The sequence below is a fragment of the Paracidovorax oryzae ATCC 19882 genome (assembly GCF_000687165.1).
In the GTDB taxonomy this organism is placed as follows: domain Bacteria; phylum Pseudomonadota; class Gammaproteobacteria; order Burkholderiales; family Burkholderiaceae_C; genus Paracidovorax; species Paracidovorax oryzae.
The window spans coordinates 1-56,720 of sequence record NZ_JMKU01000025.1 but is presented as its reverse complement, the minus strand read 5'-3'; the positions used below and the strand labels follow the sequence as shown (position 1 = coordinate 56,720).

The 56,720-nt window shown below is 68.7% G+C and carries 50 protein-coding genes and 1 rRNA gene (1 of these 51 running past the window's edge); 18 read left to right on the top strand and 33 right to left on the bottom strand.

Going from position 1 to position 56,720, the window contains the following annotated elements; translation table 11 throughout:
* From pyrC to T336_RS0118135, 3 genes are all read right to left on the bottom strand, one after another.
* Nucleotides 1-615, bottom strand: the 5' portion of a protein-coding gene (pyrC, locus tag T336_RS0118145) for a dihydroorotase (protein WP_026433614.1). 471 nt of this gene lie to the left of the window's left edge; the window shows 615 of its 1,086 coding nt (coding positions 1-615); it begins with the start codon at nt 613-615; its stop codon lies beyond the left edge, outside the window.
* A 217-nt stretch (nt 616-832) separates the two neighbouring features.
* Nucleotides 833-2,008 carry a sensor histidine kinase gene (locus T336_RS0118140; RefSeq protein WP_051647311.1) on the bottom strand — a complete coding sequence of 392 codons (1,176 nt, stop codon included), beginning with the start codon at nt 2,006-2,008 and terminating at the stop codon, nt 833-835.
* A complete protein-coding gene (locus T336_RS0118135) occupies nt 2,001-2,747 on the bottom strand; it encodes a response regulator (RefSeq protein ID WP_019703988.1) in 747 nt (248 codons plus the stop codon). The genes T336_RS0118140 and T336_RS0118135 overlap by 8 nt, the downstream gene beginning before the upstream one ends.
* A 178-nt stretch (nt 2,748-2,925) precedes the next feature.
* On the opposite strand from T336_RS0118135, the gene T336_RS0118130 reads away from it, so the two are divergent.
* Genes T336_RS0118130 through T336_RS0118090 form a run of 9 tightly spaced genes read left to right on the top strand, consistent with a single transcriptional unit; the run spans nt 2,926 to nt 10,915 of the window.
* Nucleotides 2,926-4,347, top strand: a complete 1,422-nt coding sequence (locus T336_RS0118130) for an efflux transporter outer membrane subunit (protein WP_026433612.1) — start codon at nt 2,926-2,928, stop codon at nt 4,345-4,347.
* Nucleotides 4,344-5,480, top strand: a complete 1,137-nt coding sequence (locus tag T336_RS0118125; RefSeq protein ID WP_019703990.1) for an ABC transporter permease — start codon at nt 4,344-4,346, stop codon at nt 5,478-5,480. The genes T336_RS0118130 and T336_RS0118125 overlap by 4 nt, the downstream gene beginning before the upstream one ends.
* Entirely contained in the window at nt 5,477-6,223 is a 747-nt protein-coding gene (locus tag T336_RS0118120) for an ABC transporter ATP-binding protein (RefSeq protein ID WP_026433611.1), read from the top strand. Before T336_RS0118125 ends, T336_RS0118120 begins: the two co-directional genes overlap by 4 nt.
* Nucleotides 6,220-7,191 carry an HlyD family secretion protein gene (locus tag T336_RS0118115; protein ID WP_026433610.1) on the top strand — a complete coding sequence of 324 codons (972 nt, stop codon included), beginning with the start codon at nt 6,220-6,222 and terminating at the stop codon, nt 7,189-7,191. The genes T336_RS0118120 and T336_RS0118115 overlap by 4 nt, the downstream gene beginning before the upstream one ends.
* 4 nt (nt 7,192-7,195) lie before the next feature.
* A complete protein-coding gene (locus tag T336_RS0118110; RefSeq protein ID WP_026433609.1) occupies nt 7,196-7,945 on the top strand; it encodes an MtnX-like HAD-IB family phosphatase in 750 nt (249 codons plus the stop codon).
* Nucleotides 7,942-8,886: an alpha/beta hydrolase gene (locus tag T336_RS0118105; RefSeq protein WP_026433608.1), complete on the top strand. Its 945-nt coding sequence runs from the start codon at nt 7,942-7,944 to the stop codon at nt 8,884-8,886. Before T336_RS0118110 ends, T336_RS0118105 begins: the two co-directional genes overlap by 4 nt.
* Nucleotides 8,883-9,269 (top strand): DMT family transporter, encoded by a 387-nt coding sequence (locus tag T336_RS0118100; RefSeq protein ID WP_026433607.1) that lies wholly within the window; start codon nt 8,883-8,885, stop codon nt 9,267-9,269. The genes T336_RS0118105 and T336_RS0118100 overlap by 4 nt, the downstream gene beginning before the upstream one ends.
* A 4-nt stretch (nt 9,270-9,273) precedes the next feature.
* Entirely contained in the window at nt 9,274-9,687 is a 414-nt protein-coding gene (locus T336_RS0118095) for an EamA family transporter (protein ID WP_019703995.1), read from the top strand.
* A complete protein-coding gene (locus T336_RS0118090) occupies nt 9,677-10,915 on the top strand; it encodes a DegT/DnrJ/EryC1/StrS family aminotransferase (RefSeq protein WP_026433606.1) in 1,239 nt (412 codons plus the stop codon). Before T336_RS0118095 ends, T336_RS0118090 begins: the two co-directional genes overlap by 11 nt.
* A 25-nt stretch (nt 10,916-10,940) precedes the next feature.
* On the opposite strand, the gene T336_RS0118085 is transcribed toward T336_RS0118090, so the two are convergent.
* From T336_RS0118085 to T336_RS0118075, 3 genes are read right to left on the bottom strand one after another with little or no spacing between them, the layout of a single operon-like run.
* The gene (locus T336_RS0118085) at nt 10,941-11,849 is read right to left on the bottom strand and encodes an arginase family protein (RefSeq protein WP_026433605.1); all 909 of its coding nucleotides are present in this window, start codon (nt 11,847-11,849) and stop codon (nt 10,941-10,943) included.
* Nucleotides 11,846-12,913 carry a GNAT family N-acetyltransferase gene (locus tag T336_RS0118080; RefSeq protein WP_019703997.1) on the bottom strand — a complete coding sequence of 356 codons (1,068 nt, stop codon included), beginning with the start codon at nt 12,911-12,913 and terminating at the stop codon, nt 11,846-11,848. The genes T336_RS0118085 and T336_RS0118080 overlap by 4 nt, the downstream gene beginning before the upstream one ends.
* A 6-nt stretch (nt 12,914-12,919) precedes the next feature.
* Nucleotides 12,920-14,296, bottom strand: a complete 1,377-nt coding sequence (locus T336_RS0118075) for an aspartate aminotransferase family protein (RefSeq protein ID WP_026433604.1) — start codon at nt 14,294-14,296, stop codon at nt 12,920-12,922.
* Nucleotides 14,297-14,857: 561 nt separating this feature from the next.
* Between T336_RS0118075 and T336_RS26255 the strand changes: the two genes are divergently transcribed.
* From T336_RS26255 to T336_RS0118055, 6 genes are all read left to right on the top strand, one after another.
* Complete coding sequence (locus tag T336_RS26255) at nt 14,858-15,748, top strand: DUF6402 family protein (protein ID WP_084151463.1); 891 nt, start codon at nt 14,858-14,860, stop codon at nt 15,746-15,748.
* A 2-nt stretch (nt 15,749-15,750) separates the two neighbouring features.
* Nucleotides 15,751-16,134 carry a hypothetical protein gene (locus tag T336_RS26250; RefSeq protein ID WP_084151462.1) on the top strand — a complete coding sequence of 128 codons (384 nt, stop codon included), beginning with the start codon at nt 15,751-15,753 and terminating at the stop codon, nt 16,132-16,134.
* A gap of 233 nt (nt 16,135-16,367) precedes the next feature.
* Complete coding sequence (locus tag T336_RS0118070) at nt 16,368-16,733, top strand: hypothetical protein (protein WP_244883983.1); 366 nt, start codon at nt 16,368-16,370, stop codon at nt 16,731-16,733.
* A gap of 116 nt (nt 16,734-16,849) precedes the next feature.
* Nucleotides 16,850-17,182: a hypothetical protein gene (locus T336_RS25360; protein WP_019704002.1), complete on the top strand. Its 333-nt coding sequence runs from the start codon at nt 16,850-16,852 to the stop codon at nt 17,180-17,182.
* A gap of 112 nt (nt 17,183-17,294) precedes the next feature.
* Nucleotides 17,295-18,164 carry a hypothetical protein gene (locus T336_RS0118060; protein ID WP_026433602.1) on the top strand — a complete coding sequence of 290 codons (870 nt, stop codon included), beginning with the start codon at nt 17,295-17,297 and terminating at the stop codon, nt 18,162-18,164.
* A gap of 107 nt (nt 18,165-18,271) precedes the next feature.
* Complete coding sequence (locus T336_RS0118055; RefSeq protein ID WP_026433601.1) at nt 18,272-19,204, top strand: hypothetical protein; 933 nt, start codon at nt 18,272-18,274, stop codon at nt 19,202-19,204.
* A 3-nt stretch (nt 19,205-19,207) separates the two neighbouring features.
* Here the strand turns inward: T336_RS0118055 and uvrA are convergent, their stop codons facing one another.
* The gene (gene uvrA, locus T336_RS0118050) at nt 19,208-25,153 is read right to left on the bottom strand and encodes an excinuclease ABC subunit UvrA (RefSeq protein ID WP_026433600.1); all 5,946 of its coding nucleotides are present in this window, start codon (nt 25,151-25,153) and stop codon (nt 19,208-19,210) included.
* Between the two features lie 229 nt (nt 25,154-25,382).
* Between uvrA and T336_RS0118045 the strand changes: the two genes are divergently transcribed.
* Complete coding sequence (locus T336_RS0118045) at nt 25,383-26,504, top strand: ABC transporter substrate-binding protein (RefSeq protein WP_026433599.1); 1,122 nt, start codon at nt 25,383-25,385, stop codon at nt 26,502-26,504.
* Nucleotides 26,505-26,593: 89 nt separating this feature from the next.
* On the opposite strand, the gene T336_RS0118040 is transcribed toward T336_RS0118045, so the two are convergent.
* From T336_RS0118040 to T336_RS0117980, 13 genes are all read right to left on the bottom strand, one after another.
* Nucleotides 26,594-26,779 (bottom strand): hypothetical protein, encoded by a 186-nt coding sequence (locus T336_RS0118040; RefSeq protein WP_013596599.1) that lies wholly within the window; start codon nt 26,777-26,779, stop codon nt 26,594-26,596.
* Nucleotides 26,780-26,890: 111 nt separating this feature from the next.
* Nucleotides 26,891-27,901, bottom strand: a complete 1,011-nt coding sequence (locus tag T336_RS0118035; protein WP_026433598.1) for a porin — start codon at nt 27,899-27,901, stop codon at nt 26,891-26,893.
* Between the two features lie 413 nt (nt 27,902-28,314).
* The gene (locus T336_RS0118030) at nt 28,315-29,973 is read right to left on the bottom strand and encodes an MFS transporter (protein ID WP_019704009.1); all 1,659 of its coding nucleotides are present in this window, start codon (nt 29,971-29,973) and stop codon (nt 28,315-28,317) included.
* A gap of 171 nt (nt 29,974-30,144) precedes the next feature.
* Nucleotides 30,145-30,795, bottom strand: a complete 651-nt coding sequence (locus tag T336_RS0118025; RefSeq protein WP_026433597.1) for a 2-hydroxychromene-2-carboxylate isomerase — start codon at nt 30,793-30,795, stop codon at nt 30,145-30,147.
* The gene (locus T336_RS0118020; protein WP_019704011.1) at nt 30,792-31,079 is read right to left on the bottom strand and encodes a DUF1289 domain-containing protein; all 288 of its coding nucleotides are present in this window, start codon (nt 31,077-31,079) and stop codon (nt 30,792-30,794) included. The genes T336_RS0118025 and T336_RS0118020 overlap by 4 nt, the downstream gene beginning before the upstream one ends.
* Nucleotides 31,076-31,579 (bottom strand): YbaK/EbsC family protein, encoded by a 504-nt coding sequence (locus T336_RS0118015; protein ID WP_019704012.1) that lies wholly within the window; start codon nt 31,577-31,579, stop codon nt 31,076-31,078. Before T336_RS0118015 ends, T336_RS0118020 begins: the two co-directional genes overlap by 4 nt.
* Nucleotides 31,580-31,651: 72 nt before the next feature.
* Nucleotides 31,652-32,563: a hydroxymethylglutaryl-CoA lyase gene (locus T336_RS0118010; RefSeq protein ID WP_019704013.1), complete on the bottom strand. Its 912-nt coding sequence runs from the start codon at nt 32,561-32,563 to the stop codon at nt 31,652-31,654.
* A gap of 40 nt (nt 32,564-32,603) precedes the next feature.
* Nucleotides 32,604-33,530, bottom strand: coding sequence for a 2-hydroxyacid dehydrogenase (locus T336_RS0118005; protein ID WP_019704014.1), 927 nt, complete (start codon nt 33,528-33,530; stop codon nt 32,604-32,606).
* Between the two features lie 58 nt (nt 33,531-33,588).
* Entirely contained in the window at nt 33,589-35,622 is a 2,034-nt protein-coding gene (locus T336_RS0118000; RefSeq protein ID WP_026433596.1) for an acetyl/propionyl/methylcrotonyl-CoA carboxylase subunit alpha, read from the bottom strand.
* 34 nt (nt 35,623-35,656) lie between these two features.
* Nucleotides 35,657-36,382 carry a DUF4126 domain-containing protein gene (locus T336_RS0117995; protein ID WP_019704016.1) on the bottom strand — a complete coding sequence of 242 codons (726 nt, stop codon included), beginning with the start codon at nt 36,380-36,382 and terminating at the stop codon, nt 35,657-35,659.
* A 24-nt stretch (nt 36,383-36,406) separates the two neighbouring features.
* Nucleotides 36,407-37,210, bottom strand: coding sequence for an enoyl-CoA hydratase/isomerase family protein (locus tag T336_RS0117990; protein ID WP_019704017.1), 804 nt, complete (start codon nt 37,208-37,210; stop codon nt 36,407-36,409).
* A 47-nt stretch (nt 37,211-37,257) separates the two neighbouring features.
* On the bottom strand, nt 37,258-38,862 hold the full coding sequence (locus tag T336_RS0117985) for a carboxyl transferase domain-containing protein (RefSeq protein ID WP_026433595.1): 1,605 nt from the start codon (nt 38,860-38,862) through the stop codon (nt 37,258-37,260).
* A 20-nt stretch (nt 38,863-38,882) separates the two neighbouring features.
* On the bottom strand, nt 38,883-40,616 hold the full coding sequence (locus T336_RS0117980; protein WP_026433594.1) for an AMP-binding protein: 1,734 nt from the start codon (nt 40,614-40,616) through the stop codon (nt 38,883-38,885).
* A gap of 183 nt (nt 40,617-40,799) precedes the next feature.
* Between T336_RS0117980 and T336_RS0117975 the strand changes: the two genes are divergently transcribed.
* On the top strand, nt 40,800-41,852 hold the full coding sequence (locus T336_RS0117975) for an AraC family transcriptional regulator (protein ID WP_026433593.1): 1,053 nt from the start codon (nt 40,800-40,802) through the stop codon (nt 41,850-41,852).
* Here T336_RS0117975 and T336_RS0117970 read toward each other — a convergent pair.
* The 4 genes from T336_RS0117970 to T336_RS0117955 form a co-directional block, all read right to left on the bottom strand.
* Nucleotides 41,840-43,402 carry a histidine-type phosphatase gene (locus tag T336_RS0117970; RefSeq protein ID WP_026433592.1) on the bottom strand — a complete coding sequence of 521 codons (1,563 nt, stop codon included), beginning with the start codon at nt 43,400-43,402 and terminating at the stop codon, nt 41,840-41,842. The two genes, T336_RS0117975 and T336_RS0117970, sit on opposite strands and share 13 nt — an antisense overlap.
* A gap of 85 nt (nt 43,403-43,487) precedes the next feature.
* Nucleotides 43,488-44,207: an HAD family hydrolase gene (locus tag T336_RS0117965; protein WP_051647307.1), complete on the bottom strand. Its 720-nt coding sequence runs from the start codon at nt 44,205-44,207 to the stop codon at nt 43,488-43,490.
* A 371-nt stretch (nt 44,208-44,578) separates the two neighbouring features.
* Nucleotides 44,579-46,420, bottom strand: a complete 1,842-nt coding sequence (locus T336_RS0117960) for an ATP-binding response regulator (RefSeq protein WP_019704023.1) — start codon at nt 46,418-46,420, stop codon at nt 44,579-44,581.
* A 62-nt stretch (nt 46,421-46,482) separates the two neighbouring features.
* On the bottom strand, nt 46,483-46,923 hold the full coding sequence (locus T336_RS0117955; protein WP_019704024.1) for a YchJ family protein: 441 nt from the start codon (nt 46,921-46,923) through the stop codon (nt 46,483-46,485).
* 107 nt (nt 46,924-47,030) lie between these two features.
* On the opposite strand from T336_RS0117955, the gene T336_RS0117950 reads away from it, so the two are divergent.
* Complete coding sequence (locus T336_RS0117950) at nt 47,031-47,534, top strand: DUF421 domain-containing protein (RefSeq protein WP_019704025.1); 504 nt, start codon at nt 47,031-47,033, stop codon at nt 47,532-47,534.
* A 40-nt stretch (nt 47,535-47,574) separates the two neighbouring features.
* On the opposite strand, the gene T336_RS0117945 is transcribed toward T336_RS0117950, so the two are convergent.
* The 9 genes from T336_RS0117945 to rrf all read right to left on the bottom strand — a co-directional run bounded on the left by T336_RS0117945 (nt 47,575) and on the right by rrf (nt 56,537).
* A complete protein-coding gene (locus T336_RS0117945) occupies nt 47,575-48,705 on the bottom strand; it encodes an acyl-CoA dehydrogenase family protein (RefSeq protein ID WP_019704026.1) in 1,131 nt (376 codons plus the stop codon).
* A 64-nt stretch (nt 48,706-48,769) separates the two neighbouring features.
* Complete coding sequence (locus tag T336_RS0117940; RefSeq protein WP_026433589.1) at nt 48,770-49,870, bottom strand: acyltransferase family protein; 1,101 nt, start codon at nt 49,868-49,870, stop codon at nt 48,770-48,772.
* A 34-nt stretch (nt 49,871-49,904) separates the two neighbouring features.
* A complete protein-coding gene (locus tag T336_RS0117935; protein WP_019704028.1) occupies nt 49,905-50,603 on the bottom strand; it encodes an SDR family oxidoreductase in 699 nt (232 codons plus the stop codon).
* Nucleotides 50,600-51,784: an acetyl-CoA C-acyltransferase gene (locus T336_RS0117930; RefSeq protein ID WP_019704029.1), complete on the bottom strand. Its 1,185-nt coding sequence runs from the start codon at nt 51,782-51,784 to the stop codon at nt 50,600-50,602. Before T336_RS0117930 ends, T336_RS0117935 begins: the two co-directional genes overlap by 4 nt.
* An 85-nt stretch (nt 51,785-51,869) precedes the next feature.
* Nucleotides 51,870-53,684, bottom strand: coding sequence for a bifunctional isocitrate dehydrogenase kinase/phosphatase (gene aceK, locus T336_RS0117925; RefSeq protein ID WP_026433587.1), 1,815 nt, complete (start codon nt 53,682-53,684; stop codon nt 51,870-51,872).
* Between the two features lie 40 nt (nt 53,685-53,724).
* Nucleotides 53,725-54,387 carry a carbonate dehydratase gene (can, locus tag T336_RS0117920; RefSeq protein WP_019704031.1) on the bottom strand — a complete coding sequence of 221 codons (663 nt, stop codon included), beginning with the start codon at nt 54,385-54,387 and terminating at the stop codon, nt 53,725-53,727.
* A 30-nt stretch (nt 54,388-54,417) separates the two neighbouring features.
* Entirely contained in the window at nt 54,418-55,605 is a 1,188-nt protein-coding gene (locus tag T336_RS0117915) for an isovaleryl-CoA dehydrogenase (RefSeq protein WP_026433586.1), read from the bottom strand.
* 97 nt (nt 55,606-55,702) lie between these two features.
* Nucleotides 55,703-56,116, bottom strand: a complete 414-nt coding sequence (locus T336_RS0117910) for a MerR family transcriptional regulator (RefSeq protein ID WP_026433585.1) — start codon at nt 56,114-56,116, stop codon at nt 55,703-55,705.
* Between the two features lie 308 nt (nt 56,117-56,424).
* Nucleotides 56,425-56,537 (bottom strand): 5S ribosomal RNA (rrf, locus tag T336_RS0117905).
* Nucleotides 56,538-56,720: the final 183 nt, after the last annotated feature.

The window sequence follows — 56,720 nt, the reverse complement described above, 5'->3', positions numbered from 1 at the left end:
CGCCGTGAAGGCGTCGCCGGAGGCCACGTACTGCGCGGCTTCGCGGGTGGTGATGTGCTCGAAGACGATCTTGAGCTCGGGGAAATCGCGGCGCAGCGGGATGAGGTGGCGGTCGATGAACACGGCCTCGCGGTCGAAGAGGTCGATCTCGCTGCCCGTGGCCTCCCCATGCACCAGCAGCAGCAGGCCGGCCTTCTGCATCGCCTCCAGCACCGGATAGATCCTGCGCAGCTCCGTCACGCCGGCATCGCTGTTCGTCGTGGCGCCGGCGGGATAGAGCTTGCAGGCGACGATGCCGGCCTCCTTCGCGCACGCCATTTCCGCGGGCGGGATGTTGTCGGTGAGGTAGAGCGTCATCAGCGGCTCGAAAGACATGCCCTGCGGCACTGCGGCCAGGATCCGCTCCCGGTAGGCCAGCGCCTGGGCCGCGGTGGTCACGGGGGGGCGCAGGTTGGGCATGATGACCGCGCGGCCGAACTGCGCCGCCGTATGGGGCACCACGGTCAGCAGGGGCTCGCCGTCGCGCACGTGCAGGTGCCAGTCGTCGGGCCGGGTGATGGTGAGGGTGTCCACGGAGGCGGATGCGGTAGGGGTGGGGTGTGCGGCAACGGTCATGGGCGCCGATTCTCCCACCGGGCGCGCCCATAAAAAACCCTGTCCGCCGTGAGGCAGGACAGGGTGAAACCCCAGTCATTGGGGCGAGGGGGGGATCCGGGGCGCCGCGCATTGCTGCTCGGCATGGGTGTGATCGTATGCAGCGCAGCCCGCACCGGTTGTGGTCCGTCAGCGGCTGGGCGCGTAGGACTGCGTGCCATGGGCCCGCGCCCGCGGATCAGTCGATGGCCGGGAATTCCACGGTGAAGCGCGCGCCGCCTTCGGGACGGTTCTGCACCCGCACGCTGCCGCCCTGGCGCTGCACCAGGGCCTTCACGATGGACAGGCCCAGCCCCGAGCCCTCGCCCCGCCGCCCGGGGTCGTGGGGAAAGCGCTCGAAGGGCCGCTCCAGCAGGCGCGCCGGCATGCCGGGGCCCGCGTCGCTCACGCGCAGCACGGCGCGGTCGTCCTCCCGGGCCACCTCGACCTCCATCCAGCCGCCCGCCGCCGCATGGCGCAGCACGTTCTCCACGAGGTTGAACAGGATCTGGCGCATGCGGTCCGGGTCCACCATGGCTTGGGGCCCCTCCTCGTCAGGCAGCCGCAGCGCCAGTTCCACGCCGTGGTCCTCGATGCGCTGCGCATGCAGCGCCACGGCATCGCGCACCAGCTCGGACAGGTCCACCGCACGGGTTTCCAGCGACAGCTGGTCCGCCTCCGCCATGGACAGGGTGTGCAGGTCGCCCACCAGCCGCCCCAGGTACTCGACCTGCTCCAGCAGCGCGCGGGACTCTGCCGGATCGGCCTCGATCACGCCATCGCAGATCGCGTGCAGGCGCGCGCGCAGCACCGTGAGCGGCGTGCGCAGCTCATGCGAGATGGAGGCCGCATGGGCGCGCCGCTCCTTGGCCGAGCGTTCGAGCGCATCGATCATCTGGTTGAAATGCCGGACCATTTCCGCCATCTCGTCGTGGTAGCGGCCCGGCTGGGCGCGCACCGAGAAATCCCCCACCGCCACGTGGGACGCCACCTCGGCCATCGACGCCAGCGGCAGCGTGACGATGCGCGACACCCAGAATCCCACCACGAGGCCGATGGGCAGGCAGATCACCAGCCCTACCACGAGGGACCATTTCTCGCCGAACAGCAGGTCGCCGTGCCAGTACTGGCCGTAGATCTCCATCGCCCGCGGGCTGTCTTCCATGTCGCGGTCGCGCAGGCCGTCGAGCTCGACCTGCACGTCGGAGGGCAGGCTGCGGTAGAAGTCGCGGTACTGCACCTCGGAAAACAGCATCACGCTCGCGGCCAGCAGCGCCATCGTCGCCAGCACGGTGGCGGCGATGCATACGCCGAACCGCACCCAGACCCGGCTGAACAGCGACCCCTGCGCGGCCGGTGCGCGGTGCTCAGGCAACGGGACCCTCCCCGGGCCAGAGCCGGTAGCCGATGCCGCGCACGGTCTCGATGAGCTCGCCCTGCCCCGCCTGCTGCAGCTTGCGGCGCAGCTTGGAGAGGTGGGAATCGATCACGCGGTCGAGCGCATCGCTTTCGGGAAGGCAGTGCTCGATCAGGTAGCTGCGGGAGAAGCAGCGCCGGGGCTGCGCGGCCAGGCAGGCCAGCAGCCGGTATTCGGTCAGCGTCAGCGGCAGCGGCACGGCGCGCCCGTCGTCGCCGTGGGCGAAAGCGGCATGGGCCTCCTGGTCGATCTCGATGCGGCCCACGCGGATGCGCTGGGCGGCCCGGGCCGGTGCCGAGGGCTGGGCCTGCACGCGCCGCAGCACGGCGCGCACCCGGGCCACCACTTCCGGCGGGCTGAAGGGCTTGACCACGTAGTCGTCCGCCCCCAGGCGCAGGCCGACCAGCTTGTCCACGTCGTCGGCCAGGGCCGTCACCATGATCACCGGCGTCTGGCCGTCCTCGCGGATGGCGCGCAGCAGGTCCAGGCCGTCCATGCCGGGCAGGTGGATGTCCAGCAGCACCATGTCGGGCTTGAGCTGGCGGAACAGCCGCAAGGCCTCCAGGCCGTCATGGGCCTGGTGGGCGCGCAGTCCGTCGCGCTGGAGATAGGCGGAGAGGATGGTGGCGATGCCCGGCTCGTCTTCGACGACGAGAACGAGCGGGCCGGTGGCCTGCGGGGCGGCGGGAAGGTTCATGGCGTCGGAGGGTGCTGGGCGGAATTATCCACAGCTGCCGGGATTGCCGTGCAAAGCCCCGCATCTCCATGAAGCCTCCATATGCCATGCAAGGCGGCTCAAGCTTGGGGCGGTCCAATCCTGCCATCGCCACCGGACTCCCCGCCCTGGCTTCACCCCCGCAAATGTAACGCCGCGCGTGCTTCTTCCGTCCCCCATTCCACGTCCGCTCCGCCTCGGCCTGGCTGCCGCGGCGATCGCGTTCCTGGCCGGCTGCTCGGCACCGGACATCCGCCGCCCGGAGGCACCCGCCCTGCCCGCCACCTGGACTTCGCCCGTGCCGGACGGCGCCGCCGCCGCTCCGGAGTTCCGCGCCTGGTGGAAGGCCTTCCACGACCCCGCGCTCGACGCGCTGGTGGACGAGGCGCTGCAGAAGAACCTCGACCTGGCGATCGCCGCCCACCGGCTGCGCGAAGCCCGCCTGCAGGCCGGGCGCGCGGCGGTGCAGTTCCGCCCCTCGTTCGGCGCAGGCGCGCGCACCCTGCAGGACATCGAAGCCACCGACAGCTATTTCCACGCCAGCATCGACATGGTCTGGGAGCTGGGCCTGTTCGGCGCCGCCGAAAGCGCGCGGGCATCGGCCGCGGCGGACCGCGACGCGGCCGTGGCGGACGGCCAGGGCGCGCGCGTCGCCGTCGTGGCCGAGGTGGTGCGCAATTACCTGGACCTGCAGGCCGCGCGCCGGCAGCTGCAGCTGCTCGACCGGCAGGCGGCCCTCGACGAGCGGGCCGCCCGCCTGGCGGAGGTACGCCGCCGCACCTGGACCGGCGCCACCGACGAAGTGGCCTCGGCCGGCATGCAGCGCGCCCGCACCCGTGCCGCACGCGCCGAGCCCGAACAGGCACGAGCACGCGCAGCCCAGTCGCTGGCCGTGCTGCTGGACCGCGTGGCACCGGATCCGGCCTGGAGCGCCGCCGGCCCCGTCCGGGTGCCCACCCTGGCGCCCTTCGCGTTCTCGGCGCTGCCCGCCGACCTGCTGCGCACGCGCCCGGACGTGCAGGCCGCGGAAGCGGCCGTGCGCAAGGCCGCCGCAGACGTGGGCATGGCCCGCTCCGAGCTGTACCCGCGCATCGCCATCACCGGCTCGCTGCTGTACGCCTACAACATCACGCGCAACCGCCGCACCACCAGCGACAACGTGCCGGCCATCGGCCCCACCATCGACATCCCGCTCTTCGACTGGGGACGCCGCCGCATGCAGGTGGACGCGCAGCAGGAGGCGCTGCAGGCCGCAGCGCTGTCCTACCAGCGCACGGTGCGCGGCGCCATCGCCGAAGCCGAGGGCGCCCTCTCCGCCCTGGCGGCCCAGCAGAACCGGGCGGATGCCCTGGCGGAAGCGCAGCCCGCGCTCGCCGAGCGCGTGCGTGCCGGCAGCGTCCAGGCCCGGCTCGGCCTGGCCAGCGAGTACGACGGACTCGCCGCGCAGCGCGCGGCCCTGCAGGCCGAGGCCGAATGGGCGACGGCCCAGGACGCGCGCTCGCTGGCCTTCGTCGCGCTGTACAAGGCACTGGGCGGCGCGCCGCTCCCCCCCGCATCGGCCGACGACGGAGAGGCGCCATGATCGCCCTGGCCCGCAAGACGCTGGTCCACGAGTGGCGGCGGTTCGTGCCCGCCGTGTTCGCCGTGGGCTTCTCGTGCGTGCTGCTGGTGGTGCAGGCCGCGCTGGTGCTGGGCATCTTCGGCAGCGCGGCGCTGTACGTGCGCGCATCGGGAGCCGATCTCTGGGCCGGCTACCCCGGCACGCAGAGCGTGAATTTCGGCCGGGCGATCGGCAGCGACGTGGACCTGCGGCTGGCCATGGACCCGGCGGTCGTGGCCACCGAGCCCTACCTCTGGGTGGACGCGGACTGGCGCAGCGCCCAATCCGGAAGCGGCGGTGTGTCGATTTACCTGTCGGGCATCCGCTCCGCGCCGGACGGCATGCTGTTCTCCCACCTGCTCACCGGCTGGCAGCGCTCGGCGCTGCGCGCGCCCGGCGCGGTCATCGTGGACCGGGCGGACCTCTCCACGCTGGGCACCGGCGTGGGCGGCACGGCCTGGATCAACGCGCACGAAGTCCATGTCGTGGCCGCGGTGGACGGGTTGCGCGGGCTGGGCGGGGCGAACGTCCTGTCGTCGATCGACACCGCCCGCGAGATCGCGGGCACCGGCTCGGCGACCGCGCCGACCTACGTCGTGGCCCGCACCCGCACGCCGGAGCAGGCCCGGGAGGTCCAGGCCCGGTTCTCCGCCGGAGCCCCGGGCTTCGGCCCGTTCGAGGTCTGGACGGCCCGCCAGTTCGCCCGCCGCTCCCAGCTGTACTGGCTGCTGGACACGGGCGCGGGCGTGGCCGTGCTGTTCATGGTGGGCATCGTCTGCCTCGTGGGCACGGTCGTCACCAGCCAGTCGCTCATGGGCGTGGTGGCCGGATCGGCCCGTGAATATGCCGTGCTCAACGCGCTGGGCGTGAGCCGCCGCTCGCTGGGCCGGCTGGTGATCGAGCAGGCCTGCTGGATTGGTGGACTGGGCCTGCTGCTGGGCGCCGCCGCCAGCGCCGGCCTGCTGTGGCTCGCCACGTCGCAGGGCGTGCCGGTCGCGATGACGCCTGCCACCGCCCTGGCCTGTGCGGGCCTGGTCGCGCTCGTCGCGCTGCTTTCGGGCCTCCTGGCCATGCGCGGCCTCATGGCCGCCGATCCCGCCCTGCTGCTGCGATGAACACCCACGCCCCCCGCTCCCCCGCGCCGCAGCTTGGCGCCGCCCCCAGCCTGCAGGCCGTGGACCTGCAGAAATCCTTCGTCTCCGGCGTCGTGCAGGTGCCGGTGCTGCGCCAGCTCTCGCTGTCCATCCTCCCGGGGGAACTCACCCTCATCTCCGGCCCCTCGGGCTGCGGCAAGAGCACGCTGCTGTCGCTGCTGTCCGGGCTGCAGCAGCCGGACGCGGGCAAGGCCTACGCCCTGGGCGAAGACCTGGGAGCGCTCGGCCCGCGCGCGCTGGAGCGCTTCCGGCTGCAGCACACGGGCTTCGTGTTCCAGGGCTTCAACCTCTTTCCCGCGCTGACCGCCCTGGAGCAGGTGCAGCTGCCCCTGGGCTACCTGGGCCTGGGCGCCGGAGAAAGCGCGCGCCAGGCACGGCGCGCCCTCGACGAAGTGGGCATGTCGCAGCGCGCGCACATGCGCCCGGCCCAGCTGTCCGGAGGCGAGAAGCAGCGCGTGGCCATCGCCCGCGCCATCGCCAAGTCGCCCCAGTTGCTCTTCGCCGACGAACCCACCAGCGCGCTGGATGCCGACAGCGGCCAGCGCGTCATCGACATCCTCCACCGCATCGCACGCGCCCACGGCACCACCGTGCTGTGCGTGAGCCACGACCCGCGCCTCGTCCGCCATGCCGACCGCGTGCTCGGCATGGAAGACGGTGCCATCCGCAGCGACTGGCGCCAGCCGGACGCCATCACCCCATGAAACGCCTCTCCCTTCCCCTCGGCCCCCGCGCCGCGCGCGGCGCCGCCTGCGCAGCCTCCGCGCTGGCCCTCGCCTGGCTCGCGGCCTGCACCGACCGTGGCACCCCCGCGCAGATGCCCGCGCCCGAGGCGCCCGCATCCGCCCCGGCCTCCGGCGCAGCCAACGGCGTGGCCATCGCCCGCGGCCGCATCGAGGTCCAGGGCGGAATGCTCGACCTCGCCCCCCTGCAGGAAGGCGTGGTGGACACCGTCGCCGTGCACGAAGGCCAGGCCGTGAAGCGCGGGCAGGTGCTGCTGCGCCTGTCCGGCTCCGGCCTGCAGGCCGAGGCGGACGTGGCGCAGGCGGAGCTGCAGTTGGCGGAAGCGCGCGAACGCGCACGCGCCCAGCAGGTGCCGGCACTGCGCCGCTCGGCCGCCCGCCTCGCCGAAGCAGCCGCCGCCAATGCCGCCGAACCGCAGCGCGCCGACGACGCGGCCCAGGCCCTGCGCGCCGCCGAATCCGATGCTGCCGTGGCGCGCGCGGAGGCCGAAGTGGCGCGCAAGAAGCTCGCCCAGGTGCGCGGCCAGCAGGCCCGCCTCGAGCTGCGGGCGCCCGAGGACGGCACCGTGGTGCATGTCAGGACCCAGGCCGGCGTGCGCCTGGCGGCCGCAGCCGGCAGCCATGCCGCGATCACGCTGATGCCGCACCGGCCGCTGATCGTGCGGGCGGAGGTCAACCAGAACTACGCGGCCACGGTGAAGCCGGGAATGCGCGCCTCGGTCACGACCGACGGCGACGCCGCCCCGGTCGCCCTGCCCGCCGCGCGGGTGGTGCGCATCAGCCCCGTGCTCGGCGCCTCGCGGCTGCAGGAAGACGCCCAGCGCGGCCCGATGCGGGTCGTGGAGTGCGTGCTCGAATTCGACAGCCCCCCGGAAGCACGCCCCGGCCAGACCGTGCGCGTGAGCTTTCTTCCCCTGAAGCAGGAATGACACCATGACGACTGCGTCCTTTCCCCTGTCCTCGCTCCGGCGCCCGGCCCTTTCCGCCCGGAACCTCGCTGCGTCCCCCGCGGGCTGGATGGTCCAGTGCGACTTCGACGGCACCATCAGCACGCGGGACGTCACCGACTCCCTGCTGCAGCGCTTCGGCCAGCCCGACTGGCAGGCGCTGGAAGACGCCTGGGAGCGCGGCGAGATCGGTTCGCGCGAATGCATGAAGGGCCAGGTCGCGCTGCTGGACATGGACCGCGCCGAGCTCGACGCCCACCTGGAGACCATCGAGGTCGATCCGCATTTCGCCGCCTTCGTGCGCGAGGCCCAGGCCCTGGGCATGCCGGTGCAGGTGGTGAGCGACGGCATCGACTACGCCATCCAGTCCGTGCTGGCCCGCCACGGCCTGGACGGGCTGCCCGTGATCGCCAACCGCCTCGTGCAGGCCGGCCCGCGCCAGTGGCGCCTGGAGTCGCCCTGGGCCAGCGGCAGTTGCGCGCGCGCCAGCGGCAACTGCAAGTGCGAACGGCTGGCCGAGCAGCGGGCCGTGCACGGGCGTGTGCTGTTCGTGGGCGACAGCACCTCGGACTTCTGCGTCTCCGGCCGTGCCGACTTCGTCTTCGCCAAGTACAAGCTCATCGCCCACTGCGAAGCCAACCACATCGCCCACGCGCCGTTCAGCGACTTCTCCGACACGCTGGAGATGCTGCACCAGTTGGACGCACTGGCTCCGCGCCAGCTGGAGATGGCATGAACGCCGCCGCAGCGACCCTGCGGGCCATGGACGACAGCGCCCTGGCCCGCCCCGCCGCCCCCGCGGCCCTGCATGGCACCGAGCATGAATACCTGCTGGAGGGCCACGGACCGCTCGCCACCACCGGGATCCTGCTGATCCACGGCCTCACCGGCACGCCCAACGAAATGCGGCTGCTCGCCAAGGGCCTGCACCGCGCGGGCTTCACCGTGCTCGCGGTGCAGCTGGCCGGCCACTGCGGCACGCAGGACGACCTGATCGCCACGCGCTGGCAGGACTGGGTGGCCAGCGCCCGGCGCGGCGCGGACCGGCTCATGCAGCTCACCGGGCAACCGGTCGTCGCCTGCGGCCTGTCCATGGGCGCACTGCTGGCGCTGGCCCTGGCCATCGAGAGGCCTCGGCAGGTGGCCGGCGTGGTGGCGTTGTCCACCACCTTCCGCTACGACGGCTGGAGCATGCCGGCCTATACGCGCCTGGCCTTCCTGCTGCCGCTCTTCCGGGCCCTCGGCATCGGCCGCCGCAGCGTCTTCATGGAAGCACCGCCCTACGGCATCAAGGACGAGGCCCTGCGCGAGCGCGTGGTGTCGCAGATGCATTCGGGCGACAGCGCGGCCGCCGGCCTGCCGGGCAACCCCTGGTGGTCGGTGATCGAGCTGCGGGCGCTTTCCGCCCACGTGCGGCGCAACCTGGACGCGGTGCGCTCGCCCTGCCTGGTGATGCACGCCCGCAACGACGACATCGCCGCGGCCGGCAACGCCGAGGACATCGTGCGCGGCGTGCGCCACGCCCCGGTGGAGCTGGTGCTGCTGGACGACAGCTACCACATGATCACCATCGACCGCGACCGCCGCACGGTGCTCGCGCGCACGGTGGCTTTTGCGGAAGCGATCGCGCAACAGCGGCAGCAGGAGCCACGGCGCCAGGAAGGCACTGCGCCATGACGCCAACGGACGGCGGCGGCATCACGCCGCTGGTGGCCCTGCTGTGGTTCCTGAACATGCTGGTGGACACTGGCGGGCAGCTGGCCTTCAAGGCCGCCGCCACGGCCGACCCGCGCGCGGGCAGCGGCCTGGCGCGGTGGGTCTGGATGGCGCGCAGGCCCTGGATCTGGATCGGCGTCGGCTGCTACGTGGCCGAATTCCTGGTCTGGCTGGCGTTCCTGTCCCTCGTGCCGCTGTCCGACGGCGTGCTGCTGGGCTCGATCAACATCGTGGCCGTGATGATCGCCGGGCGCTTCCTGTTCCGCGAAAAGCTCTCGCCGATGCGGGTGACAGGCATCCTGCTGGTGTCGGCTGGCGTGGCCGTCGTCGGCCTGAAGGGGTGACGCCGTGCGACGCTTCTACGCCATCGGCTTCCTCGTGCTCGTTGCCTTCGACACGCTCGCGCAGATCAGCTTCAAGCTGGCGGGCGAACACGCGCTGCCGCTGGAGTTCTCCAGCGCCTGGCTGGCGCGGGTCTTCGGCCAGCCATGGATCTACGGTGCCTTCGTCGGCTACGTGGGCGCCTTCTTCACCTGGATGACGCTGCTGGAGCACGCGCCCATCGGCCCGGCCTTCGCGGCATCGCACCTCGAGGTCGTCTCCGTGCTGGCGCTTTCGGCCCTCCTGTTCAACGAGCCCATCGGCTGGCCGCAGTTGCTGGGCGCCGCGCTCATCGCCGCCGGCATCGCCTGCCTGGCCCGCAGCGAGGCCGAGGAGCAGGTGCCGCCAGCCTCTCCCCCGCCCGCGCCCCATGGCGCCTGAGGCGCCGCCCACCGCCGGCCTGCCGCTGGGCTGGCGCGACCTGCTGCCCGGAGGCGATGCCGACCTGGGAAGCGCGCTGGCGCGCTTCCTGGGCGTGCCGTCGGTGCAGGTGGAATGCTCCGGCACCGCCGCGCTGGTGGTGGCGCTCACGGCACTGCGCGAGCAGGAACCCGGGCGTGACGAGATCATCGCCCCGGCCTATACCTGCCCCCTCGTCGCCCTGGCGGCCGCGCACTGCGGCCTGCGGCTGCGGGCCTGCGACCTGCGGCCCGCCAGCCTGGACCTGTGCCCCGACGCGCTGGCCGCTCTCTGCAGCACGCGCACCCTGGCCGTGCTGCCCACCCACCTCGCGGGCCGCGTGATCGACGTGGCGCCGGTACGCGCCATCGCCCATGCGGCCGGCGCCCGCGTCATCGAGGACGCGGCCCAGGCCCTGGGGGCGCGCGAGGCCGGCGGCACCTGCATCGGCACCACGGGCAGCGACATGGTGTTCTTCAGCCTGGCCGTGGGCAAGGGTCTCACGATCTACGAAGGCGGTGCGCTGGTGGTGGCCGACACCGCCCTGCGCGCAGCCTGCGCGCGCGCCGCCCGCACCGTGGCCCCCTGGCGCTGGGGCTGGGAGCTGCGCCGCAGCGCCGAGTTGCTGGGCTATGCCGCGCTCTACCGCCCGGCCGGCCTGCCGCTGGCCTATGGCCTGCCGCTGCGGCGGGCGCTGGCCCAGGGCGACCGCATCGCCGCGGCGGGCGACGATTTCGACGATGCCATCCCGCTGCACCAGGTCGGCCGCTGGCGCCGCGCCGTGGGCGTGCGCGCCCTGGCCCGCCTGCCCGCCTGGCTGGCCGGGAGCGAGGCACGGGCTCGGCACCGCATGGCTCTGCTGCGCGAGCGCGTTCCAGAACTGCTGGTGATCGGGGACAGTGGCGCCGTGCCGGGCGCGCAGGGCACCTGGCCCACGCTGCTGGTGCTGCTGCCCGACGCCGCCCGCCGGGAGGCCGCCATCGCCGCGCTGTGGGGCCGGGGCCTGGGCGTGAGCCTGCCCTTCGTGCATGCGCTGCCCGATTACCCCCGCTATGCGCGGCACGTCGCCCCGGGCCCGCAAGGGGGCTGGCCGCGCGCCCGTGATTTCGCGGCGCGCGTGCTCGCCATCGGCAACAGCCCCTGGCTGGACGACCCCGGCTTCGACCGGATCTGCACGGTGCTGCAGCAGGCGGTGCGGACCGGCGGATGAGCCGGCCCGCCGGATCGACGCACCGTCAGCCGTCCGTCTCCAGCATATCGAGCAGCCACATGTTGAACGCGGCCTGCGCAGCCTGCCAGGCCGGCAGGTCGGCATGCTCCGTGCCGGTCTCCTGCCCGTCGCCCGCGCTCAGCCACCGCTTCCAGGCCGTGGCGTAGCGGTGGGTGGAGACGTCGCCCGTCACGTCGCTGCCCACGACGCAGTTGCGCAGGCTGCCGATGACTGCCGCGGCATGGCGAGTCTCCAGCGTGCCCTGGTCCCAGTTCGTGCGCACCACGCGGGGCGAAAACACGTCCTTGTCCACACTGAAATAAGTGGGGACCCGCTGCCGCTCGAGCATGCGGGCCAGTTCACCGATCAGGGCATCGGCGTCAGGGAACGCGCGGAACCGGTCCGCGATGCCCAGCCAGCGCGCCCAGCGCGTGTCCACGCCGCTGCTCCAGTAGCTCAGCCGGCCGGCGCGCAGCGGCGCGAGGTAGTTCTCCCAGGCATGGCCCGTGCCGATGTCGCCCGAGGTAATGCCCACCACGTGCACGTGCGACACCTGGGGCAGCAGCGCCACCCGCCGCACCCACGAGCCGCAATGCACCCCGAAGGGAAAGCGCATGTTGTCAGGATGGTTGTCCAGCACCACCACGCGCAGCGGCTGCGCCGCGGAGAACCCGTGGGCGGCGATGCAGCGCTCGATGAGCGGCCAGCTCAGGTGGTGGAAATCCCCGCTGCCCATGAACACGGTGCCGTGCGCCGCCACCGGCGGCATGGCCTGCTCCAGCGCCTGCCGGAACGCGCGCATCGTGCCCATGCCACAGCCGAAGCGGATGCGCTCCTGCCAGGACTGCGCCAGCGGCAGGCGGACCTCCCCGGGCAGCACGCCCACGGAACCGTCCACGTCGAGCACCACCGGGGGCCGCGCCGTGCCGCTCATGCCGCGTCCTCCACGCTGTCCTTCCAGCGCCGGTCGCTCTCGAAGTGGCCCGAGAAACGGCGGGCCAGCGCGCGCAGCAGCGGGTTGCGCACATACACGGCATGCCGCGTCCAGGTGAAACTCGCGCCCAGGCTGCGCTTGACCTCCGGGTCGGTCCAGCCCGCGATGTAGTGGGACAGGCCCCGCTCGACCGCATATTCCAGGTTGACCATCCAGCTCACGAAATACAGATTGACCTCGCGCGCGGCGGGGTAGGACAGGCCGATGTACTTGTCCACGAGGCGCCCCGCGTGCTCGTAGCAGAGGTTCCAGCCCAGCAGCGCATCGGTGCCGGCATGCCGGTACTCGAAGACGATGCCGCCGCTGGCACCGTCACGCAGCACCGCGGCGAAGAAATCCCGGGTCAGCCGGTCGAAATGCACCTCGCTCTGCGCATGCACGGCCTCGTAGAGCGCGTAGCAGGCATCCACGCGCGCGTCGTCGGCATAGGCGTCGCCCGTGGGCATGCGCTCGATCCGCAGCTGCGACCGGCTGCGCAGCTTGCGCCGCAGGTTGCTGCGGCGGCTGGAGGACAGTCGCGCCAGATATTCGTCCAGGGTCCCGAAGTCGATGGGCACGTAGGCCAGCGCCTGGCCCTCGACCAGCACGAAGCCCTGCCGCACGCAGGCCTCGGCCAGCGCCTGGGCATAGGCGTTGTCCTCCGGGGCCAGCAGCGGCGAATCCTGTGGAAGGTCCTTCGCGATCACCAGCGCGAAATCACGGCCCGGGCCGGTGCGCAGCGCCGCGGCGACCGCCTCCGGCGCGGCGCCCTGCGGCAGCGGGGCGTACTCCGTCACCGTGGTACCCGCGAAGGCCGTGCGCACGCGCAGCCACCGTGACCAGCGACCGAACAGCGGCCAGCCGCGCAGCCGCGCCTTGAACTCGTCGTCCGCCGTCGTCAGCAGGTCGAACGACGCCGAGAACACCGGCACCGGCAGCCCCTGCAGCCAGGCGAATCCTTCCGGCGGATGCGCGCCGGCATGCGCCACGAGCGACTCCGGCTCCAGCCGGTTGCGCCAGCGCATCGGCCGTCAGGCCCGCTTTGCCTGGGTCAGGAGCTGGTCCAGCAGCACCATCGCCTCATCGATCTCGGGGCGCGAGATCATCAGCGACGGGGCGAAGGTGATCACGTTCTTGTAGTAGCCGCCCACGTCCAGCACCAGGCCGCGCTTCTGGCCCTGGTACTCCAGGTTGCCTTCCAGCCCGATGTCCACCATCTTGTCCAGCAGCGCCTTGTTGGGCGTGAAGCCGTCCTCGGTGCAGATCTCGGCGCGCAGCGCCAGGCCCAGGCCGTCCACGTCGCCGATCTCCTTGTGGCGCTTCTGCAGCTCCTTCAGGCCTTCGAGGAAGTAGGCGCCGGCTTCGCGCACCTGCCTGCCGAAGTCGATCTCGTGCGTCATCTTCATCACTTCCAGGCCCAGGGCCGTGCCCAGCGGGTTGGAGGCGAAGGTGGAGTGCGTGGAGCCGGGCGGGAAGATCTTCGGGTTGATCAGCTCCTCGCGCGCCCACAGCCCGGACAGGGCGTTGAGGCCATTGGTCAGCGCCTTCGCGAAGACCAGCACGTCGGGCTTGATGCCAAAGTTCTCCACCGACCACAGCGTGCCGGTGCGCCAGAAGCCCATCTGGATCTCATCGACCACCATCAGGATGCCGTGGTCGTCCAGCACCTTCTTGAGGCCCTTGAAGAAGTTCGGCGGCGGCACGACGTAGCCGCCCGTGCCCTGGATGGGCTCGACATAGAAGGCCGCGTACTCGCACTGGTTGGTCTTGGGATCCCAGACGGCGTGGTATTCGTTCTCGAACTTGCGGGCGAACTCGCGCACGATCTGGTCCGAATACTCCTCGGCCGTCATGCCCTTGGGGCGGCGGAAGGGATAGGGGAAGGGAATGAACTGCGCGCGGTCGCCGAAGTGGCCGAAGCGGCGGCGGTAGCGGTAGCTGGAGGTGATGCTGGACGCGCCCAGCGTGCGGCCGTGGTAGCCGCCCTCGAAGGCGAACATCAGGCTCTTGCCGTTGCTGGCGTTGCGCACCACCTTCAGCGAATCCTCGATGGCCTGCGCGCCGCCCACGTTGAAATGCACGCGGCCATCGCTGCCCCACTTGCGCTTGGCGTCTTCGGCGATGAACTTGGCCAGCTCGATCTTGGTCGGGTGCAGGTACTGGCTGGCGACCTGGGGCAGGGCCTGCAGCTGCTCGATCATCTTGGCTTCGAGGCGCTTGTTCTTGTAGCCGAAGTTCACGGCCGAATACCACATCTGCAGATCGAGGTACTGCGTGCCGTTGTCGTCCAGCATGTAGCTGCCTTCGCAGCCCGTGAAGATCTTGGGCGGGTTCACATAGTGGACGGTATCGCCGAAGGAGCAGTACTTGGCTTCGTCCGCGAGGAGCTGGGCAGCGTCAATGGTCATGGAAGGAAAAATCCGCATCGAGAAGGAATGGGCGCGAGTCTGCGCAGCCAACCTTGATCGACTATCGAGCGTTTGTGTGCGCTTTGTGCAGATGGTGGAGAACGCGTGGGGGAGGCGGCCGCAGGCACAGACGGATCGCGCGCAACCCTTTCTTACAGCATGCCCGGCCGTGGGCCATTAGATTCCGCGCCGAGGAGGGACAACACATGCTGAACACCTGCCGCGGGGTTGTGGTGATGCGAAGCGCACATCCACTGCGCAGCACGTCAAGAGAATAGAACAAGGGCGCTCGGAATCGTGGTGCATCAAGCCGCCGTATTTTTGCTTCCCTTGGGCACAGTGCGTATCGCCAGAACAAGCGTGCGTCACCTTCTGAACATACTCTTTTAAATATTTTACCGAATTATCCTTCGGCACAAAGAGCCGAAATATTCCCCGCATCGAAAGTCCAAACATATACAGCACAACCTCATGACGACGCTCAAGTGGCTACAGCCTAACGACTAGACCATTCGAAATAGATTGCCACGGCACTCAAATTAATAAATAAGAGGGATTCTTTTGATCGACATACTGCAAGACACGCTTTCATCAATCAGCGGCAGCTCAAAGAAAAAAGAACCAGCTTATCAAACAAGAATTTTCCAGCTACGAGACATTCCCAATGTCATGCGCTCAAGATTGGGATGGCCTGTGGCTGCCAGCTTGATGGAAAGGTGGTTCAAAGGAGCACTATTTGCGATGCCAGCAGAAATGAAGGAAAGTCGTGGAATATATCGATTAAAAAATTTGAGCCAAGCTCACCTCGATGAGTCCTTGGTCAAAATGTCCTGGGCCCTTCAATTCAACAGGGTACGTACGGCGATGCAACAGTTGCAGACGACGTGGTCCAGTCCCGCGGGAATCAAGCAGCTAAAAGTGAGAGTGGATCGTGCCGCACCAGCACATGCCGGCCAGTGCTGGCGATTCGGCAATTTGGGACTTCCCGCAAAGGAACTGGATGATTCTTGCCAAGTGAATTTCCTGCTTTTTGGGAAGATGGGGGACCCCATGGACGACTTCTATGGCGCCATGGGCGAGGCCCAGATAAAGATTGCAGTCTCTGGCATTGTGACATCTATGGAAAACAAAAATTCATCGATTGAAGTTGATGAACTGGGCTTCTATCTGAGGGATTCCTACGATTTCCAGGACGGCAATAATTTTATTTCCCAACCCCTGGGATGCTGGGGATTCAATGGGGTTGAGTGCAATACCTCCTTGCGGGGTGGCATCAACATTGGAGACGAAATCGCGGATATCTCACCCGACACAGCGGCCGAACGCAAATACTTGGTGCAAAATTCAGATTTTCAAAAATGGCGTGCAAAAAACCAACACGGCGGGGATTTCATGGTCTTATCCGATGTGCATCGTGTGCGCCTGCCATTTCCGCAAAAGTTTGAAATTTAAAAATGGCAAGAAAAAACAAAAAAATGAGGACCCAAACACTCTGGATGGTCCTCGCCATTGGGCTGGCAGCTTTCGTTTGGTATGCCAGCAAGCCCGTCTTCAAAGGCTCGGAAACAAGCCCCATGAATGTTTATCGCGTCGAATACTATGACGCTTCGCCCATCCAACGCATCCTGCACTACAAAATGAAGATTCCTTCATTTGTAAGGCTGTACCGCATCCAGCCTGAAACCCTATTGGGCGAGAGTGAGATTGTCGATCTCTGGATGAACGGCACACTTCATTGGTGGACCGATCCCCCATCACATGCCGTGGTGGTGGGTAGCAGTGTGGTGTTCGAAAACATACCGGCAGAGTGCCCGGCCGCCACCAGTTGCCCACGCTGACCGTCAACAAGTCCACGCTTTCCTCAAATGCTCTCGCTCCAGTACCTGACCGATGAGACCCACCGGACGCTGGCCCTCTCGAAATCGGACGTCCATCGCCACCCCGACGTCAGCCACAAAAATCGCACGGAAGCCGCTACCGCGGCATGGCAATGATGCAACTCGGCCTGAACCTGCGTGATGCCTCCCTCTGCTTCCTGGTGCTGTTCCAGGCTAGCGCTCACGCACAGCCCATGAAGGCAGATCCCCCGTCCCGCTCCATCGGCCCCCTGGGTGCCATCACCCTGCCCCGCGCCGTGGAACCTGCACCCGGCAGCGATGCCGACTGCTCCGGCCGGACCATCGACGAGCAGCGCGTTCGCTATTTCTGGGACCATGCCGTGGAAGGGCCGGCCTCCGACTTCCAGCGCGACTTCGATCTGGCCGACTGCGCCGCATCCCCCCGGCTGCATCTGCGCAAAGGTGCGCATGCCGTGCTGCACCTGCATGACGCCACGGGGTGGGGAGTCCTGGAATGGAAAGGCACCACGCGCTATTTCCGCTGCGCTGCATGCGAAGGCATCCTGGCGCCTGGCTTCGTCGCAGGGGCGGTGAAATGAGGCAGCGGCACGCTGTCCACCTGCTGCTCGCGCTTGTTGCTGCCTCCCAGGCGGCGCCATCAGCGGCCAGTCCGGCGGCGACTGCGCCGGGTACTGCGACCACGGCGCAGCCACCATTGCAACGCATCACCATCCTCGGGCCCCATGCCCATGGAGCCCGGGGCAGCGATGCCGACTGCGCCGACATGCAGATCGACGCCGCGCGTGTACGCCATTTCTGGAGCCACGCCGTCGAGGGCACGGCGGAGGAATACCGGCGTGGCATCGACCTGGCGGACTGCGAAGCCTCGGCAGAAGTGCATTTCCGGCAGGGCGGCAAGGGAACGCTGTCGCTGGATGCGGCCACCGGCTGGGGCGCCCTGGAACAGCGGGGCACCACGCGCTACTTCTACTGCGATGTATGCGAAGGCATCCTGGGCCGGAATTTCCGCCCCGATGCACCCCGATAGCACGCGGAGCGCACCCACTGCCGCGAAAAGCGCTTGCGCAGACTCGGAAACGCGCAAGCCGCTTCGCGCCGGATGCCCACCGGCCCTGCCGTCCACTCTCCAATGAGGCACCATGAATCTGCGTACTTCTTCCTGGATGCTGGGGGGCGCTGCCCTGTTGCTGCTCGCGGCGGGACTGGGCTTCCTGCAGCCGGGCACGGCCGAGGAATCCCCCGGCACACGCGAGGCTGCCGAAGCGGCCGCGGCGTCCCGCCCCCTGTCCGCGGACCTGCTCCGGGAATACAACCGGGCCGGCCGCCTGGACGGATTCGTCCGCCATGCGCTTTCGCACCCTGAGGCAGGGGGCGTGTTCTATGCCGTGCAGGCGCTGCGCCGGTGCCATGGCATCGCGGGCACCGAGCCGGGCGCAGCCGGCCCGGCCTCCAGCGAGGCCCGCGCGGCGGCGGAGGCTCTGCGCCAGCGGTGCGCGGGCCTGTCGGCAGAGGACACGGGGGACCGGCGCATCGCCCGGCTCGCCGCGGATGGCCTGCGCCGCAAGGACCCCTTGCTGGCCATGGCCCTGCGCGCGGGCAAATCCGCCTACCAGGCACCCGAACGGCGCCAATCCCTGCTGGCCGACCTGCTGGCGGCCGGCGACCCGCTGCTCGTGCAGGACGTCGCCACGCGCCTCGCGGTCCGCACCGATGCCGGCACGGGCATGCGCGGCTACCGGTTCGAGGGCGTCTTCCATCCCCAGTCGCAGGACGACGGCGTGGAGCTCGCCTTCTACCTTCTGCCCTGCGGACTGGGGCTGGACTGCACGCAGGCTGCCGACTGGGCCCTGCTGGCCCGCTGTGCCAACGGATTCGAATGCGCCGCGAGCCGCCAGGACTATGTGCAGGCCGTGCTGCAGGGCCGTCCCGGTGCCTACGAACGCACGATGGCGCTGTACCGGCGCATGCTCGACGCGATCCGCGCCGGCCGCATCGACGCGTTCGCCTGAGGCGCAGGCGCGGCTTCGCATGTCCGCGGAGTCGTTCGGGCAGCGCATCCCGCGCGCTGCGAGCCGCTGCGAGAGTGCAATTCCCTACATTGCAAGGAACTGCATTCATGGCTATTTCTCCGATCTCCTCCTCGCGGCTCCAGGGCGTCCAGGCGCCTGGCGCGCAGGATCCCGCCGGCGCCCAGACCCTGCTCGCGCAGGTGCTGATGGCACTGCTCGAAGGCCTGCTCCAGAAGCTGTCCAAGCATCGCCAGGCGCAACCTTCCGAACAGGGCGGCAGCCCGGCCTCCGGCGAAGGCAACCGCAGCGGTGGCAGCGGCGGCGGTGGTAGCGGCAGCCCGTCCGGCGCCGCACCATCGGCACCATCGGCAGCACCGGCGCCTGCACCTGCCGCCGCGCCCGCCCCCAGCGCTGCGCCCACAGCCTCCGGCTCCAGCGCCGGGCAGCCTGAAGCAACCGGCGATCTCGGATCGAAGAGCGTGGACGAGGCCCAGGCAAAGGTCCACCCCAAGTTCCTGCCCGTGCTGCGCGGCGACGAGCAGCAACAGGACGCCAAGGTCCAGACGCAGGCCGACTTCGGCCGCGCGGTGGACAAGACCGCCAAGGAATACGGCCTGGACCCCAGCGTCTTCCGCGCCCAGCTGCAATCGGAATCGGGAGCCTTCACCCAGGGCTTCCGCAAGGCGATGCAGCACGAGGGCGACCTCGACCGCGCTGGCGACAACAACACCTCGATCGGCCTGGGCCAGATTTCCCGCAAGTTCATGGATGGCCGCGACTGGTCCGCCGACGGCCCCGGCAACAGCCGCGTCGGCGGCCAGAAGGTGCCCTCCGAGCAATACGAGAAGAGCGTGACCGTGCAGCTGCGGATGGCGGCATCGAACATGGCGCAGCGCGTCGCGGACCACGGCGGCCTGAAGCAGGGCCTGTCCTACTACGTCTCGGGCGATGCCAACCCCGCCAACCCCAAGGCGCAGGAATACCTGCAGCACATCAACGAGGCGCTGCACAACCCCGAGGTGGTGAACCCGGGCCGCTGAGCCCTAGTCGCCGCGCGCCAGCACGGGTGCGATCGCACGGCCCGTGTGGGTGCCCAGGCGCACCACCTCCTCGGGCGTGGCCGCCGCCACGATGCGCCCGCCGTCCTTGCCGCCTTCAGGCCCCAGGTCGATGATCCAGTCGGCCTCGGCGATCACGTCGAGGTCGTGCTCGATCACCACCACGCTGTGGCCGCCGTCGACCAGGCGATGCAGCACGCGGATGAGCTTGTGGACGTCGGCCATGTGCAGGCCCACGGTGGGCTCGTCCAGCACGTAGAGCGTGTGCGGCGCCTTCTGCCCGCGCCGGCCCACCTCGTCGCGCACCTTGGTGAGTTCGGTCACGAGCTTGATGCGCTGCGCCTCGCCGCCCGAGAGCGTGGGGCTGGGCTGGCCCAGCGTGAGGTAGCCCAGGCCCACGTCCTTCAAGAGCTGCAGCGGGTGCGCGATGCTGGGCATGCTGGCGAAGAAGTCCACCGCCTCGTCCACCTCCATCTGCAGCACGTCGCCGATGCTCTTGCCGCGCCAGGTGACGGCCAGCGTCTCGGGGTTGAAGCGCGCGCCGTGGCAGGCTTCGCAAGGCACCTTCACGTCGGGCAGGAAGCTCATGGCGATAGTGCGGATGCCCTGGCCTTCGCAGACCGGGCAGCGGCCTTCGCCGGTGTTGAAGCTGAAGCGTCCGGCCGCGTAGCCGCGGGCCTTGGCCTCCAGCGTCTCGGCGAAGAGCTTGCGGATGGTGTCCCAGAAGCCGATGTAGGTCGCCGGGCAGCTGCGCGGCGTCTTGCCGATGGGGGTCTGGTCCACCTCCAGCACGCGGTCGATGGTCTCGAAGCCCGACAGGCCCGTGCAGCCGGCCAGCGGCGGCGCCTTGCCGGCGTCCATGGCGTCGCGCCCGGCCTTGGTGGAGCGCTGCTGCACCCAGGCCTGCACGTTGGCCAGCAGCACGTCGCGCGCCAGCGTCGATTTGCCCGAGCCGCTGACCCCGGTGACGGCCACGAGGCGGTGCAGCGGCACGGTGGCCGTCACGTTCTGCAGGTTGTGCAGGCTCGCGCCGTGCACCGTCAGCCAGCGGATGGCGGCGCGCTCCCTGGCATCCTCCAGCGCAGCGGCTTGCAATGCCGCGGCCTGCGCAGCCCGCTTCTTGGCGGCAGCGCTCTGGCGGCCGGCAGGTGCATCGGCGAGCTGGGCCGACGCCACGGTGTCGGCGTCCACCTCGGAGGGCTGCATGCTGCGCCGCGCCTGCAGCGGGTGGCGCATGGCGTGCAGCAGGTAGCGGCCGGTCTGCGAATCCTCGGCGGCCTGGATGTCGGCCACCGAGCCCTGGGCCACCAGCCGCCCGCCGCGCTTGCCCGCGCTGGGGCCGATGTCGATGATGTGGTCGGCGCGGCGGATGGTGTCCTCGTCGTGCTCCACCACCACCAGGGTGTTGCCCTTGTCGCCCAGCTTGTGCAGGGCGTTCAGCAGGATCTGGTTGTCGCGCGCATGCAGGCCGATGGTGGGCTCGTCCAGCACGTAGCACACGCCCTGCAGGTTGCTGCCCAGCTGCGCGGCCAGGCGGATGCGCTGCGCCTCGCCGCCCGAGAGCGTGGGCGCACCCCGGTCCAGCGTGAGGTAGGAGAGGCCCACCTCTTCCAGGAATTCGAGCCGGCTCTTGATCTCGGGCACCAGGTCGCGGGCGATCTCGGCCTCGCGGCCCGAGAGCTGCAGGCCGTCGATCCACTGCCGCACCTCGGCCACCGACAGGCGCGCCACCTCGGTCACCGGCACGCCGGCGAACAGCACGGCGCGCGCGACGGGGTTCAGGCGCGTGCCCTGGCAGGTCGGGCAGGCGATGTCGGCCACGTCCTCGGCCTCGGGTTCGGCGAAGGTCTGCTCGCGGCCCCGGTCCTTGTCGTCCTGCACCGAGTCGTCGAAGACCTTGCGCTGCTCGCGGGTGAGCTTCACGCCCGTGCCCACGCAGTCGGGGCACCAGCCGTGCTTGCTGTTGTAGGAGAAAAGGCGCGGGTCCAGCTCGGCATAGCTGGTCGCGCAGACCGGGCAGGCGCGCTTGGTGGAAAAGGCCTGCAGCGTGCCGATTCCGGCGGTGGGCTGGCCGGCGGCCATGGCCTCCTTCAGGCCGTCGAGCCCGCTCAGCACGTGGACCACGCCCTTGCCCAGCTCCAGCGCGCGGGCCAGCGCGGCGCGCAGCTCGGCCTCCTGCGAAGGCGTCACGTCCAGGCTGGCCACGGGCAGCTCGATGGTGTGTTCCTTGAAGCGGTCGATGCGCGGAAAGCCCGTGGTCGGCAGGAAGTTGCCGTCCACCCGCAGGTGCGTGTAGCCGCGCGGGCGGGCCCAGTCGGCCAGCTCGGTATAGACGCCCTTGCGGTTCATCACCAGCGGCGCCAGCAGGCCGATGTGCCGGCCCTTGAACTGCGTGAGCAGCTGCGCGGCGATGTTGTCGGCGCTCGTGGGCTGCACGGCGGCGCCGTCGTGGATGCAGTGCTGCACGCCCAGCTTCACGTACAAGAGGCGCAGGAAGTGCCAGACCTCGGTGGTCGTGCCCACCGTGCTCTTGCGGCCGCCGCGCGACAGGCGCTGCTCGATGGCCACCGTGGGCGGAATGCCGTAGACCGCGTCCACCTCGGGCCGGCCGGCCGGCTGCACGATGGACCGCGCATAGGCATTGAGCGATTCGAGGTAGCGGCGCTGCCCTTCGTTGAACAGGATGTCGAAGGCCAGCGTGGACTTGCCCGAACCCGACACGCCGGTCACCACGTTGAACTTGCCGCGCGGGATGTCCACCGACAGGTTCTTCAGGTTGTGCTCCTTGGCGTTGACGATCTCGATGGCGTTCCTGGCCGCCATGCCCTGCTCCGCCTGCGCAGCGCGCTGCTCCCTGCGCAGCGCCGCGGCCTTCTCGTGCACCGAATGGCCGCCCTCGCCCAGCGCCAGTTCGTAGTCGCGCAGCGCGGCGCCGGTGTGCGACGCGGGATGCCGGCGCACGTCCTCGGGCGTGCCCTCGGCCACCACCAGCCCGCCGCCGTCGCCGCCTTCAGGGCCCAGGTCGATCAGCCAGTCGCTGGCGCGGATCACGTCCAGGTTGTGCTCGATGACGATCAGCGAATGGCCGGCGTCGAGCAGCTTGCGCAGCGCGCGCATGAGCTTGGCGATGTCGTCGAAGTGCAGGCCGGTAGTGGGCTCGTCGAAGAGGAACAGCGTGCCCTTCTTGGCCAGCGGCTGGCGGCTGCTGCTGGCGCTCCTGGCGGCTTCGGCCAGGAAGCCCGCGAGCTTGAGGCGCTGCGCCTCGCCGCCCGAGAGCGTGGGCACGGGCTGGCCGAGCTTCACGTATTCCAGCCCCACATCGACGATGGGCTGCAGCGCGCGGATCACGTCGCGGTCCTGGGCGAAGGCCTGGGCCGCCTCGCTCACGGTGAGTTCCAGCACGTCGGCCACGTTCATCAGCCGGCCGCCGCGCTCGATCGTCACCTCCAGGATCTCCGGCCGGTAGCGCTTGCCGTCGCAGTCGGGGCAGCGCAGATAGACGTCGGAGAGGAACTGCATCTCCACATGCTCGAAGCCCGAGCCGCCGCACGTCGGGCAGCGCCCGTCGCCCGAGTTGAAGCTGAACTTGGCGGCCGTGTAGCCGCGCTGGCGCGACAGCGGCGCCACGGCGAACAGCTCGCGAATGGCGTCCCATGCGCCCACGTAGCTCACCGGGTTGGAGCGCGCCGTCTTGCCGATGGGCGACTGGTCCACGAACACCACGTCGCCCAGTTGCTCGGCGCCCAGCAGCCGGTCGTGCACGCCGGGCGACTCGGTCGCCTTGCCGAAGTGCCGCAGCAGCGCCGGTGCGAGCACGTCCTGGATCAGGGTCGATTTGCCCGAGCCCGACACGCCGGTGACGGTGACCAGCCGCTGCAGCGGGAACTCCACCGACACGTCCCGCAGGTTGTGCTCGCGCGCACCTTCCAGGATCAGGCGCGGCGTGGACTCCGCCACCATGCGCTTCACCCCCGCGCCGATCTGCCGCCGCCCGCCCAGGTACACGCCCGTCAGCGTGTCGGCGCGGCGCAGGTCGGCCGTGGTGCCGTCGAACACGATCTGCCCGCCGCGCTCGCCCGGGCCCGGTCCCATGTCGATCATGCGGTCGGCCGCCAGCATCACGGCCGGGTCGTGCTCCACCACCACCAGCGTATTGCCCGCGTCGCGCAGGCGCAGCATCGCCTCGGTGATGCGGTGCATGTCGCGCGGGTGCAGGCCGATGCTGGGTTCGTCCAGCACGAACAGCGTGTTGACCAGCGAGGTGCCCAGCGCCGTGGTCAGGTTGATGCGCTGCACCTCGCCGCCCGACAGCGTACGGCTCTGCCGGTCCAGCGTGAGGTAGCCGATGCCCACGTCGCACAGGTACTTCAGGCGCGTGGTGATTTCCTCGTGCAGCAGCTTCAGGGCCTGCGCATCGCCCCCGGCGCCGGCATCGCCTTCCGGCAGCGCCATGCGCCCGAAGAAGCTGCGCAGCCGCTCGATGGGCAGCAGCATCAGGTCGTGCAGGGTGAGGCCGGGCAGCGCCTCCAGCTGGGCGCGGCTCCAGGCCACGCCCAGCGGCATGAAGCGCCGGGACGGTTCGAGCACCGCATCGGCATCGTCCTTGCTGCCCACCCGCCACAGCAGGCTCTCGGTCTTCAGGCGTGCGCCGCCGCAGGTCGGGCACGGCGTGTAGCTGCGGTACTTGGACAGCAGCACCCGGATGTGCATCTTGTAGGCCTTGCTCTCCAGGTACTCGAAGAACCGCCGGATGCCATACCACTGCTTGTTCCAGTTGCCATCCTTGTAGCCCGGCGTGCCGTCGATCACCCAGCGCTTCTGCTCTTCCGTGAGCTTGTACCAGGGCGTGTCGCGCGGGATGCCCGCGGCCTCCGCGTGGCGCATGAGATCGTCCTGCGCCTCCTTCCAGGCCGGCGTCTGGATGGTCTTGATCGCGCCGGCGCGCAGCGTCAGCCGGTCGTTGGGAATCACCAGGCCGTAGTCCACGCCGATCACGCGCCCGAAGCCGCGGCAGGCCTCGCAAGCGCCCACGGCGGAATTGAACGAGAACATCGACGGGATGGGCTCGGCATAGCGCAGGTCGCTGTCCGGGCAGTGCAGCCCGGTGGAGAACCGCCAAATCTCCCAGGCCCCCACGCTTCCCGCTGCGCGTGGTGCACTGCCCCCCAAGGGGGCTGATCCGCCTTGGGACGACCCAGCGGCGGATCCGGGCTCGCCCTCCTCCACCAGGCGATAGACATTCAGCCGCCCGGCGCCGCGCTTGATGGCCACCTCGATGGCCTCGACCACGCGGGCGCGCTCGGCATTGCCGAGCCGGAACCGGTCGGCCACCACATCCAGCACTTTCCGGGGCCCGGTCGGCGTGCCGACTTCACGCTCGGCCTGCACTTTCGTGAACCCGCTGGCGGACAGCCACTGCTCCACCTGCTCGGCGGAGGTGTCCGCCGGCAGCTCGACCGGGAAGGTCAGCACCACGCGCGGGTCGCCCGCCTCCGCGCAACGGCGCTGCAGTTCGGCATAGATGGTGTCCGGCGTGTCGTGGCGCACCGGCTGCGCCGTCTGCCGGTCGAAGAGCTGGGCCGCGCGCGCGAACAGCAGCTTCAGGTGGTCGTTGATCTCCGTCATCGTGCCCACGGTCGAGCGGGACGAGCGCACCGGATTGGTCTGGTCGATGGCGATGGCCGGGGGCACGCCCTCCACCTTGTCCACGGCCGGCTTGTCCATCCGGTCGAGGAACTGGCGCGCGTAGGCGCTGAAGGTTTCCACGTAGCGGCGCTGGCCCTCCGCATAGAGCGTGTCGAACACCAGGCTGGACTTGCCCGAGCCGCTGGGGCCGGTCACCACGGTGAGTTCGCCCGTGCGGATGTCGATATCCAGGTTCTTCAGATTGTGCTGGCGCGCGCCATGGATGCGAATCAGGCCCTGGGTCATCGGGAGGATCTTTCGGAGGGGAGGCGGGCCATTCTAGGAAAGGAACATGGCTGGCCGGAGTCGGAGAGTGGCTTATCCATATGGGGCGGTTGGCGCCATTGACAACCGTTCCCGCAGGGCAATCCCCTGCGCCCAGGGTTGTCACCCCTTGTCACCATGGCAGCGTTCGGGCATCTTCCCCCGCTCCCACCGAACCACCCCCACGCCTTTTCCTGGAGATCGCACCATCATGGCCCATTCCTGGCAGACCACCGGCGCCGCCCTGGCCCTTGCGGCCGCTTCACTGTTCTCTCCGGCGGCCTGGAGCCAGCTGCTGGTGGGACAGACGGCCGGCTTCACCGGGCCCGTGTCGTCGGGCGTGCAGGAAACCACCGAAGGCGCGAAGCTCTATATTGACGCGGTGAACGCCCGGGGCGGCGTGAACGGGCAGAAGATCGAACTCATCTCGCTCGACGATAAGTTCGACCCTGCCCAGACGCTCGTCAACGCGCGCAAGCTCATCGAAGAGCAGAACGTGCTCGCGATGTTCCTCACGCGAGGCACGCCGCACACGGAAGCCATCATCCCCCTGCTCGACAAATTCGATGTGCCCCTCGTGGCCCCTTCCACGGGCGCGATGGTGCTCCACCGCCCCGTGCGCCGCCACATCTTCAACGTGCGCGCGCCCTACCAGCGCGAGGCCGAGAAAGCCATCACCCACCTGGCCTCGATGGGCATCTCCCGGATCGCGGTGGTCATCACCGACGACAGCTTCGGCGCCGACGGACTGGCGGGCGCGCTCAAGGGCTTCGAGGCCGCGAAGCTCAAGCCCGTGCTGCAGGAGCGCTTCGACCGGACCAAGCCCGATTTCTCCGCCATCGCGCCCAAACTCGTGCAGGCGCAGGCCCAGGCCGTGCTCATGGTCGCATCGGGAGCCGCGACGGCCGAGGGCTATGCGGCCTTCCGGGCGGCCGGTTCGGGCGCGCAGCTCGTCACGCTCTCCAACAACGCATCGTCCGGCTTCGCCAGGAGCCTGGGTGCGAATGCACGCGGCGTCATCGTCACGCAGGTGTTCCCGAACGAACGGGCGACGAACTACACGCTCGTGCGCGAGGCGCACGACCTGGCGAAGGCGCATGGCAAGGAAGTGAGCCCCGCCATGCTCGAAGGCATGGCCGCCGCCAAGGTGCTGGTGGAGGGACTGCGCCGCGCGGGCGCCAAGCCCACGCGCGAACGCCTGCAGGCGGCGCTGGAAGGCATCCAGAAATTCGACATCGGCGGCCTGGAGGTCAACTTCAGCCCCGAAGACCACACGGGCCTGGATTTTGCCGACCTCTCCATCATCGGTACCGACGGCAAGTTCCGCCGCTGACCCCCCCGCAGGGCCCCCATGCAAAAAGCCCGCGATGCGGGCTTTTTGCATGGGGCGTCCGGGTGGCCGGACGTGTGCCGCACGCGGCCTTACGGAGCGCGGCTGGCAGCCGACGCCGCCGATGCCGGGGCCGCGGCAGGCGCGGCAGTGTCCGGAGCGTGCACGGCATCCGCGCCATGCTTTTCCCCGCTCATGTCCACCTTGTCCCCGGCTTTCATGATGACGAACAACGAGAGGGCGGCGAACAGGACGAAGCCCACAATGATTTTCCACATGCTTTTGTCTCCTGACGGGATGAAAAAAAGCCCCACGCCCTTGCGGGTGTGAGGCTTCCTGCTGGATCACCTGGTGCCGGAGGCCCATGCGAGCCCCGGCAGGTGCGGCGATCAGAAGTTGTGGCGAACGCCGAGGCCGAACGTGCGGGGATCCGCACCCGTGGCCAGCGTGTTCGTGCCGTTCACGAAGCCATAGGCGTAGTTGGCGGCGGACTTGTTCTTGACGTACGTGTAGGCAGCGTACACCTTGGTGCGCTTGCTCAGGTTGTAGTTGTAGCCCAGGATCAGCTGCTGAGCGCCGGAGTCAGCCACGTTGTTCCACTTGCTGGCCCAGATGTAGTTGGCCACCACTTCCGAAGCGCCGAAGGCGTACTGGGCAGCGATGCCCACCGAGTTGCGGGTGCCCACCAGCTCGTAGTCGTTGCGCTGGTAGTAGGCGCCGACCTGCACGGGGCCCATCGTGTAGTGGCCGCGCACGCCGGCGTCCCAGTTGTCGCCCAGCTTGGCGTAGCCGGCACCGAAGGCCAGGTTGCCGCCCTCCCAGTTGGCAGCGACGTCGTAGGCGTTCTTGGTGCCTGCGTTCACGCCGAAGGGGTTCGTGCGAGCGGCGCGCTCGTGCATGCTGACCGTGGCTTCAGCCCAGAAGCCGCCCAGCATGGGGGTGCGGTAGCCAACCTTGTTGGTCTTGCCGAAAGCCACCGAGGTGTACAGCTGGTTGGAGAAGTTGCCCGTGTCGTGGTTGGGCTGGTCCTGCACGCCGTAGTCGGCGATGGCGTAGTACGACTCAGGCGTCCAGTTGCCGAGGCGGACCATGCCGAAGCCGCCCGACAGGTTCACTTCGCTCTGGCGGCCGAAGAACTGCTGTGCAGCTGCGCCGGTGGAGCTGTCGAAGCCGCTTTCCAGCTGGAAGCCAGCCTTCAGGCCACCGCCCAGGTCTTCCACGCCCTTGAAACCGAAGCGCGACGCGTTGTTGTTCACACCGGACTGCGACAGATCACCCACCTTGGAATGTTCGACGCTGGTGTTGACGCGGCCGTACAGCGTGACGCTGCTTTGCGCAAATGCGGCGGTGCTGCCCAGAAGGGCCAAGGCGGCGAGAGCCAGACGATGGGTCTTTTGCATGTGATGTCCTCGGATACTTGTTCGGAAGGTGGAAGTAGGCACCGCGCAGGCTTGTGGCAACAAAATGCAAGTGCAGCTACCACTCAAATTCTAGATGTAACAACCTCTTTAGCACGGTTGAAAGTCGTCTTGATAACGAAGCTGACGCTTAACTGCCACACTTTGGCGCTTTTTCCCCACACTTGGCGGTCTCCCGGGCGCAAATCACGGGGTTTTCATACAGCAAGGCCCGTTCGCAGAAGTTGCGTGACGTGCGCCCGAGCCAAAAACACAGGAAACCGCCGTTAATCGTTCAAAGGGCCTTTCACGGACAGGGCCGCGCCGAATGCCCTCGATGGGTGCGCGCCCGAATCTGCCGTATTGGTGCCCGGGAATACCGCCCGCCGGTGGGCCGTATTCCCGGGCAAGCCCGTTCAATCGCCCGCGTAGATATCCACATCCTTGGTTTCGCGGATGAACAGCGTGCCGATGATGGCCGTGATGCCCGCGATGATGATGGGATACCAGAGGCCGTTGTACATGTTGCCCGTCTGCGCCACGATGGCGAACGACATGGTGGGCAGCAGGCCGCCGAACCAGCCGTTGCCGATGTGGTAGGGCAGGCTCATCGACGTATAGCGGATGCGCGTCGGGAACATCTCCACCAGCATCGCCGCGATGGGGCCATACACCATGGTCACCAGCAGCACCAGATAGGTCAGGATGACGATCATCATCACCTTGTTCATCTTGGCGGGGTCGGCCTTGGAGGGGTAGCCGTCGGCCTTCAGCGTCTCGGCCACGGCCTTCTTGAAGGCGGCGTCCTTGGCCTTGGCTTCCTCGGCAGACAGGCCGCGGGCGGCGTAGCTCGGGATCGTGGTCTGGCCGATCTTGATCACCGCGGGCGTGCCGGCCGGCGCGGCCTCGTTGTCATAGCTGACCGAACTGGCGGCCAGCACCTGCTTGGCGACGTCGCAGGAACTGGTGAACTTGGCCGTGCCGGTCGGGTTGAACTGGAACGAGCACTCGGCCGGATCGGCCACGATCACCACCTTGTTCTTCGCCTGCGCGGCGGCCAGGTCAGGGTTGGCGGCCTCGGTCAGCGCCTTGAAGACGGGGAAATACGTCAGCACCGCCAGCACGCAGCCCAGCATGATGATGGGCTTGCGGCCGATCTTGTCGGAGAGCGAGCCGAAGACGACGAAGAATGGCGTGCCGATCAACAGGGCAGCGGCGATCATCAGGTTGGCCGTGACGGCGTCCACCTTGAGCTGCTGCGTGAGGAAGAAGAGCGCATAGAACTGGCCCGTGTACCAGACCACCGCCTGGCCGGCGGTGAGGCCGATCAGCGCCAGGATCACGATCTTCAGGTTCTTCCACTGGCCGAACGATTCGCGCAGCGGCGCCTTGGAGGTCTTGCCCTCGGCCTTCATGCGCTGGAAAGCGGGAGATTCCGACAGCGAGAGCCGGATCCACAGCGACACGCCCAGCAGCAGGATGGAAACGAGGAACGGAATGCGCCAGCCCCAGTCGGTGAAGGCCTGCTCGCCCATGGCGGTGCGGGTTCCCAGGATCACCAGCAGCGACAGGAACAGGCCCATCGTGGCGGTGGTCTGGATCCACGAGGTATAGGCGCCGCGCTTGCCCTGCGGCGCATGCTCGGCCACGTAGGTCGCCGCGCCGCCGTACTCGCCGCCCAGGGCCAGGCCCTGCAGCATGCGCAGCACGATCAGGATGACCGGGGCGGCCACGCCGATGCTGGCATAGGTCGGCAGGACACCCACGATGAAGGTGGACAGGCCCATGATCAGGATGGTGACCAGGAAGGTGTACTTGCGCCCGATCATGTCGCCCAGCCGCCCGAACACCAGCGCGCCGAAGGGCCGCACGATGAAGCCGGCGGCGAAGGCCAGCAGCGCGAAGATGAACGCGGAGCCCGCGTCCAGCCCGCTGAAGAACTGCTTGGCGATGATGGCGGCGAGCGAACCGTACAGGTAGAAGTCATACCATTCGAAAACGGTGCCCAGCGACGAGGCCAGGATGACTTTTCTTTCTTCCGGCGACATGGGCCGGGGAGCGACGTTGGTAGCCATGGTGCTTGTCTCCATGAGGTGGTCGGTGCGACTGCTCCGCGCGCCCCCTCCAGGACACCGCGTGCAACCTGGGTCGCACTATCGAGCCGCCATCTGACCGAAGTCTGACAAGCGCGGCACCTCCGGGGAAAACCCTTCCCCGGGACAAACCCGCATGCAGGGAAGCAGGCGCTACTTCAACCCGGAGGGGAGTTCCGCCACCGCGTCCCAGCGCGGTCCCTCGAACCACGGGTCGCCCTCCAGGCGGGCGCGCAGCATGGGCAGGCTGTCCAGCCCCCAGAAGAGCTGGCCGTCCACCACGAAGGCAGGCACGCCGAACACGCCCTGCGCGGCGGCCGCTTCGGTGTTCGCGCGCAGCAACGCCTTGGCTCGTGCGCCCGGCTCTTCACCCGGTGCCTCCGCACGCCGTTGCGCCGAGAGCACCTGGGCAAGGTCCTCCAGCCGCCCCGGGTCCAGCGCATCGGCACCGCCGAGCCACACGTGTCGCAGCACCGTGCCGGCCACGAAGCGGTTGATGGACCCGTCCTCGCTGCAGGCCAGGGACTGGCGCAGCAGGGGCAACGGATTGAAGGGATGCCGCGCCGGCATGTCCAGCCCCGTTCCCAGCGCATGGCCCAGCCACTCGGCATGGCGGTAGGTCCAGGCACGCTTGGGTGCGATGCCCGCGGGGCCGGGGTTACCGTGCTGCTGCAGCAGCGCACCGAGCAGCACGGGCCGGTACTCGACCGAATGGCTCAGGCCCTCGAGCACCTGGGGCAGGCGCTCGAACGCCAGCCACGCGTACGGCGAAACGAAATCCAGGTAGAAGACGATGTGCTTCATGGCGAAGTCCTTTCCACGGCGATGCCGGAGAGCGGCGCGGGAACCGCCAGGCCCGCGCGGCGCAGCAGGGCCGACCAGACCGCGCGGCGCTCGTCGGGGCTCGCGCCGGACCAGTCCCGGATGTCGTCCAGGGTGCGGAAACATCCTTCGCAATGGCTGCCGCCGGCGCTCATGCGGCACACGCCGATGCAGGGCGAGGGAGGCGCCTGCGTGCTGCCGGGAGCGAAACTGCCCTCGGCCGCGGCCTGTGCCGCGCGTTCCGCGAGCGCCTGGACGGGATTCATGCGGCGGGCGGCTGGACCACGTCCACGACCGGCGCGCCGGTCAGCGCCTCCAGGTCCTGCGGACGCAGCGGGAACACGCCGTTCGGATGGCCCGCGGCCGCCCAGATCTCGTCGAAGCGAAACAGCTCGCGGTCGATCAGCGTCACCGGCGGCGTGGCGTGGGCCACGGGCGAGACGCCACCGATCGAAAATCCGGTGCGTGCCTTCACGAACTCCGCATCGGCACGGCCCACCTTGCCCACGAGCGCTTCCACTTTCTTCTCGTCCACCCGCCGGTCGCCGGAGGTGACCACCAGCACGGCCACATCGTCGCTCTTGCGGCGGAAGATGATGCTCTTGGCGATCTGGCCGACGGCGATGCCCAGGGCATCGGCGGCCTCCTGCGCGGTGCGCGCCGAGTTGTCCAGCATGCGAGGGCCCTGCGCGTGGCCCTTGGCCTGCAGTGCGGCGGCCACGCGCTGCACGCCGTCGGGAAGGGGTTGAAGTTCAGCACCGCACATGCGCGAGACCTCCTGCAAGAATGGTGGAAGGGACGAAGCGTCGGATTGTGCCGCGCCCCGGCCTGCGGCGCATCAGCCCGCGCGCTTGTTCAAGAGCGCGGTGGCCGCGCGCGAATTCGGCTTGCGGCCGAGGAAGTCACTGATGTAGGCCCCGGCATCGACCAGTGCATCCAGGTCGATGCCCGTCTCGATGCCCATGCCGTGCAGCATGTACACCACGTCCTCGGTGGCCACGTTGCCCGTGGCGCCTTTCGCATAGGGACAGCCGCCCAGGCCGGCCACCGAGGTGTCGAACTGCCAGATGCCCATCTCCAGCGCGGCCAGGGTGTTGGCGAGCGCCTGGCCGTAGGTGTCGTGGAAGTGTCCGGAAACGTCGTCCACGGCATAGTGCGCGAGCGTCGCCTCGATGGCGCGCTGCACCTTGCGCGGGGTGCCCACGCCGATGGTGTCGGCCACGCCGATGTGCTGCACGCCGATGCCCTTCATGAGCCCCGCCAGGTAGCCCACGCGCTCCGGCGCCACCTCGCCTTCGTAGGGGCAGCCCACGGTGCAGCTCATCGCCCCGCGCACATGGATGCCCGCGGCGCGGGCGGCCTCCACCACCGGCGCGAAGCGCTCGATGCTCTCGGCGATGCTGCAGTTGATGTTCTTCTGGCTGAACGCCTCGCTGGCGGAGCCGAACACCACGATCTCGTCGGGCCGGTCCAGCACGGCCGCCTCGTAGCCCTTCAGGTTGGGCGTCAATACCGAATAGCGGACGCCCGGACGCCGCTCGATGCCGGCCATCACCTCATGGTTGTCCGCCATCTGCGGCACCCACTTGGGGCTCACGTAGCTCGTGACCTCGATCTCGGTCAGCCCGGCCGCCTGCAGCCGGTGGACGAGGCCGATCTTGACGCTGGCCGGCACGGGGGATTTCTCGTTCTGCAGCCCGTCGCGCGGGCCGACGTCCACGAGCTTGGCACGGGTGGGAAGGGAGGACATGGGAGGGTTCCTGAAAAAGGTTCGCGGGATTCGGGCGGCCTCAATAGCCCCTCGATGGATCGACCTCGCCTCGCACCGAGGAGGCCCCCTGGCGGAGGGCGTCGATCTTGCGCGCGATCTGGGCGATGCTCTCCGCGCGCAGCGTGCGTGCCGAGGTGTGGGGCGTGACGGTGACGCGCGGATGCCCCCAGAACGGATGGTCCGCCGGCAGCGGTTCGGTGCGGAAGACGTCCAGCGTGGCACCCGCGAGATGGCCGCTGTCCAGCAGGGGCAGCAGGTCCTCCTCCACGAGGTGCGCTCCCCGCGCCACGTTGATCACATAGCCGCCCGGCAGCAGGCGCGAAAGCGTCTCGCGGCGCAGGATGCCGGTCGTATCGGGCGTGAGGGGCAGCAGGTTCACCAGCACGCGGCTCGCCGCCAGGAAATCCTGCAGCCCGTCGGCCCCGTGGAAGGTGCGCACGCCTTCGACCGCCTTGGGCGAGCGGCTCCAGCCCTGCACGGGAAACTCGAAATGCGCCAGGGCGCGCGCCACGCGCTCGCCCAGCACGCCCAGCCCCATGACGCCCACCGGGAAATCCTGCCGCAGACGCGGCTTGCGGAAAGCCCAGCGGCCTTCACGCTCCGCAGCCTCGTAGGCATCGAATTCGCGGAAATGGCGGATGACGGCATGGCAGACGTATTCCGCCATCTGCACGGCCATGCCCGCGTCGTCGAGCCGCACGATGCGGCAGCCCTCGGGCACGCGCAGCTTCAGCAGCGCATCCACGCCCGCGCCGATGTTGAACAACGCCTGCAACCGGGGCTGCTCGTCCAGGAACTGCTGGGGCGGTGCCCACACCACCGCATAGTCGGCCTCGGGAGCGCCGGGCTCCCAGACCGTGATGCGGGCATCGGGCAGGGCAGAGCGCAGGCCTTCCAGCCAGGGCGCGGGCGGCGTATCGGTACAGCAAAACAGGATGTCGGTCATTCCCCGGAGCCTATCGCAGAGGGCATGGTCCGCGCTGTCACGCAGGCTTTCCCCGCCGTCATGCTGCCGCGGCCAGGCGCAGCAGTTCGGCCCCTTCGGTCACCTGGTCGCCGGGCGCATAGAGCAGCTCTTCCACCGTGCCGTCGGCAGGCGCGGCGATCGTGTGCTCCATCTTCATCGCCTCCATCACGGCCAGGGCCTGCCCCTTGGCCACGCGGTCGCCCGCGCGCACCGCGAAGGACACCACCTTGCCGGGCATCGGGGCAGTCAGACGGCCGCCTTCGGCCTGCGCCTCGCCCGCATGCGCCAGCCGGTCGATGACCGTGAGCTGCGCAGCGCCCCGCGGCATGAAGACATGTCGTGCCTCCCCGCGGGCGTGCACCGTGGCCCGCGTGCGCTCGCCGGCAAAGGACAGGTCGATGGCCTCGCCCTCCCCTTCCGCGCCGCCGCCACGCCCGAAGCCGAGCGGCCCCTCGGCCAGCACGGCGCCCCCGGCCTCCACCCGGAGCAGGGGCGCCTCGCCGGACCGGTAGGTGAGCCTGGCGGAGGCCGGCTGCCCGGCGCATTCCACCTCGAAGCGCCGGTGGCTCTCACCCCATCCCTGCCAGCCGTCCCGGCGCCCGAACGGGTCGCCCGGCTGCTCGGCAACCTGTTCGGCCAGCAGCGCATGGGCCACGGTCGCGGCCAGCGCCAGCGGCATCGGCACCGGCGACTGGTGGAAGAGCACCGCCTGCTCGCGCTGGATAAGCGCGGTATCCAGGCGGGCCTGCGAGAAGGACCCGGTGCGCAGCACATGCCGCAGGAACTGCACGTTCGTCGCCAGCCCCACGATGTGCATGCGCGACAGTGCCTCGTCCAGCCGCGCCAGCGCCTGCTCGCGCGTGTCGCCGTGCACGATAAGCTTGGCGATCATCGAGTCGTAGAAAGGGCTGATCGCGTCGCCCTCTCGCACCCCGGCATCGATGCGCACCACACCGCGTTCGAAATGCGTGCAAGGGCCATGGCGATAGATGGCCAGGCGGCCCGTGGCGGGCAGGAACTGGTTGTCCGGATTCTCGGCGCAGATGCGCGCCTCGATCGCATGGCCGGAAATGCGCAATTGGTCCTGCGCCAGCGGCAGCGGCTCGCCAGCGGCCACGCGCAGTTGCCACTCCACGAGATCCTGGCCGGTGATCGCCTCCGTCACCGGGTGCTCCACCTGCAGGCGCGTGTTCATTTCCATGAAGAAGAAGTCCATCGCGCCGCCCTCGCGCTGCTCGACGATGAACTCCACCGTGCCGGCACCCACATAGCCCACGGCCCGCGCCGCGGCGACGGCGGCCTGGCCCATGCGTGCCCGCATTTCCTCGGCCATGCCCGGCGCGGGCGCCTCCTCCAGCACCTTCTGGTGGCGGCGCTGCACGGAACAGTCGCGCTCGAAGAGATATACGCACCCGCCGTGCGTGTCGCCGAACACCTGGATCTCGATATGGCGCGGGCGCTGAACGTATTTCTCGATCAGCACCGCGTCGTCGCCGAAGCTGTTGATCGCCTCGCGCTTGCACGACTCCAGCGCCGCGGCGAAGTCCGCCGCCCGCTCCACCGCGCGCATGCCCTTGCCGCCGCCGCCTGCGCTCGCCTTGATGAGTACCGGATAGCCGATGCGATCGGCCTCGCGCTGCAGCAGCGCCGGATCCTGGTCGGCACCGTGGTAGCCCGGCACCAGCGGCACGCCGGCCTTTTCCATCAGCTGCTTGGACTCGGCCTTGAGCCCCATCGCCTGGATGGCGGAAGGCGGCGGGCCGATGAAGACGAGGCCGGCGTCCTGGCAGGCCTGCGCGAACTCCTCGTTCTCCGACAGGAACCCATAGCCCGGATGGATGGCCTGGGCCCCCGTGCGGCGCGCCGCCTCGAGGATGCGCTCCCAGCGCAGGTAGCTCTCCTGCGGCGCACTGCCGCCGATGTGGACCGCCTCGTCGCAAGCCGCCACGTGCCGGGCAGATGCGTCGGCATCGGAATACACGGCCACGGTCTTCACGCCCATGCGGCGCGCGGTGGCGGCCACCCGGCAGGCGATCTCTCCGCGGTTGGCGATCAGGATTTTTTCAAACATCTTTGCGTCTCACTCCAAAATCAGGCCGCCGCACTCATCTCGTGGCCGGGGCCGCAGGCCGGGAAAAGAAAACAGAGAGCCGCCGCAGCACGGCGCGCAGGAACTTCAGCAGCACCACCAGCACCAGCACCGACAGCGCCACCATGCAGGCCAGCGCGATGCCGAAGGCCACCGGATGCTGCGTGGCCAGCCAGACCACCACCACGACCAGGCCATCCTCGAAAAACGACAGCAGCCAGTTGGACACGGGCTCCGGCGACGTGTTGACGGCGGCCCGCGCGGTCATCTTGGTGGCCAGCGCCGTGGCGGACAGCGAGCCGCCCAGCAGGCCGGCCGCCAGCGCCATGCCCCCGTTGTCCGGGCCGAACACGCCGGCGGCCAGCAGGGCGCCCGCGGGCACGCGGATCACGGTATGCACGGCATCCCACAGGCTGTCGAACCAGGGCACCTTGTCGGCAACGAACTCCACGCACAGCAGCAGCCCGCTCACCAGGAGCACGGCCGGGTGCTGCAGGATGCGAAGCCCCTCCGGCAACGCCAGCCAGCCGGCCGCGCCCATGCCCCCGACCAGGAAGACCACCGCGTAGAGCCGGAAGCCGCTGGCCCAGCCGAGCCCCGCGGCCAGCGCCAGCAGGCCCGGCATGTCCAGCGCGCCGGTGGCATGCCGCGCCTGCTCCGCCACGGCCCGGGCCGTGCCCGGATCCACATGCAGTCCGGCGGCGTGCAGCCACTGGACGATATGCAGCCAGAGGGCATCCATGGCGGCGGGCCCGCAGGGGCGTCCTCAGTCGCGTGCCGGCAGCCACGCCGGCTTGCGTTTCTGCAGGAAGGCCTGCACGCCCTCGCGCCCCTCGCCGCTCGCCCGGATGTCCGCGATGGCCTCCACCGTCGAGGCGATGAGCGCGTCGTCGATGGGCCGCCCGGCGATGTCCCGCACCAGGCGCTTGCCTGCGGCCACCGCCTGTGGCCCGGCCGCGGCGATCGCCTGCACGATGGCGTCGAGCTTCTCGTCGAGCTGCTCGAAATCCACCACTTCATGCACCAGCCCCACGCGCAGCGCCTCCAGCGCGCCGAAGCGCTCGCCGGTCACGACATAGCGGCGGGCCGCGCGCTCGCCCATGGCCTGCACCACATAGGGCCCGATGGTGGCGGGAATCAGCCCCAGCCGCACCTCGCTCAGGCAGAACACGGCCGTGTCCACCGCCACCGCCACGTCGCAAGCGGCCACCAGCCCCACGCCGCCCGCATACACATCGCCCTGGACGCGCGCGATGGTCGGCTTGGGGCAATCGTTCAGCGTGCGCAGCATGGCCGCCAGCCGGCCCGCGTCCGCGACGTTCTCCGCGCGCGAATAGTCGGCCATGCGGCGCATCCAGTTCAGGTCCGCGCCCGCGCAGAACGCGGGGCCTTCGGCTGCGAGCACGATGGCGCGCACATCCTCCTGCCGGCCCAGCGTCTCGAACGCGCGGGTCAGCTCGGCGATGACGTCGTCGCTGAACGCATTGCGCACCTCCGGCCGCGCGAGGGTGACGCGCGCGATCGCTCCGGCCTGGCCGACGTGCAGGTGTCGGTATTCGGTGGTCGTCATGGTGGATTCCTCCTTGTGCTGTCAGGATGGGCGGGCCCGCGGGGCCCTCACATGCGGAAAATGCCGAACTTCGTGTCCTCGACGGGCGCGTTGCGCGCAGCGGCCAGGCCCAGCGCCAGCACGCGGCGCGTGTCCGCGGGGTCGATCACCCCATCGTCCCACAGGCGAGCCGTGGCGTAGTAGGGGTGCCCCTGCTCCTCGTACTGGCGGCGGATCGGCGCCTTGAACGCCTCTTCCTCCTCCATGCTCCAGGCACCGCCCTTCGCTTCGATGCCGTCACGCCGCACGGTGGCCAGCACGCTCGCGGCCTGCTCGCCGCCCATCACGGAAATGCGCGCGTTCGGCCACATCCAGAGGAAGCGCGGTGAATAGGCGCGGCCGCACATGCCGTAGTTGCCGGCGCCGAACGAGCCGCCGATGACGATCGTGAACTTCGGCACCGCCGCCGTGGCCACCGCCGTCACCATCTTGGCGCCGTTGCGCGCGATGCCTTCGTTCTCGTACTTGCGGCCCACCATGAAGCCGGTGATGTTCTGCAGGAACACCAGCGGGATCTTGCGCTGGCAGCACAACTCGATGAAATGCGCGCCCTTGAGGGCCGCTTCCGAGAACAGGATGCCGTTGTTGGCGATGATGCCCACGGGCATGCCCTCGATGCGTGCGAAGCCCGTGACCAGCGTGGTGCCGTAGCGCGCCTTGAATTCGTCGAACTCGCTGCCGTCCACGATGCGCGCGATGATTTCCCGCACGTCGAACGGCTTGCGCGTATCCACCGGAATCACGCCGTACAGCTCCTGCGCCTCGAACGCAGGCGCCTGCGGCGCCGCTGTGCAGGCGGCCGGCGCGCGCTCGCGGTTCAGGTTGCGCACCGCGTGGCGCGCGAGCTGCAGCGCATGCAGGTCGTTTTGCGCGAGGTGGTCGGCCACGCCCGACAACCGCGTATGCACGTCGCCGCCGCCCAGGTCCTCGGCGGTCACCACCTCTCCGGTGGCCGCCTTCACGAGCGGAGGGCCGCCCAGGAAGATCGTGCCCTGGTTCTTCACGATGATGGACTCGTCGCTCATCGCCGGCACGTACGCCCCGCCCGCCGTACAACTGCCCATCACCACCGCGATCTGCGCGATGCCCTGCGCGCTCATCTGCGCCTGGTTGTAGAAGATGCGGCCGAAGTGGTCCCGGTCGGGAAACACCTCGTCCTGGTTCGGCAGGTTGGCGCCGCCCGAATCGACCAGGTAGATGCACGGAAGCCGGTTCTGCTGCGCGATCTCCTGCGCCCGCAGGTGCTTCTTCACGGTCATCGGATAGTAGGTGCCGCCCTTCACCGTGGCGTCGTTGCACACCACCATGCAGTCCACGCCGCTCACCCGGCCGATGCCCGCGATCAGGCCCGCGCCCGGCGCCTCGTCGCCGTACATGCCCAGCGCGGCCAGCGGCGCGATCTCCAGGAACGGGGAGCCCGGGTCCAGCAGTTCGCGCACGCGGTCGCGCGGCAGCAGCTTGCCGCGCGCCGTGTGCTTGGCGCGCGCGGCTTCGCTGCCGCCCAGGGCCGCCTGGGCCGCGCGGTCGCGCAGGTCCTGCACGAGCGCGCGCATCGCGGAAGCATTGGCCTGGAAATCGGCCGAGCGGGGATTGAGGCGGGATTCGAGGATCATGGAAGGACGGGAAAAAGATTTCAGGCAGTGGCGCGCTCGGTCAGGCCGAGCTGCTCCTTCATGGCGTCGCGGATCTTGAATTTCTGGATCTTTCCGGTCACCGTCATCGGGAATTCGGAAACGAACCGGATGTAGCGCGGCACCTTGTAGTGCGCGATCTGGCCCTGGCAGAACGCCCGGATGCCTTCCTCGGTGGGCTGCTCGCCGGGTTTGGCGATGATCCAGGCGCACAGCTCCTCGCCGTACTTCTCGTCGGGCACGCCCACCACCTGCACGTCCTGCACCTGCGGATGCCGGTAGAGGAACTCCTCGATCTCGCGCGGATAGATGTTCTCGCCGCCGCGGATCACCATGTCCTTGATGCGCCCGACGATGTTCACATAGCCCTCGGCATCCATCGTGGCCAGGTCGCCCGTGTGCATCCAGCCCTGCGCGTCGATCGCCTCGCCCGTCTTTTCCGGATCGCCCCAGTAGCCGTGCATCACCGAATAGCCGCGCGTGCAGAGCTCGCCCGAGCGGCCGCGCGGCACGGGCTCGCCGGAATCCGGGTCGATGATCTTCACCTCCAGGTGCGGCTGCACCAGACCCACGGTGGAGACGCGCTTGTCCAGCGGCGTGTCCGTGCTGCTCTGGCAGCTCACGGGGCTGGTCTCGGTCATGCCGTAGGCGATGGTGATCTGCTCCAGGTGCATGTCGCTCACCACGCGCTTCATGACCTCGATCGGGCAAGGGGAGCCGGCCATGATGCCGGTGCGCAGCGTCGAGAGATCGAATTCCGCGAAGCGCGGATGCTGCAGTTCGGCAATGAACATGGTGGGCACGCCATGCAGCCCCGTGCAGCGCTCGGCCTGCACCGTCTCCAGCACCGCCAGCGGATCGAAGCCGTCGCTCGGATAGACGATGGTGCTGCCGTGCGTCACGCAGGCGAGGTTGCCCAGCACCATGCCGAAGCAGTGGTAGAGCGGCACCGGGATGCAGAGCCGGTCTTCCGGCGTGAGGCGCATACACTCGCCGATGAAGAAACCGTTGTTCAGGATGTTGCGGTGCGTGAGCGTCGCGCCCTTGGGAAAGCCGGTGGTGCCGCTCGTGAACTGGATGTTGATGGGGTCCTGCGGATCCAGCGTCTTCGCCACCTCGTCGATGCAGGCGTCCTGCGCATCGCCGCGCGCGAGCAGCTGCGAGAACCGCAGCATTCCGGGCTCCTCGGCGCCCCCCTGCCCCGGCGCGTCGATCCACACCACGGTGCGCAGGTGCGGCAGGCGCCGCGCGGCCAGTTGCCCCGGAGACTGCTGGCTCCACTCGGGCGCCAGTTCACGCAGCATGCCCAGGTAGTCGCTGGTCTTGAAGCGGGCCATCGCCACCAGCGCCTTGCAGCCCACCTTGTTCAGCGCGTACTCGACCTCGGCAGTGCGGTAGGCTGGATTGATGTTGACCAGCACGAGGCCCACCTGCGCGGTGGCGAACTGCATCAGCACCCATTCCGCGTTGTTGTGCGACCAGATACCCACGCGGTCGCCCTTCTGCAGGCCCAGCCCCAGCAGCGCGCCGGCAAGGCGACGCACCTCGGCATGCAGTTCCGCGTAGGTGTAACGCAATTCCTGGTGGCGGCTCACCAGGGCTTCGCGGCCGGGATGGCGCTCCGCCATCCCTGCGAAGAAATCCCCCAGGGTCTGCTCGATCAGGGGAACGCGGGTGTCGCCGCGCACATGGCTGGCGGCGGGCGAAAGGACGGACGGATCGGACGGCTGGGTCACGGCAGTTGTCTCCTGGTCATGCGGTCTCTGGCGGACCGGCGGCCGGCGGTGCGCGGCACATGCGGGGCAACATGCCGGCGGGCACGGCCGCACGGACCAAGCATACGCCCCCGGGCCGCCGCCCGGGCCACCAATCAGGCCACACAGGTTGCAATTCACGCCACAGGGCCGCACACTTCCTGCATGACGACCGAGCCTCCGGCACCTGCCAGCACCGCGCCGCAGCCAGTGGCAGCCACTCCCATGGCCTTCGTCGACGCCATCGTGCATGCCTACTTCCAGCGCGGCATGAGCCCCGCCAATGCCCTCGCAGCGGCACAAATCCCGCCACGCAGCCTGCAGAATCCGCAGGCCCGCATCACCGCCCTGCAGATGGAGGCGTTGTCCGCCGCCGCCATGCGCGAACTCGACGACGAGGCCCTCGGCTGGTTTTCCCGGCGCCTGCCCTGGGGCAGCTACGGCATGCTGGCGCGGGCCTCCATCAGCTCACCCACGCTGGGCATCGCACTGCGCCGCTGGTGCCGCCACCATGCGCTCCTCGCGGAAGACATCGGCCTGCACCTGGATGCCGGGGACGATACCGCCACGCTGTCGCTGTCCGAGCACCGCAGCCTGGGCGTGCTGCGGGAGTTCTGCACCGTCTCCGTGCTGCGCAATGCCCTCGGGCTGGCCTGCTGGTTCATCGACTCCCGGCTGCCGCTGCTGGACGCGTCCTTTCCGTTCCAGCCACCGCCGCATGCCGCGGTCTATCCGCTGCTCTTCGGGGTGGCTCCGCGCTTCGGCGCCCCCCAGGCCCTGCTGCGGTTCGACGCCCGCTACCTCGACCTGCCCCTGCAGCGCGACGAGGACGCGCTGCGGCTGATGCTGCAACGCGCCCTGCCGCTGACCGTGCGCCAGTACCGCCGCGACCGCCTGCTGGTGCAGCGCGTGCGGCAGGCGCTGGCCCACGCACCGGAGTTGTCCCACAGCGCACAGACGCTGGCCACCGCACTGCACGTCTCGCCCCGCACCCTGCACCGCCAGCTCCGGGAGGAAGGCGCCTCGCTGCAGGCCCTGAAGGACGAGGCCCGCCAGCAGCGCGCGCGGGATCTCCTCCAGCGCACGGACCGGCCCGTCAAGGCCGTGGCCCAGGCGGCCGGCTTCGCCAGCGAGAAAAGCTTCATGCGCGCCTTCCGGCAGTGGACGGGGATGTCCCCGACCGCCTACCGGCAGCACCAGCGCGCCTACAGGCCGTAGCAGCGCCTCAGCCCGCCGTACTCGTAATACCGGCTGCCGCCCGCATAGCGTGCCCCCTCGCAGGCCGCCGGGAAATCCACCTCCTGCTCGTTGAACAGCATCTTCACCAGGACCTTGCCGCCCGCGTCGCGCACCACGTCCCACTGCACATTCGTGGCCATCGGGGAGACATCCTCGCCGCGCCAGGGATTGCCGGCATAGACATAGGTCTGCGCACGCGGCACGGGCGTGGACGCATTGCGCAGTCCCAGGCGCGCGGCGAACGGGATCATCACTTCCGCATGGGTGAAGCGCAGCCGTGCCACCCGCCCCAGCTGGCCCTGCGCAATGCGCCCCACCTCGTCGAAGAAGTCCTGCAGCAGCGCCTGCGTGAAGCGGGTCGTGACGCCGCCATACTCGGTCGCGGCCGGGCCCTTTCCGTAGAAGTCGTCGATGTCCTGCAGGTACGCGAAGGTCGGCGCATGCTCCGCGGGCATGTACGCACCGAAATCCACGCCGCCGGTCTCCTGCCGCATGCCCGGCGCGATGATGTAGAGCTCGTAGAGCAGCGCTGCCGCGTCCACGACGCCCTGGATCTTCGTCTTGCCATCGCCGGTCAGCGTGCTCGTGAAGCGGCCGTCCGCGCTCGCGAAGGTGTGCGTGCCATTGTTGGAGAAGCTGTAGCTGCCGGCATCCAGCCTGTCGATGAAAGCCGCGGTGAACACGCGCTCCAGCACCGCCCTCGCATGGGCCCGCACCTCGGGCGTGGCACGCGCCGCCGCCACCTTGGCCGCAGCCTCCGCACCGTAGCCGGCGGCGTCCTTGCCTGCCGCGTAGCGCTGGTAATCCAGGCTGGCGGCCAGCACCGCCGCATGCACGGCGGAGCCATCGGACACCGCATCGCCCGTGGCCGACAGCTTGTGCGGATAGAGCTGGTAGCGGTCCACCACGGCAGGTACGATCGCTCCGGCCACGGCAGGCGCGGCTGCAGCCAGGGACGCTGCGAAGAACTGCGAGCTGTCCACCGCCCGGTCCTGCCCGGAATGCAGCACTTCCACCTGCCGGGGCCGCCCCTGGAAGCTCTGCCCGCTGAACAGCTCGGCATCGCGCTGCACCAGCCGCGCCGCCAACTGGCGATGCTCGGCGATGCCCACCTGGGTCAGGTTGCCGTAGCCCGGTGAGCCGATGCCATCGACGCCCCAGCCCAGCAGGAAATTGGCCCGCATGATCTTCTCGACATCCGGCCCGAGCTGGCGCCCCAGCGGCGTGAGCGCCCCGTCGGCCTGCGCGCGCGTCCACAGATTCAGCACCGCATCGTCGTACTTGAGGCTGGACAGGCCCCGCGAACCATGCCGCGCCACCAGTTCGGCATACACCTTCGAGAAGCCCGGCGGAGGTGCCTCATAGCTGTCCAAGGACTGCCGGGGCTGGTAGGCGGTCTTGGTGGCATAGGCACCGGAAGACGGCACGGGTGCGAGCCCCGCGCCACCACCGCCTCCGCAGGCAGCAAGCGTCAGGGCAAGAAACAGGGCCGGAACGGCCAGGCGGAGCGGAAGGCGGGCGGAGGGCATGGCAGGAGGAAAGCGGGCGCGAAGCCGGCAAGGCTACGCCCGCCATGCGACAGCTCCGTGAATGCCACGGCCAGGCGCCCGCGCCTCAGCCCATGCCGAGGCATGCAGGCAGCAGGTCCATCGCGTCGATCACCTGCACGGCCCCGGCCGCCCGCAGGGCCTCGGCGGGATCGTGGCCCCAGGCCGCAGGGCTGTAGCCCACCACGGTGGCCCCTGCAGCCACGCCCGCCGTGACGCCCGTCACCGTGTCCTCGATGACAAGGCACCGGCCAGGCGGCACCCCCAACGCAGCGGCCGCGGCCAGGTACACGTCCGGAGCCGGCTTGGTACGGGGCATCTCGTGCCCGCTGAACACGCGCCCCTGGAAGTGCGACAGCAGGCCCACCTTCGAGAGCTGCAGCTCCACCTTGTGCCGGTCGGCGCCGGATGCGCAGGCGATGCGCCCCGACGTATGGGCGTGCGCGGCCTCCACGGCCCGCAACGCGCCCGGAATGGCCTCCAGCTCCGCAGCCAGGGCGGCATTGCGCCGCTCGTAGAAAAGGGCCATCCACCCGTCCGTCAGCGGACGGCCCGTCTCCGCCTCGATGCGTGCAGCCTCGCTGCGCACGGCCTTGCCGATGAAGATGCGCATGCACTCCTCGATCGTCAGCGTCCAGCCGGACTCCTCCAGCATGGCACGCAGCACGCGGTGGGTGATCGGCTCGCTGTCCACCAGCACGCCGTCGCAGTCAAAGAGCACGGCATCGACCGGAGGAAGCGCCCGGGGCCGGGCGGAAGGGGGCAGCGACAGGGCGTCGGAGGGCATGGCAAAGATCCGTTGAAGGTGCGCACCAAAAAAAGCGGCGCCCGCCTGGAGCGCCGCAAAGCACACTCGAATCTACAGCATGCAGGCCTGACGCCTGCCGGGGCCGGTACCCGATGCGCCGTCTGTCACATAAAGGGACGGCAAGGCCGCGCGTGGCCCGGGCACCCTGAAGCGACCGGCACGGCCTGCCGTGGAAACGCCGCAGAAAGCGGACGCAAGGCATTGTCGGAAGAACGGGGCCGCTTCCGTACCCCACCGGAGGGGGGTTTTTGTTACCCGGCAGCACATCCGAGGAAGCGGCAGCGCGTTGCTGCCAGATATCACCCGGACGGCGTGTGCCGCTCGGCCTCTCCGTCGCCTGCAGCCAGCCGTCAGGACTTCCCGTCCAGCCAGCGTGCCAGCACGGAATGCAGCGCCTCCGGTACGAGCGGCTTGCGGAAAACGAGATAGCCATCGTCCTCGGCCTGCGCCAGCGGGGCGGCGTCATATTCGCCGCTGACCATCGCTCCGCGCGCGGACGGAAACCGTTCGAGCAGCGCGCGCAGCACGTCGAACCCGCTCTCGCCTCCGCCCAGGCGCTGATCGCACAGCACCACATCCGGTGCCCTGCCGGACGCCGCGTGCTCCAGGGCCTGCGCCCCCGTCGCGGCCATCGCGACATGCAGCCCCCAGGACCGAAGCAGCTCCGCCACGGCGTGGGCCACCTGCGGATCATCTTCCACCACCAGGCAACTGCCCGACAGCGACCCCAGGCGCTGCTGCCAAGGGGGAAGCGGCACCACCGCCGAAGCCGCCGGGGAGTTCGCGCTCCGCGGTGCGGCTTCCACCGCCTCCACCACCAGCCAGAAGCAAGAGCCGCGTCCCGGCCGGGATTCGAAACCGTACTCCGCATCGATCAGCCGCGCCGACCGGGCCACCACCGACAGTCCCAGGCCATGGCCCGCGACTTCCTGCGTCCAGCGCGCCTCGCCCCGGTAGAAGGGCGCATAGATGCGGTGCCGGTCTTCCGGCGGCACGCCCGGGCCGGTGTCCCAGACCTCGATGCGCCAGACCCCCCGCCGCATCCGCGCGCCGATCAGCACGCCACCTGCGCGCGTATAGCGCAGTGCGTTCTGCACCAGGTTGAAAACCATCTGCCGCAGCAGCGCCGCATCGGCACGCACGATGGCCGGCCGATTCCGCGGCAGATGGACCTCCAGCCGCAGGCCGCGATGGCGTGCATCCGGACCGAACACCGTGGACACGTCGCGCAATACCTCAGCGAGGGAGACATCCTCCTGGACGACGGCATAGGCCCCGGACTCCAGCCGGGACAGATCCAGCAGCGCATTGAAAAGGAAGGTCAGCGAGCGGGCGCAGTCCTGGATCCCCTCCAGCACCGGCACCAGCCGCGCGTCGGCGTTGCGCTGCTGCGCCGACTCCACCAGCAGCCCCATCGCATGCAGCGGCTGCCGCAGGTCATGGCTGGCCGTGGAAAGAAAGCGGTTCTTCTCCTCCAGTGCGCGCTCGGCCTGCTCCTTGGCGGCAAGGTAGCGCTCGGCCAGTTGCAGGCGCTGGCGCTCCATCTCGACCTGCTGCACGACGAAGCGCCGCGAACCCCACGCATGCCGCAAGATCACGCCGCCATAGAGCACGGTCAATGGCAGCATGGCCTGCCAGCGATCGGGAAAATACCAGACCGCGGCCGCCAGCGTGGGCCCGTAGATCGCCGCGAAGAACGGAAAGAACACCCGTGGATGCGGCGCCAGGAAAGTGGTCCCCACCGCGAGCACCGCGCAGATGACGAGGTACGTCAGCAACCGGAATTCCAGCGGAGCAGTTTGCGTGAGCAGGATGGGAACTGCCCAGCACGCGCCATCCGCCGCCGCCATTGCCTGGAAAGCCCCTTCCCAGCGAGGGACCACCACGTGGTCGGGCAACGCGGCATCCCGGCGGAAGCGCCGCAGCAGGAAGAGCAGCAGGCAGACGACGACGAGAAAACTCCCCCACCACACCAGCATGTGTACGGCCGGGGCACCGTTGCGCGCGTACAGCCATGTCAGCACACCGGGGATCACGAGGGCAGGAATCTCGGAGGTCCCTCCCCGCGATGCGAGCGAGTCCAGCAACCGGCGGCGCACCGCCAGATCGAGCCCGGCACCGGATGCCTGGGCGTCATCGCTGCCGTCGTCGCGCCACGCATCGGGATACAGGCTGTCAGGAGCAGTGGGCATCGTATGGCAATGAGTGGATGAAGGGGCTCGATCAGGACCAGCCGGGGTGGAGCAGACCGGCATCAGCCGCGCGGAAACTCGCCATCCACATAGAACCAGCGCCCACCCTCGCGCACGAAGCGGCTCCGCTCGTGCAGGCGGTGGGCCCGCCCGCCCGCGTCGCGCTGGCGGGCCACGAACTCCACCTCGGCCCGGTCCTCACCCAGCGGACGGTGCGATCGCACCTCGAGCCCGAGCCAGCGCACGCCCGGCTCGAACGCCACCGATGGCGGCCGGTGCTCCGCGGCCCAGGTGGCGCGCAGGTAGTCCGCATTCCCCTGCACGAAGGCGGTGTAGCGCGACCGCATCAGGCTCTCGGCATCGGGCGCGGGGCAGGCGTCCCGATGGTCGATGTACCTGCCGCAGCAAGCCGCATAGGACAGCGGCGTGCGCCGGCTGGAAAGCCGCCCGCAGGGGCACTCGGAAGGGGGAGAGGAGGAACGGGACACGGCGACCACCGGCATGGGAACGGGGACGCATTCTTGCAGATGCCCGCCCATCCGCGACCAATGGCACACTCCCGGGCGGGCCGGCACGCATGGCGGGCCCCTTCTTTTCCTGGAGATCGACAATGTGGGCTCTGAGCGTGCCATGGTGGGAATTCATCCTGCGCGGCGTGGTGGTGTATGCATTCCTGCTGACGTTCCTGCGGCTCACGGGCAAGCGCCAGACAGGTCAGTTCGCGCCGTTCGACCTCGTGCTGCTGCTCATCCTGTCGAATGCGGTGCAGAACTCCATGAATGCAGGCGACAACTCGCTGATCGGCGGGCTCATCTCGGCACTCACGCTTATCTGCTGCCACGTGGTGCTGGCCCGGGCCACCTTCCGTTTCCCGCGGCTCGCCCACCTGGTGGACGGCCGTCCACAGACCCTGGTGGACAACGGCCGCGTGGACCGGCTCCTCATGCGCCGGGAACTGCTGTCCGCGGAAGACCTCGCCGCCGCACTGCGCGCCGGCGGCTGCCTGCACCTGCACGAAGTGGAGCGCGCGACCATCGAGACCAACGGCCAGATCACCGTGGTGCTGCGCGAGCGCAGCAGCGCCGGTGGCGGAGGCATCGCGGACCGCGCGTGAACAGCGCACCGCCACGCATCGCGGCTCCCGCAATCCGCGCTCAGGCCAGCGCGCGGGTGATGAGGATCTTCTGCACGTCGCTGGTGCCCTCGTAGATCTGGCACACCCGCACATCGCGATAGATGCGCTCCACGGGAAAGTCATTCACCACCCCGTAGCCGCCCAGCGTCTGTATGGCTGCACTGCACACACGCTCGGCCATCTCGCTCGCGAACAGCTTGGCCATGGCGGCCTCCTTCAGGCAGGGGCGCCCCGCATCCCGCAGGGCCGCCGCGTGCCAGATCAGCTGGCGGGCGGCTTCGAGCTGCGTCGCGCAATCGGCCAGCCGGAATCCCACGGCCTGGTGCTGGAAGATCGGCTGGCCGAAACTCTCGCGCTCCTTCGCATACTGCACGGCCACGTCGAAGGCGCTGCGCGCCATGCCCACGCTCTGCGCCGCGATGCCGATGCGCCCTCCTTCCAGGGCACCCAGCGCGATCTTGTAGCCCTCGCCCTCGGCGCCGATCCGGTTCTCCACCGGAATGCGGCATCCCTCGAAAAGGATCTGCGCCGTATCGCTGCTGTGCTGGCCCAGCTTGTCCTCCAGCCGCGCCACGACGTAGCCGGGCGCATCGGTGGGCACGATGAACGCGCTCATGCCGCGCTTGCCGGCGGCGCGGTCGGTCACCGCGATCACGATCGCCACCTGCCCGTTCCTGCCGCTCGTGATGAACTGCTTCACGCCGTCGATGACGTACTCGTCCCCCTGCCGCACTGCCGTGGTACGCAGCGCCGAGGCATCCGAGCCGACATGGGGCTCGGTCAGGCAGAAAGCCCCCAGCATCTCGCCGCGTGCCAGTGGCTCGAGCCACCGGCGCTTCTGCGCCTCGCTGCCGTAGCGCATCAGGATCGCATTGACCGGGCAGTTGGTCACGCTGATCGCCGTGCTCGTGCCGCCGTCACCCGCCGCGATCTCCTCCAGCACCAGCGCCAGCGACAGGTAATCCAGCCCGGCGCCGCCGTGCTCCTCCGGCACGCAGATGCCATATGCCCCCAGGGCTGCAAGGCCCCGGTGCGCATCGCGGGGAAACAGGTGCTCCTTGTCCCAGCGGGCCGCATGCGGCCACAACTCCGTCTGCGCGAAATCGCGCACCGCGTCGCGGATCATCTCCTGGTCCTGCGTCAACAGCATGTGCTTGTCTCCATATCGTTAGAAAGAAAAAAGGACGGTGCCGGCCGGATACAGCATCCCATCTTCATTGCGCCGGACGGTGGATGTCCGGCCGCCGGGCGCCGCGCAACCAGCTCACCAAGCGGCGACCTTGCCATATGCCGGGCTTTTCCACGCAGTACCAAGAAAAAGCGGCCATGGCGAAAGTCAGCGCCAGGGACAGCGCGAGGCAGACAGCCAAGCCCCACCCTCGGCGCAGGCATATTTCCGTCATCGCCTGCTGGATCGGGAAGGCATAGATATAGACGCCATACGAGAAATCCTCGCGCGGGAAACCGTTCCATCGCCAGCGGCGCACTCCGGCGTGGGCCAGCCAGAACGTGCCGGCCGCCACCATCGCCCAGACCCCCATCTGCACCTTCCCCGCTCCGGTGGCGACGGACGCAATCCATGCACCGCAGGCGGCTGCGACCCACATCCACGCATGGGTGCGCACCCGGTACGCCGCGCAGGAGCAGCCCAGCAGGAACAGCACGCCGAGCGCGGACACCTCGGACGCGCCGAACAACTCGGACAGCCAGGCAGGCCCCGCAACACCGGCGCCCATGCGGCGGGCCAGAAACCACCATGCCGCCATCCCCAGCGCCGCCACCGGAAAGATCCAGCGCCGCCGCAGCCCTCCCGCCACGCCAGCCACCGACAGCAACAAGTACATGAGCAGCTCATAGCGGATCGACCACAGCGAGCCGTTCACCGCCCGGGCAAAAGGATTGGATTCGAACACGCCGGGCAGCACCTGCACCGTCGCGATGCCCGCCGCATTGTTGAAGAAATTGAGCCACGTGCCTGGGTGCGTCCAATATTCCGTGGTCGGCAACCGCGTCATCGCCCAACCCACCACGCATACGGAAAACGCGCTCGCGACGACCAATCCAGGAAAGATGCGCGCCACGCGCTTCACCCAGAAAACACCCAGCGCAGGCTCCCGCTCCCAGCTTTGGAAAACCAGGTATCCGCTGATGAAGAAGAAGCAATAGACGGCCAGCGAACCCAGGGTGTGCCCAGGGAACGGAACCGGCAGCGTTAAGCGGTAGAGGAACTCGCCATGCGACAGCAGCACCGCGACGGCAGCCGCCAGCCGGAGCAGATTGAAGCGATTGTCCCCATGGGACACCGGCGCGCTCACGCGGCCACCTCCGCCATCCCGCCAGGGCCGGCACTCACCATTGCATCGCCCTTCTCCCATCGTGGTGCAGCAACCGCCCCCGGTCACCCGGGGTGACGCTCCCCAGCACGGCTCGCATGCGCTCGACACTCTCCGCCACCTCCAGCGCGCCGCCCGCCCCACCCATGTCCGTACGCACCCAGCCCGGGTCCAGCGTGACGAGCGTCGCCTGGGGATAGTCGTGCTGCGCGGCCGCCACGGCCATGTTCAGCGCGGCCTTGCTCGTGCGGTACAGCCACGACCCGCTGTTGGGCACACTGCCGATCAGCGACATCGAGGACGAGAGGAACGCGAACACGCCACGGGCTTCCGACACCAGGGGCGCCACCTGTGGCAGCGCCTGCATCGCGCCGAGCACGTTGGTATGCATCACTGCATCGAAATCCTCCTGCGTCGGCGGCGTGAGCGCTCCAGGGCGGCGGATCACGCCGGCCACATACAGCGCCAGGCCGATCTTCTCGCCATCGAGCTGCCAGGCCAGGCCGCTCACGCTGGCCGGCAGGGCGACATCCACCGTCAGCACCTCGGCGCCCAGCGCGCCCACGCGTGCGCGTCCGGCCTCATCGCGCACCGTCGCGATCACGCGCCGCCCCGCCTCGCGGTACTGGCGCACGAACTCCAGGCCGATGCCCCGCGACGCCCCGATCACCAGCACCGGATGGCGGGAGCGATCCTCCGGCACGGACGCGTTCACACCAGCTCGATCGCCATGGCCGTGCCTTCGCCACCGCCGATGCACAGCGTGGCCAGCCCGCGCCGCTTGCCGCGCGCCTTCAACGCATGGATCAGGGTCACGATGATGCGGGCCCCGCTCGCGCCGATCGGGTGCCCCAGCGCACAGGCCCCGCCGTTCACGTTCACGATGTCGTGCGCCACGTCCAGCTCCTTCATGAGCGCCATGGGCACCACTGCAAAGGCTTCGTTCACCTCCCAGAGGTCCACGTCCTGCACGCTCCAGCCGGCCTGGGCCAGCGCCTTCTGCGTGGCGCCCACGGGCGCGGTAGTGAACCAATTGGGCTCCTGCGCATGCATGGCATGGCCCGCGATGCGCGCGATCGGCACGGCGCCGAGGCGACGGGCCGTGGACTCGCGCACCATCACCAGCGCCGCTGCGCCGTCGTTGATGCTCGAGCTCGATGCCGCGGTGATGGTCCCGTCCTTCTTGAACGCCGGCTTGAGCGTCGGAATCTTGTCCAGCCGCACCTTGCCCGGCCCCTCGTCCACCGACACCACCGTCTCGCCGGCACGCGTCTTCACAGTTACCGGGGCAATCTCCGCCGCGAAGGCGCCGGACTCCGTCGCCGCCTTCGCGCGCTGCACGCTCGCCACGGCGAATGCATCCTGCTGCTCGCGGGTGAATCCATACTTCGCCGCACAGTCCTCGCCGAACGTCCCCATCGAGCGTCCAGGCTCGTAGGCGTCCTCCAGCCCGTCGAGCATCATGTGGTCGAAGATGCGGTCGTGGCCCAGCCGGTAGCCGCCGCGGCCCTTCTGCAGCAGATAGGGCGCATTCGTCATGCTCTCCATCCCGCCGGCCACGATCACCTCGTGCGTCCCTGCGAGGAGCATGTCGTGCGCGAACATCGCGGCCTTCATGCCCGAGCCGCACATCTTGCTCAGCGTGACGGCTCCGGCGCTCTTGGGCAGCCCGCCCTTGAACCCGGCCTGGCGGGCCGGCGCCTGCCCCTGCCCCGCCATCAGGCAATTGCCGAACAGCACTTCGCCGACGCTCTCCGGCGCGATGCCCGCGCGCTCCACGGCCGCCCGGATCGCCACGCCTCCCAGGTCATGGGCGGCCAGGCCCGAGAAATCGCCCTGGAAAGCCCCCATGGGCGTGCGTGCGGCACCGATGATGACGATGGGATCTTGCTGCATTCGGAGTCTCCTGTGAAATGTCTGGGTACGGGTCAGGGAAGAACGGCACAGCGGGCAGGCCCGGCCGCGCCGCGCGGCATGGGAGTCAGGCCGGCGAGCCGGTGCCCGAGCCGACGCCGAAGCGCCGCTCGGGGTCATAAGGAAATACGTCGTACATGTGCCCGGCCTGTATGCGCTCCTTGTGCGACTGCCAGAAGACCGGATCGAGCAGGTCCGCATGGTGGCGCATGAACACCTCCCGCACGGCATCGTTGCCCAGCAGGAAAGGGCCGAAGGTTTCGGGAAACACGTCGCGCGGTCCCACGGCCCACCAGACCTCGCCCGAAAGCTCGTCTTCTTCATTGCGCGGGGCCGGCACTTTGCGGAAATGGCAATCGGTGAGGTATTCGATCTCGTCGTAGTCGTAGAAAACGACCTTGCCGTTGCGGGTGACGCCGAAGTTCTTCCAGAGCATGTCGCCGGGAAAGATGTTGGCCGCCACGAGGTCCTTGATCGCATTGCCGTACTCGACAACGCTGCGCTCCATCTGCTGCCGCGCGCGCACGTCGTGCGGACCGGCATCGAACGCCTCCTGCAGATAGATGTTCAGGGGAATCATGCGCCGCTCGATGTACACATGCTTGAGGATCACCTCGACATTCCCGTCGCCGTCGCGGTCGCTGATCTCCAGCTGGCTGGGCGCGAACTTCTCGATCTCGGCGATCAGATCGTCCTCGAAACGCTCGCGCGGGAAAGCCACCTCGCTGTATTCCAGCGTGTCCGCCATGCGCCCCACCCGGTCATGCTGCTTCACCAGCAGGTACTTGCCCTTGATCTGCTCCCGCGTGGTGTCCTTCTGCGGCGGGTAGTAGTCCTTGATGACCTTGAACACGAACGGGAACGACGGCAGGTCGAACACCAGCATCACCATCCCCTTGATACCCGGCGCGATGCGGAAACGATCGCTCGAATAGCGCAGGTGGTGCAGGAAGTCCCGGTAGAAGAGCGTCTTGCCCTGCTTGGCCAGCCCCAGGGCGTTGTAGAGCTCCGCCCGCGGCTTGCGGGGCATCAGGCTGCGCAGGAACTGCACATACGCGCTCGGAATCTCCATGTCCACCATGAAATAGGCCCGGGCGAAGCTGAACAGCATCTGCAGGTCGTCCTCGCCGAACAGCGCCGCGTCGATCACGTAGCGGCCATCGGTGCCGTGCAGGATGGGCAGCGCGAAAGCGAGTTCCTGGAATCCGTTGATCACCTTGCCCACCACGTACGCGCCCTTGTTGCGGTAGAACAGGCTGGACAACACCTGGATCTGGAAATTCGCGCGCCACTTCGCCGGCCCGAGCCGGGGGCGCATCACCTCCGCCACGCGCGCTGCGTCGCGCGCCAGATCCTCGAATTCGCCCTGCAGCTGGAAGTTGTCCACGACGCGCACCAGCGTCTCCTGCAGCGTCTCCGGCGAAGGGTAGTAGGCCCGGTAGGTCGGCCGCGCCCCGGGCTCGTCGTTCTCCAGATACTCCGTGCTGATGGCCGGCCGCACGAAAATGAAGTCGTTGTGGAAGTGCGTGCGGTGCAGGATCTTGGTCGTGACCGAGTTGAAGAACGTCTCGGCCAGCTCGGGCTGCCGGTGCCCCACCAGCAGGCCGATGTAATGGAGCTTCACCTGGTACCACACGTCCATCGGCTGCGCCCCCGCGGAAAACTCCTTCTCGAGCCTGCGCACGCACTCCTTCACGCGCAGGTCGTAGAACTCGATGCGCTCGCGCTGCGCGCGTTGCTGGCTCGACCAGTCGGACGTCTCGAAGCGATGCTTCGCGCGCGCCGACTCGGCACGGAACAGCCGGTAATGGCGATTGAAGCCGTCCATCATCGCCTGCGCGATGCCGTATGCGGCCGGAGAATCGAGACGCCGTGGGAACATGGCTGGTTGCTCCATCGACACGTTGCCGGAAGGTGGTGGCCTATCCCCGCAGGCGGTTGGCCACGCCCTGGATCGCCGCCTTGTACACGGAATCCAGTCCCTGGATGCCCGACACCGTCATGTGGAGGTTATTGATCAGCCCGTCCTTGAGGCCGTAGCACCAGCCGTGCAGCGTCACCTTCTGCCCCCGGCCCCAGGCATCGGCCATCACCGTCGTCTGTGCCACGTTCACCACCTGCTCGATGGCATTGAGCTCGCACAGGACGTCGAGCTGCAACTCCGCCGGCGTGGCGGCGATCAACTCCTTGTGGCGGTCCCGGACATCCTTCACATGGCGTATCCAGTTGTCGGCCAGCCCCACGCGAACGCCTTCCAGCGCCGCGCGCACGCCGCCGCAGCCGTAATGGCCCACGACCATCAGGTGCTCCACCAGCAACTGGTCCACCGCGTACTGGATGGTCGAGAGGCAGTTCAGGTCCGTGGGCACCACCACGTTCGCTACGTTCCGGTGCACGAACACCTCCCCCGGCTCCAGCCCCGTGATCTGGTTGGCCGGCACCCGGCTGTCCGAGCAGCCCACCCACATGTACCGGGGCTTCTGCTGCGCCATCAGCTCCGTGAAAAAGCCCGGGCGCTCCCGTTCCATCTGTGCGGCCCACGCGCGGTTGTGGACGAACAGTTCATCGATGCTGGGAGCGGTCATCAGGCTTCTTTCTGGAGCGTTGTACAAAAGTCAGGCGGTCTCGGCGAACAGTTCCCGGCCGATCAGCATGCGGCGGATCTCGCTGGTGCCGGCGCCGATCTCGTAGAGTTTCGCATCCCGCCAGAGGCGGCCGAGCGGGTACTCGTTGATGTATCCGTTGCCACCGAAGATCTGGATGCCCTCGCCGGCCATCCATGTCGCCTTCTCCGCGCACCACAGGATGACCGAGGCGCAGTCCTTGCGCACCTGCCGGACGTGCTCCGTGCCGAGCATGTCCAGGTTCTTCGCCACGGTGTAGGCAAAGGAGCGCCCCGCCTGGAGCACCGTGTACATGTCCGCCACCTTGCCCTGGATGAGCTGGAACTCGCCGATGCTCTGGCCGAACTGCCTGCGGTCATGGATGTAGGGCACCACGTTGTCCATCACGGACTGCATGATGCCCAGCGGACCACCGGTGAGCACTGCGCGCTCGTAGTCCAGCCCGCTCATGAGCACCTTCGCGCCGCCGTTCACCTGGCCAAGCACCTGGGAGGCTGGCACCTCCACGTTCTCGAACACCAGCTCCCCGGTGTGGCTGCCGCGCATGCCCAGCTTGTCGAGCTTCTGCGCAATGCTGAAGCCCTTCATGCCTTTCTCGATCAGGAAGGCGGTGACGCCGCGCGCCCCCAGTTCCGGCTCCGTCTTGGCATAGACCACCTGCGTATCGGCATCCGGGCCGTTCGTAATCCACATCTTGCTGCCGTTGAGCAGGTAATAACCGCCCTTGTCTTCGGCCCGGAGCTTCATGCTGATGACATCCGAACCCGCGCCAGGTTCGCTCATGGCCAGGGCGCCGACATGCTCGCCGGACACCAGCTTCGGCAGGTACTTGCGCTTTTGCTCCTCCGAGCCGTTGCGGTGGATCTGGTTCACGCACAGATTGCTGTGGGCACCGTAGGAGAGCCCCACCGACGCGCTGGCGCGGGAAATCTCCTCCATCGCCACCATGTGGGCAAGGTAGCCCATCTGCGCACCGCCATAGGCTTCGGAGACCGTGATGCCCAGCACTCCCAGCTCGCCCATCTTGCGCCAGAGATCCATCGGAAACTGATCGTCCCGATCGATCTCTCCGGCGCGGGGCGCAATCTCGGCCTGCGCGAACTCCCGCACGGCATCGCGCAGCGCGTCGATGTCTTCACCCAATTGAAAGTTCAGTCCGGGCAACGAGGAAATGCTCATAGGGTTGTCTCCTTGAAGGGTTGCAAAGCTGCCTTGGGCGCGCCTGCGGCCACAGCAGGCTGCACGGCAGGAGCAATGACGTTTACGTAAACGTCAATTATGGAGCATTCCGGCTCTTGCTGGATTTCTCCACCTTGGAGAGCAGCGATCGCGCCTCTCTTTCGTGTTCCCGGATCTCGTCGAGGTTGGCCTGCAGGTCCGCCATCTGTTCTTCCAATTGCTGCCGATGGCTCGCCAGCACATCCAGGAACTTTCTCAGCTGCACGCCGGTATCCCTGGGGCTGTCATACAGGTCGATGATGGATTTGGCCTCCGCCAGCGAGAGGCCCAGACGTTTCGCACGCAGCGTCAATCGCAGTCGCGTGCGGTCCCTGGCAGAGTAGATACGCGTGCGGCCTCCTGGCCCGGAACGCTCGGGCTGGAGCAGCCCCATGTCTTCATAGAAGCGCATCGCACGCGTCGTGAGGTCGAACTCTTTGGCGAGATCGCTGATGGTGTAGGTGACGGCCATGGAGAGGGACAACAGGAAGTGGAGACAGCAGAACGTGCGCTTCGCCTTACGTTGACGTGCACGTCAATCGTACCGTAGCCCTCACCAAAGCCCGTTGCGGATGCGCCAGATCCTCGCAAGCACACGCGCCAAGCCGGGACGAAGACCGCCACGAATCACAAGGGGAGAACTGTTGGGCCGCCCAAAAACGGATTTCACGTCATTGCGACGTGCAGCGGCTGCCACGCGCGTAAAACGCAGCGACTTGAATGCAAAAAGCAAAACGCCCCCAGACCGGTGAGGATCTGAGGGCGGCTTGGGCTGTAGGAGCCTGACGATGACCTACTTTCACACGGGAACCCGCACTATCATCGGCGCAAAGTCGTTTCACTGTCCTGTTCGGGATGGGAAGGAGTGGGACCAACTTGCTATGGTCATCAGGCATAAAGGGTTGCTGTCCTGGTTTGTGGTCAGGACGGCGAATTCATAGAGCAAATCAGCTTTTGGTTTTGATTGCGTCACTTGGCATAACAACCTTGACGGTGTTGTCAAAGTTATAGGGTCAAGCCGCACGAGCAATTAGTACTGGTTAGCTTAAGCGCTTGCACGCCTTCCACACCCAGCC

Excerpts from the sequence above, each read along its gene's own strand:
- T336_RS0118005 (WP_019704014.1), bottom strand. The coding sequence starts at position 33,530 with ATGACCGACATCCTGTTTTGCTGTACCGATACGCCGCCCGCGCCCTGG.
- T336_RS0118020 (WP_019704011.1), bottom strand. The coding sequence starts at position 31,079 with ATGAATCCCGTCCAGGCGCTCGCGGAACGCGCGGCACAGGCCGCGGCC.
- T336_RS0117970 (WP_026433592.1), bottom strand. The coding sequence starts at position 43,402 with ATGCCCTCCGCCCGCCTTCCGCTCCGCCTGGCCGTTCCGGCCCTGTTT.
- T336_RS0118055 (WP_026433601.1), top strand. The coding sequence starts at position 18,272 with ATGGCTATTTCTCCGATCTCCTCCTCGCGGCTCCAGGGCGTCCAGGCG.
- T336_RS0118030 (WP_019704009.1), bottom strand. The coding sequence starts at position 29,973 with ATGGCTACCAACGTCGCTCCCCGGCCCATGTCGCCGGAAGAAAGAAAA.
- T336_RS26250 (WP_084151462.1), top strand. The coding sequence starts at position 15,751 with ATGGCAAGAAAAAACAAAAAAATGAGGACCCAAACACTCTGGATGGTC.
- T336_RS0118125 (WP_019703990.1), top strand. The coding sequence starts at position 4,344 with ATGATCGCCCTGGCCCGCAAGACGCTGGTCCACGAGTGGCGGCGGTTC.
- T336_RS0118040 (WP_013596599.1), bottom strand. The coding sequence starts at position 26,779 with ATGTGGAAAATCATTGTGGGCTTCGTCCTGTTCGCCGCCCTCTCGTTG.
- T336_RS0118115 (WP_026433610.1), top strand. The coding sequence starts at position 6,220 with ATGAAACGCCTCTCCCTTCCCCTCGGCCCCCGCGCCGCGCGCGGCGCC.
- T336_RS0118110 (WP_026433609.1), top strand. The coding sequence starts at position 7,196 with ATGACGACTGCGTCCTTTCCCCTGTCCTCGCTCCGGCGCCCGGCCCTT.
- T336_RS0118070 (WP_244883983.1), top strand. The coding sequence starts at position 16,368 with ATGAAGGCAGATCCCCCGTCCCGCTCCATCGGCCCCCTGGGTGCCATC.
- T336_RS0118100 (WP_026433607.1), top strand. The coding sequence starts at position 8,883 with ATGACGCCAACGGACGGCGGCGGCATCACGCCGCTGGTGGCCCTGCTG.
- T336_RS0118015 (WP_019704012.1), bottom strand. The coding sequence starts at position 31,579 with ATGTGCGGTGCTGAACTTCAACCCCTTCCCGACGGCGTGCAGCGCGTG.
- T336_RS0117975 (WP_026433593.1), top strand. The coding sequence starts at position 40,800 with ATGACGACCGAGCCTCCGGCACCTGCCAGCACCGCGCCGCAGCCAGTG.
- T336_RS0117950 (WP_019704025.1), top strand. The coding sequence starts at position 47,031 with ATGTGGGCTCTGAGCGTGCCATGGTGGGAATTCATCCTGCGCGGCGTG.
- T336_RS0117915 (WP_026433586.1), bottom strand. The coding sequence starts at position 55,605 with ATGAGCATTTCCTCGTTGCCCGGACTGAACTTTCAATTGGGTGAAGAC.
- T336_RS0118090 (WP_026433606.1), top strand. The coding sequence starts at position 9,677 with ATGGCGCCTGAGGCGCCGCCCACCGCCGGCCTGCCGCTGGGCTGGCGC.
- T336_RS0117990 (WP_019704017.1), bottom strand. The coding sequence starts at position 37,210 with ATGACGACCACCGAATACCGACACCTGCACGTCGGCCAGGCCGGAGCG.
- T336_RS0117960 (WP_019704023.1), bottom strand. The coding sequence starts at position 46,420 with ATGCCCACTGCTCCTGACAGCCTGTATCCCGATGCGTGGCGCGACGAC.
- uvrA (WP_026433600.1), bottom strand. The coding sequence starts at position 25,153 with ATGACCCAGGGCCTGATTCGCATCCATGGCGCGCGCCAGCACAATCTG.
- T336_RS0117995 (WP_019704016.1), bottom strand. The coding sequence starts at position 36,382 with ATGGATGCCCTCTGGCTGCATATCGTCCAGTGGCTGCACGCCGCCGGA.
- T336_RS0118000 (WP_026433596.1), bottom strand. The coding sequence starts at position 35,622 with ATGTTTGAAAAAATCCTGATCGCCAACCGCGGAGAGATCGCCTGCCGG.
- T336_RS0118105 (WP_026433608.1), top strand. The coding sequence starts at position 7,942 with ATGAACGCCGCCGCAGCGACCCTGCGGGCCATGGACGACAGCGCCCTG.
- T336_RS0117985 (WP_026433595.1), bottom strand. The coding sequence starts at position 38,862 with ATGATCCTCGAATCCCGCCTCAATCCCCGCTCGGCCGATTTCCAGGCC.
- T336_RS0118080 (WP_019703997.1), bottom strand. The coding sequence starts at position 12,913 with ATGCGCTGGCGCAACCGGCTGGAGCCGGAGTCGCTCGTGGCGCATGCC.
- T336_RS0118025 (WP_026433597.1), bottom strand. The coding sequence starts at position 30,795 with ATGAAGCACATCGTCTTCTACCTGGATTTCGTTTCGCCGTACGCGTGG.
- T336_RS0118045 (WP_026433599.1), top strand. The coding sequence starts at position 25,383 with ATGGCCCATTCCTGGCAGACCACCGGCGCCGCCCTGGCCCTTGCGGCC.
- T336_RS0118075 (WP_026433604.1), bottom strand. The coding sequence starts at position 14,296 with ATGACCATTGACGCTGCCCAGCTCCTCGCGGACGAAGCCAAGTACTGC.
- T336_RS0118010 (WP_019704013.1), bottom strand. The coding sequence starts at position 32,563 with ATGTCCTCCCTTCCCACCCGTGCCAAGCTCGTGGACGTCGGCCCGCGC.
- T336_RS0117965 (WP_051647307.1), bottom strand. The coding sequence starts at position 44,207 with ATGCCCTCCGACGCCCTGTCGCTGCCCCCTTCCGCCCGGCCCCGGGCG.
- T336_RS0117910 (WP_026433585.1), bottom strand. The coding sequence starts at position 56,116 with ATGGCCGTCACCTACACCATCAGCGATCTCGCCAAAGAGTTCGACCTC.
- T336_RS0117930 (WP_019704029.1), bottom strand. The coding sequence starts at position 51,784 with ATGCAGCAAGATCCCATCGTCATCATCGGTGCCGCACGCACGCCCATG.
- aceK (WP_026433587.1), bottom strand. The coding sequence starts at position 53,684 with ATGTTCCCACGGCGTCTCGATTCTCCGGCCGCATACGGCATCGCGCAG.
- T336_RS0118060 (WP_026433602.1), top strand. The coding sequence starts at position 17,295 with ATGAATCTGCGTACTTCTTCCTGGATGCTGGGGGGCGCTGCCCTGTTG.
- T336_RS0118085 (WP_026433605.1), bottom strand. The coding sequence starts at position 11,849 with ATGAGCGGCACGGCGCGGCCCCCGGTGGTGCTCGACGTGGACGGTTCC.
- T336_RS0118035 (WP_026433598.1), bottom strand. The coding sequence starts at position 27,901 with ATGCAAAAGACCCATCGTCTGGCTCTCGCCGCCTTGGCCCTTCTGGGC.
- T336_RS0118135 (WP_019703988.1), bottom strand. The coding sequence starts at position 2,747 with ATGAACCTTCCCGCCGCCCCGCAGGCCACCGGCCCGCTCGTTCTCGTC.
- can (WP_019704031.1), bottom strand. The coding sequence starts at position 54,387 with ATGACCGCTCCCAGCATCGATGAACTGTTCGTCCACAACCGCGCGTGG.
- T336_RS0117945 (WP_019704026.1), bottom strand. The coding sequence starts at position 48,705 with ATGCTGTTGACGCAGGACCAGGAGATGATCCGCGACGCGGTGCGCGAT.
- T336_RS0117955 (WP_019704024.1), bottom strand. The coding sequence starts at position 46,923 with ATGCCGGTGGTCGCCGTGTCCCGTTCCTCCTCTCCCCCTTCCGAGTGC.
- T336_RS0118120 (WP_026433611.1), top strand. The coding sequence starts at position 5,477 with ATGAACACCCACGCCCCCCGCTCCCCCGCGCCGCAGCTTGGCGCCGCC.